66 protein-coding genes and 1 riboswitch (2 of these 67 running past the window's edge) are annotated in these 56111 nt (G+C 42.9%); of the genes, 27 read left to right on the top strand and 39 right to left on the bottom strand.

The features are described 5' to 3' along the window. From DWZ93_RS07265 to DWZ93_RS07220, 10 genes are all read left to right on the top strand, one after another. Positions 1-1727, top strand: partial view of an AAA family ATPase gene (locus DWZ93_RS07265; protein WP_005333473.1) — the 3' portion only. 85 nt of this gene lie to the left of the window's left edge; the window shows 1727 of its 1812 coding nt (coding positions 86-1812); its start codon lies beyond the left edge, outside the window; the stop codon is at positions 1725-1727. Positions 1728-1736: 9 nt separating this feature from the next. Further along, positions 1737-2003, top strand: a complete 267-nt coding sequence (locus tag DWZ93_RS07260) for a helix-turn-helix domain-containing protein (RefSeq protein ID WP_005333471.1) — start codon at positions 1737-1739, stop codon at positions 2001-2003. After that, positions 2000-4117, top strand: a complete 2118-nt coding sequence (locus DWZ93_RS07255; protein WP_118452427.1) for a vWA domain-containing protein — start codon at positions 2000-2002, stop codon at positions 4115-4117. Before DWZ93_RS07260 ends, DWZ93_RS07255 begins: the two co-directional genes overlap by 4 nt. Before the next feature lie 16 nt (positions 4118-4133). After that, entirely contained in the window at positions 4134-4820 is a 687-nt protein-coding gene (locus tag DWZ93_RS07250; RefSeq protein ID WP_005333468.1) for a hypothetical protein, read from the top strand. 62 nt (positions 4821-4882) lie between these two features. Then, positions 4883-5401: an AbrB/MazE/SpoVT family DNA-binding domain-containing protein gene (locus DWZ93_RS07245; RefSeq protein ID WP_005333466.1), complete on the top strand. Its 519-nt coding sequence runs from the start codon at positions 4883-4885 to the stop codon at positions 5399-5401. Positions 5402-5420: 19 nt separating this feature from the next. Beyond that, the gene (locus DWZ93_RS07240; RefSeq protein ID WP_005333464.1) at positions 5421-5669 is read left to right on the top strand and encodes a hypothetical protein; all 249 of its coding nucleotides are present in this window, start codon (positions 5421-5423) and stop codon (positions 5667-5669) included. A 5-nt stretch (positions 5670-5674) separates the two neighbouring features. Next, entirely contained in the window at positions 5675-6253 is a 579-nt protein-coding gene (locus tag DWZ93_RS07235) for a hypothetical protein (protein ID WP_005333462.1), read from the top strand. Continuing rightward, positions 6234-6611, top strand: a complete 378-nt coding sequence (locus DWZ93_RS07230; RefSeq protein WP_005333460.1) for a hypothetical protein — start codon at positions 6234-6236, stop codon at positions 6609-6611. The genes DWZ93_RS07235 and DWZ93_RS07230 overlap by 20 nt, the downstream gene beginning before the upstream one ends. After that, positions 6611-7219: a hypothetical protein gene (locus tag DWZ93_RS07225; RefSeq protein WP_005333458.1), complete on the top strand. Its 609-nt coding sequence runs from the start codon at positions 6611-6613 to the stop codon at positions 7217-7219. The genes DWZ93_RS07230 and DWZ93_RS07225 overlap by 1 nt, the downstream gene beginning before the upstream one ends. Positions 7220-7274: 55 nt before the next feature. Beyond that, on the top strand, positions 7275-7559 hold the full coding sequence (locus DWZ93_RS07220; RefSeq protein WP_005333456.1) for a hypothetical protein: 285 nt from the start codon (positions 7275-7277) through the stop codon (positions 7557-7559). 32 nt (positions 7560-7591) lie between these two features. On the opposite strand, the gene DWZ93_RS07215 is transcribed toward DWZ93_RS07220, so the two are convergent. The 8 genes from DWZ93_RS07215 to DWZ93_RS07180 form a co-directional block, all read right to left on the bottom strand. Beyond that, a complete protein-coding gene (locus DWZ93_RS07215; protein ID WP_005333454.1) occupies positions 7592-7993 on the bottom strand; it encodes a winged helix-turn-helix domain-containing protein in 402 nt (133 codons plus the stop codon). 62 nt (positions 7994-8055) lie between these two features. Beyond that, positions 8056-8928: an ABC transporter ATP-binding protein gene (locus DWZ93_RS07210; protein ID WP_005333452.1), complete on the bottom strand. Its 873-nt coding sequence runs from the start codon at positions 8926-8928 to the stop codon at positions 8056-8058. Positions 8929-8932: 4 nt separating this feature from the next. Further along, complete coding sequence (locus DWZ93_RS07205; protein WP_022415113.1) at positions 8933-9589, bottom strand: hypothetical protein; 657 nt, start codon at positions 9587-9589, stop codon at positions 8933-8935. Then, the gene (locus DWZ93_RS07200) at positions 9586-10650 is read right to left on the bottom strand and encodes an ABC transporter permease (protein ID WP_005333443.1); all 1065 of its coding nucleotides are present in this window, start codon (positions 10648-10650) and stop codon (positions 9586-9588) included. The genes DWZ93_RS07205 and DWZ93_RS07200 overlap by 4 nt, the downstream gene beginning before the upstream one ends. Positions 10651-10720: 70 nt before the next feature. Further along, entirely contained in the window at positions 10721-11923 is a 1203-nt protein-coding gene (locus tag DWZ93_RS07195; protein WP_055155762.1) for a HAMP domain-containing sensor histidine kinase, read from the bottom strand. After that, positions 11911-12585: a response regulator transcription factor gene (locus DWZ93_RS07190; RefSeq protein ID WP_023921570.1), complete on the bottom strand. Its 675-nt coding sequence runs from the start codon at positions 12583-12585 to the stop codon at positions 11911-11913. The genes DWZ93_RS07195 and DWZ93_RS07190 overlap by 13 nt, the downstream gene beginning before the upstream one ends. A 94-nt stretch (positions 12586-12679) precedes the next feature. Next, positions 12680-12928 carry a winged helix-turn-helix domain-containing protein gene (locus tag DWZ93_RS07185; RefSeq protein ID WP_243061180.1) on the bottom strand — a complete coding sequence of 83 codons (249 nt, stop codon included), beginning with the start codon at positions 12926-12928 and terminating at the stop codon, positions 12680-12682. 73 nt (positions 12929-13001) lie between these two features. After that, the gene (locus tag DWZ93_RS07180; protein WP_005333435.1) at positions 13002-13256 is read right to left on the bottom strand and encodes a hypothetical protein; all 255 of its coding nucleotides are present in this window, start codon (positions 13254-13256) and stop codon (positions 13002-13004) included. 277 nt (positions 13257-13533) lie between these two features. Here DWZ93_RS07180 and ligA point away from each other — a divergent pair, with 277 nt between their 5' ends. The 4 genes from ligA to DWZ93_RS07160 all read left to right on the top strand — a co-directional run bounded on the left by ligA (position 13534) and on the right by DWZ93_RS07160 (position 18058). Further along, on the top strand, positions 13534-15528 hold the full coding sequence (gene ligA / locus DWZ93_RS07175; RefSeq protein ID WP_118452426.1) for an NAD-dependent DNA ligase LigA: 1995 nt from the start codon (positions 13534-13536) through the stop codon (positions 15526-15528). A 77-nt stretch (positions 15529-15605) separates the two neighbouring features. Then, positions 15606-16109: an NADAR family protein gene (locus DWZ93_RS07170; RefSeq protein ID WP_023921566.1), complete on the top strand. Its 504-nt coding sequence runs from the start codon at positions 15606-15608 to the stop codon at positions 16107-16109. Between the two features lie 21 nt (positions 16110-16130). Beyond that, positions 16131-16604, top strand: a complete 474-nt coding sequence (locus tag DWZ93_RS07165) for an LPD11 domain-containing protein (RefSeq protein ID WP_005333427.1) — start codon at positions 16131-16133, stop codon at positions 16602-16604. An 89-nt stretch (positions 16605-16693) separates the two neighbouring features. Next, positions 16694-18058 carry an ATP-binding protein gene (locus tag DWZ93_RS07160; RefSeq protein WP_005333425.1) on the top strand — a complete coding sequence of 455 codons (1365 nt, stop codon included), beginning with the start codon at positions 16694-16696 and terminating at the stop codon, positions 18056-18058. 63 nt (positions 18059-18121) lie between these two features. On the opposite strand, the gene DWZ93_RS07155 is transcribed toward DWZ93_RS07160, so the two are convergent. The 6 genes from DWZ93_RS07155 to DWZ93_RS07130 all read right to left on the bottom strand — a co-directional run bounded on the left by DWZ93_RS07155 (position 18122) and on the right by DWZ93_RS07130 (position 20538). Then, entirely contained in the window at positions 18122-18484 is a 363-nt protein-coding gene (locus DWZ93_RS07155) for a type II toxin-antitoxin system HicB family antitoxin (protein ID WP_005333424.1), read from the bottom strand. After that, entirely contained in the window at positions 18468-18725 is a 258-nt protein-coding gene (locus tag DWZ93_RS07150) for a type II toxin-antitoxin system HicA family toxin (RefSeq protein ID WP_005333422.1), read from the bottom strand. Before DWZ93_RS07150 ends, DWZ93_RS07155 begins: the two co-directional genes overlap by 17 nt. Positions 18726-18727: 2 nt before the next feature. After that, positions 18728-19084, bottom strand: coding sequence for a hypothetical protein (locus DWZ93_RS07145; protein ID WP_118452425.1), 357 nt, complete (start codon positions 19082-19084; stop codon positions 18728-18730). Between the two features lie 9 nt (positions 19085-19093). Beyond that, positions 19094-19315, bottom strand: a complete 222-nt coding sequence (locus DWZ93_RS07140; RefSeq protein ID WP_005333419.1) for a DUF5348 domain-containing protein — start codon at positions 19313-19315, stop codon at positions 19094-19096. A gap of 46 nt (positions 19316-19361) precedes the next feature. Then, positions 19362-20021: a recombinase family protein gene (locus DWZ93_RS07135; RefSeq protein WP_040015506.1), complete on the bottom strand. Its 660-nt coding sequence runs from the start codon at positions 20019-20021 to the stop codon at positions 19362-19364. 205 nt (positions 20022-20226) lie between these two features. Continuing rightward, positions 20227-20538: a winged helix-turn-helix domain-containing protein gene (locus tag DWZ93_RS07130; RefSeq protein ID WP_023921561.1), complete on the bottom strand. Its 312-nt coding sequence runs from the start codon at positions 20536-20538 to the stop codon at positions 20227-20229. A gap of 253 nt (positions 20539-20791) precedes the next feature. Here DWZ93_RS07130 and DWZ93_RS15240 point away from each other — a divergent pair, with 253 nt between their 5' ends. Next, positions 20792-21133 (top strand): winged helix-turn-helix domain-containing protein, encoded by a 342-nt coding sequence (locus DWZ93_RS15240; protein WP_005333412.1) that lies wholly within the window; start codon positions 20792-20794, stop codon positions 21131-21133. 153 nt (positions 21134-21286) lie between these two features. On the opposite strand, the gene DWZ93_RS07120 is transcribed toward DWZ93_RS15240, so the two are convergent. Then, complete coding sequence (locus DWZ93_RS07120) at positions 21287-21811, bottom strand: PadR family transcriptional regulator (protein WP_005333410.1); 525 nt, start codon at positions 21809-21811, stop codon at positions 21287-21289. A gap of 210 nt (positions 21812-22021) precedes the next feature. Here DWZ93_RS07120 and DWZ93_RS07115 point away from each other — a divergent pair, with 210 nt between their 5' ends. Beyond that, positions 22022-23377, top strand: a complete 1356-nt coding sequence (locus DWZ93_RS07115) for an MATE family efflux transporter (RefSeq protein WP_005333407.1) — start codon at positions 22022-22024, stop codon at positions 23375-23377. Between the two features lie 130 nt (positions 23378-23507). On the opposite strand, the gene DWZ93_RS07110 is transcribed toward DWZ93_RS07115, so the two are convergent. Beyond that, complete coding sequence (locus tag DWZ93_RS07110) at positions 23508-23696, bottom strand: helix-turn-helix domain-containing protein (protein WP_005333406.1); 189 nt, start codon at positions 23694-23696, stop codon at positions 23508-23510. Continuing rightward, positions 23696-24136 carry a sigma factor-like helix-turn-helix DNA-binding protein gene (locus DWZ93_RS07105; protein WP_023921559.1) on the bottom strand — a complete coding sequence of 147 codons (441 nt, stop codon included), beginning with the start codon at positions 24134-24136 and terminating at the stop codon, positions 23696-23698. The genes DWZ93_RS07110 and DWZ93_RS07105 overlap by 1 nt, the downstream gene beginning before the upstream one ends. Before the next feature lie 413 nt (positions 24137-24549). On the opposite strand from DWZ93_RS07105, the gene DWZ93_RS07100 reads away from it, so the two are divergent. After that, on the top strand, positions 24550-24879 hold the full coding sequence (locus DWZ93_RS07100; RefSeq protein ID WP_005333402.1) for a helix-turn-helix transcriptional regulator: 330 nt from the start codon (positions 24550-24552) through the stop codon (positions 24877-24879). A 150-nt stretch (positions 24880-25029) separates the two neighbouring features. Here DWZ93_RS07100 and DWZ93_RS07095 read toward each other — a convergent pair whose 3' ends face one another. Beyond that, a complete protein-coding gene (locus tag DWZ93_RS07095; RefSeq protein ID WP_005333400.1) occupies positions 25030-25401 on the bottom strand; it encodes a hypothetical protein in 372 nt (123 codons plus the stop codon). A 4-nt stretch (positions 25402-25405) separates the two neighbouring features. After that, positions 25406-26344 carry a ParM/StbA family protein gene (locus DWZ93_RS07090; RefSeq protein WP_020436706.1) on the bottom strand — a complete coding sequence of 313 codons (939 nt, stop codon included), beginning with the start codon at positions 26342-26344 and terminating at the stop codon, positions 25406-25408. Positions 26345-26561: 217 nt separating this feature from the next. On the opposite strand from DWZ93_RS07090, the gene DWZ93_RS07085 reads away from it, so the two are divergent. The 3 genes from DWZ93_RS07085 to DWZ93_RS07075 all read left to right on the top strand — a co-directional run bounded on the left by DWZ93_RS07085 (position 26562) and on the right by DWZ93_RS07075 (position 28583). Further along, positions 26562-27062, top strand: coding sequence for a hypothetical protein (locus DWZ93_RS07085; RefSeq protein ID WP_020436705.1), 501 nt, complete (start codon positions 26562-26564; stop codon positions 27060-27062). Between the two features lie 149 nt (positions 27063-27211). After that, entirely contained in the window at positions 27212-27805 is a 594-nt protein-coding gene (locus DWZ93_RS07080; protein WP_020436704.1) for an RNA polymerase sigma factor, read from the top strand. Next, on the top strand, positions 27777-28583 hold the full coding sequence (locus DWZ93_RS07075) for a hypothetical protein (protein ID WP_109215051.1): 807 nt from the start codon (positions 27777-27779) through the stop codon (positions 28581-28583). Before DWZ93_RS07080 ends, DWZ93_RS07075 begins: the two co-directional genes overlap by 29 nt. Before the next feature lie 577 nt (positions 28584-29160). Here DWZ93_RS07075 and DWZ93_RS07070 read toward each other — a convergent pair. From DWZ93_RS07070 to DWZ93_RS07030, 8 genes are all read right to left on the bottom strand, one after another. Then, on the bottom strand, positions 29161-29577 hold the full coding sequence (locus DWZ93_RS07070) for a hypothetical protein (RefSeq protein ID WP_020436703.1): 417 nt from the start codon (positions 29575-29577) through the stop codon (positions 29161-29163). 62 nt (positions 29578-29639) lie between these two features. Beyond that, entirely contained in the window at positions 29640-30422 is a 783-nt protein-coding gene (gene srtB / locus DWZ93_RS07065; RefSeq protein WP_005333383.1) for a class B sortase, read from the bottom strand. After that, positions 30419-31639, bottom strand: a complete 1221-nt coding sequence (locus DWZ93_RS07060) for a CHC2 zinc finger domain-containing protein (protein ID WP_005333381.1) — start codon at positions 31637-31639, stop codon at positions 30419-30421. Before DWZ93_RS07060 ends, srtB begins: the two co-directional genes overlap by 4 nt. A gap of 54 nt (positions 31640-31693) precedes the next feature. Beyond that, positions 31694-32641: a hypothetical protein gene (locus DWZ93_RS07055; protein ID WP_005333375.1), complete on the bottom strand. Its 948-nt coding sequence runs from the start codon at positions 32639-32641 to the stop codon at positions 31694-31696. Positions 32642-32724: 83 nt separating this feature from the next. Continuing rightward, a complete protein-coding gene (recD2, locus tag DWZ93_RS07050; RefSeq protein ID WP_117613308.1) occupies positions 32725-34962 on the bottom strand; it encodes an SF1B family DNA helicase RecD2 in 2238 nt (745 codons plus the stop codon). A 51-nt stretch (positions 34963-35013) separates the two neighbouring features. After that, positions 35014-36072 carry a YqaJ viral recombinase family nuclease gene (locus tag DWZ93_RS07045; RefSeq protein ID WP_005333354.1) on the bottom strand — a complete coding sequence of 353 codons (1059 nt, stop codon included), beginning with the start codon at positions 36070-36072 and terminating at the stop codon, positions 35014-35016. Then, positions 36066-37205 (bottom strand): hypothetical protein, encoded by a 1140-nt coding sequence (locus tag DWZ93_RS07040; protein WP_005333353.1) that lies wholly within the window; start codon positions 37203-37205, stop codon positions 36066-36068. The genes DWZ93_RS07045 and DWZ93_RS07040 overlap by 7 nt, the downstream gene beginning before the upstream one ends. A gap of 398 nt (positions 37206-37603) precedes the next feature. Further along, on the bottom strand, positions 37604-37792 hold the full coding sequence (locus DWZ93_RS07030) for a 2-ketoisovalerate ferredoxin oxidoreductase (protein WP_425458801.1): 189 nt from the start codon (positions 37790-37792) through the stop codon (positions 37604-37606). A gap of 192 nt (positions 37793-37984) precedes the next feature. Here DWZ93_RS07030 and DWZ93_RS07025 point away from each other — a divergent pair, with 192 nt between their 5' ends. The 3 genes from DWZ93_RS07025 to DWZ93_RS07015 all read left to right on the top strand — a co-directional run bounded on the left by DWZ93_RS07025 (position 37985) and on the right by DWZ93_RS07015 (position 40094). After that, entirely contained in the window at positions 37985-38302 is a 318-nt protein-coding gene (locus DWZ93_RS07025; RefSeq protein ID WP_005333350.1) for a helix-turn-helix domain-containing protein, read from the top strand. Positions 38303-38683: 381 nt separating this feature from the next. Beyond that, positions 38684-38878 carry a DUF3173 domain-containing protein gene (locus DWZ93_RS07020; protein WP_005333349.1) on the top strand — a complete coding sequence of 65 codons (195 nt, stop codon included), beginning with the start codon at positions 38684-38686 and terminating at the stop codon, positions 38876-38878. Positions 38879-38912: 34 nt separating this feature from the next. Next, a complete protein-coding gene (locus DWZ93_RS07015) occupies positions 38913-40094 on the top strand; it encodes a site-specific integrase (protein WP_005333347.1) in 1182 nt (393 codons plus the stop codon). Positions 40095-40171: 77 nt separating this feature from the next. On the opposite strand, the gene guaA is transcribed toward DWZ93_RS07015, so the two are convergent. Then, a complete protein-coding gene (guaA, locus tag DWZ93_RS07010) occupies positions 40172-41716 on the bottom strand; it encodes a glutamine-hydrolyzing GMP synthase (RefSeq protein ID WP_118382992.1) in 1545 nt (514 codons plus the stop codon). Between the two features lie 202 nt (positions 41717-41918). Beyond that, positions 41919-42088: riboswitch (M-box (ykoK) riboswitch) on the top strand. A gap of 152 nt (positions 42089-42240) precedes the next feature. Between guaA and mgtE the strand changes: the two genes are divergently transcribed. Further along, on the top strand, positions 42241-43575 hold the full coding sequence (gene mgtE, locus DWZ93_RS07005; protein WP_118452442.1) for a magnesium transporter: 1335 nt from the start codon (positions 42241-42243) through the stop codon (positions 43573-43575). Here the strand turns inward: mgtE and spoIIID are convergent. The 8 genes from spoIIID to udp all read right to left on the bottom strand — a co-directional run bounded on the left by spoIIID (position 43562) and on the right by udp (position 49780). Next, positions 43562-43843, bottom strand: coding sequence for a sporulation transcriptional regulator SpoIIID (spoIIID, locus tag DWZ93_RS07000; protein ID WP_118452424.1), 282 nt, complete (start codon positions 43841-43843; stop codon positions 43562-43564). The two genes, mgtE and spoIIID, sit on opposite strands and share 14 nt — an antisense overlap. 77 nt (positions 43844-43920) lie before the next feature. Then, positions 43921-45117: a sensor histidine kinase gene (locus DWZ93_RS06995; RefSeq protein WP_158574294.1), complete on the bottom strand. Its 1197-nt coding sequence runs from the start codon at positions 45115-45117 to the stop codon at positions 43921-43923. Positions 45118-45132: 15 nt separating this feature from the next. Further along, positions 45133-45828 carry a response regulator transcription factor gene (locus tag DWZ93_RS06990; protein ID WP_118452422.1) on the bottom strand — a complete coding sequence of 232 codons (696 nt, stop codon included), beginning with the start codon at positions 45826-45828 and terminating at the stop codon, positions 45133-45135. A 12-nt stretch (positions 45829-45840) separates the two neighbouring features. Further along, a complete protein-coding gene (locus DWZ93_RS06985) occupies positions 45841-46596 on the bottom strand; it encodes a DUF975 family protein (protein ID WP_118452421.1) in 756 nt (251 codons plus the stop codon). A gap of 98 nt (positions 46597-46694) precedes the next feature. Further along, positions 46695-47273 (bottom strand): DUF4317 family protein, encoded by a 579-nt coding sequence (locus DWZ93_RS06980; protein WP_118452420.1) that lies wholly within the window; start codon positions 47271-47273, stop codon positions 46695-46697. 30 nt (positions 47274-47303) lie between these two features. Further along, positions 47304-48494 carry a phosphopentomutase gene (locus DWZ93_RS06975; RefSeq protein ID WP_118452419.1) on the bottom strand — a complete coding sequence of 397 codons (1191 nt, stop codon included), beginning with the start codon at positions 48492-48494 and terminating at the stop codon, positions 47304-47306. Between the two features lie 43 nt (positions 48495-48537). Beyond that, the gene (locus DWZ93_RS06970; protein WP_118452418.1) at positions 48538-48978 is read right to left on the bottom strand and encodes a cytidine deaminase; all 441 of its coding nucleotides are present in this window, start codon (positions 48976-48978) and stop codon (positions 48538-48540) included. Continuing rightward, positions 48971-49780: a uridine phosphorylase gene (gene udp / locus DWZ93_RS06965; RefSeq protein ID WP_118452417.1), complete on the bottom strand. Its 810-nt coding sequence runs from the start codon at positions 49778-49780 to the stop codon at positions 48971-48973. Before udp ends, DWZ93_RS06970 begins: the two co-directional genes overlap by 8 nt. Before the next feature lie 128 nt (positions 49781-49908). On the opposite strand from udp, the gene DWZ93_RS06960 reads away from it, so the two are divergent. Continuing rightward, positions 49909-50496, top strand: a complete 588-nt coding sequence (locus DWZ93_RS06960; RefSeq protein WP_118452416.1) for a pseudouridine synthase — start codon at positions 49909-49911, stop codon at positions 50494-50496. On the opposite strand, the gene aroD is transcribed toward DWZ93_RS06960, so the two are convergent. Then, positions 50491-51252: a type I 3-dehydroquinate dehydratase gene (aroD, locus tag DWZ93_RS06955; protein ID WP_118452415.1), complete on the bottom strand. Its 762-nt coding sequence runs from the start codon at positions 51250-51252 to the stop codon at positions 50491-50493. The two genes, DWZ93_RS06960 and aroD, sit on opposite strands and share 6 nt — an antisense overlap. 248 nt (positions 51253-51500) lie before the next feature. On the opposite strand from aroD, the gene DWZ93_RS06950 reads away from it, so the two are divergent. Both DWZ93_RS06950 and DWZ93_RS06945 read left to right on the top strand, forming a co-directional pair. Beyond that, entirely contained in the window at positions 51501-52382 is an 882-nt protein-coding gene (locus DWZ93_RS06950) for a LysR family transcriptional regulator (RefSeq protein WP_118382982.1), read from the top strand. Between the two features lie 131 nt (positions 52383-52513). Continuing rightward, positions 52514-54535, top strand: a complete 2022-nt coding sequence (locus tag DWZ93_RS06945; protein WP_118452414.1) for an oxidoreductase — start codon at positions 52514-52516, stop codon at positions 54533-54535. A gap of 148 nt (positions 54536-54683) precedes the next feature. Here DWZ93_RS06945 and tig read toward each other — a convergent pair whose 3' ends face one another. Together tig and cls are read right to left on the bottom strand one after the other, a co-directional pair. Next, positions 54684-55784, bottom strand: a complete 1101-nt coding sequence (gene tig / locus DWZ93_RS06940; protein WP_118452413.1) for a trigger factor — start codon at positions 55782-55784, stop codon at positions 54684-54686. A gap of 83 nt (positions 55785-55867) precedes the next feature. Then, a protein-coding gene (gene cls / locus DWZ93_RS06935; RefSeq protein ID WP_118452412.1) for a cardiolipin synthase crosses the window boundary here: on the bottom strand, positions 55868-56111 show its 3' end. It continues 1232 nt past the right edge of the window; 244 of the gene's 1476 nt are visible here — the last part of the coding sequence; its start codon lies off the right edge, out of view — the gene reads right to left on this strand; its stop codon occupies positions 55868-55870.

Here is a 56111-nt window from a genome sequence, read left to right as displayed (position 1 = left end):
ATGACATTGCATCCAAATACTGTACTCAGCCACGGAAAAAATCCACGCTTCATGCAGCTACCCTGCGGGCAGTCCTTGCTTATCTGGAGCTGGAAAACCCGGTTGGCAGTACCCCGCCGGAAAAGCTTGGGGCGGTCGGTACCCAATCCAACAATTTTGTTGTGGCGGAATATCCGAGCAAAACCGGTGATCTTCAGGTGGTTGTCTACAACCAGCTAAACGGAAAGTTTTACGGAGGCTGCTATACTCCTCCGCCGGATGTGGAAAGCACACCGGAAAAATACGAATTTAAAGACTCCAAACAGTCCGGTGCGGCTCTGCTGTTCGCACTGATGCCGGTTTTTCTGGCAGATGAAGAGTGTAATGAAAAGTATCAGGAATTAAAAGCGCACCGGGACAACGGTTATCCCGATCTGGACGCCGCTGCGGAAACAGCAGCCGTTCTCTGCGACAACATTTACCGGAGAACCCGCTATGCATCAGGTCTCCCGACCGGTGGTGTTAAGATTGACCTTCCGGCAAACGGCGTATTGTCGCTGATCAAACCGTTAAATATCCAGAAGGGGGTCTATGCACCAACCGAAGTGCTCCATGGAGACTTTCAGGTGTTACGTCCAGGAAGTGGATTTAAGAAAGCACAGGCAGCCATTTCCAGAGATGATTTTGTTGGGAAATTTATCCTGACCGCATCCCGAAGGCTGTCTCCGGAAGAGGAGGTATCTGTTCCGACATTGGCAGAGTGGTACATCATCCCTCCGGAAATCAAACGGATCTGCGAACACGCAAAACTGACAACGGATACCACACAGCCGATGCGGAATTTTCTTTTACGGGGACCGGCAGGTACCGGAAAGACCGAAGGAGCCAAAGCCATTGCTTCCGCACTTCACCTTCCTTACCGCTGCATTACCTGTTCCGCAAATACAGAGGTATTCGACCTTTTAGGTCAGATTCTTCCGGATGTGGACGGAAAACGCACCCGGCTTCAGCGGCAGTACCCGTCTTTTCAGGAAATCCAGTTAGATCCCTCCGGTGCCTATCAGAAGCTGACCGGAAACTATGATGAAGAAATTTCTGCCGAGGACACCTACCAGAAGCTGATCGATACGATTTTTGATGAAATGCACAGCTATTATAAGGAACACACCTCCGGACAGAACTTCCAGTATGTGGATACGCCTCTAGTCGAAGCCATCCGCTATGGGTATATTCTTGAGATACAGGAGCCTACGGTCATTGCTAATCCCGGTGTACTGGTTGGACTTAACTCCCTTTTAGACCGCTGTAACAGCGTATATCTTCCAAACGGAGAAACCATCCACCGTCATCCGGATACGACCATCGTAATCACCACAAACAATGACTATGCAGGCTGTAAACAGATGAACCAGTCTGTCATTTCCCGAATGAACCTTGTGATTGATCTGGATGAACCGGATGAGGATACACAGGTAGAACGTGCCATGGCTGTTACCGGATGCAAGGATGCAAAAACGGTACGTCTGATGACACGCATTGTCAAATCCATGGCTGTCTACTGCCGGGAAAATCTCATTACAGATGGCTGCTGTGGCATGAGGGAGCTGATTTCCTGGGTGCAGTCCTACATGGTCTGCGGGGATATCCGGGAAGCGGCCCGTTACACGGTGCTTGCCTCTGCCTCTGCCGATGCTGAGAACCGTACGGAAGTGGAAGAAAGCTGTCTGGATACTGTGCTTGCTGCGTAGGACACGCCTATGAGAAAAGCAGCACTCACAGAAGCCCAGATCCGAAAGCATCTGGCAGATAATCTGTCTTATCTCCGGCAAGCCAAAACACCGAAGTTATCACAAAAGGCAGTTGCCAGAATCTTAAATCTTCCCCCGAAAACCATTATGAATTATGAAAATGCAAACTCCTCCCCGATGGCTTATGCCGTCCTTCGCCTTGCTGTGTATTACGGCTGCACGATGGAGGAACTGCTGACAAAAAATCTAAGAAAAGAAAGGAAGAATATCACGTGAATCACAGCCAAAGAAATTTAAAGAAACTAATCCGGGCAAAAGAGGATTCCATTGCGGATGAGGAGTTATTCCTCTCCGCTGCCTATCAGAAGTACCAGACCTCCCTTGCCAGAGCCGTTACCGGACGTTACCGGTATGGACTGCAGGTACTGCTGGACTGGGACATTTCCGAACAGGCAGGCGTTGCATATACCGACAATTATAAGGTACATCTCAACGCAGCGAACCCGATCACCCAGTCTTTCCCCACCCGTTTCTTACGTTCCCAGAGCCTGACAGGGCTCACCGGGCATGAAGTGGGGCACTTACTCTATTCTGATTTCACAGCCCACGCTGTTCATCTGAGGAGTCTGGAAAACGGTTCCTTCTATCCGAAGGAGCCGGAGCTATCCCTTCCAGCTTATCAGACAGCACTGGAGGAGATCAAAGAAGTGTTAGAAGAAAAGGACAAAGCCGGATGCCTGACACTGGCACGATGCGCCGCAACTTTTCAAAACATTCTGGAAGACATCCATATTGAAGACCGTATGTGTGAGGAATTCCACGGCACCTTCCGACAGGGGATTGAACTCAATAACCTGCGTATGTCCGAACAGATTCCTTCCATACAGGAACAAATTGACAAAGAATACCAGCCATTTTCCATCATTGCCAACCTGATCCTTTCCTATTGCCGGACCGGAAACATCAACAATCCCACCGGCTATCAGGGGGATTATCTGGATACCATTTCCGATTGTACCGATCTTCTGGATACGGCAATGGAATCGGAAAAAGGCACTGACCGGATGCTGGTTTCCAATGCGCTCTTAGCCCTGACCTGGAACTATATCCAGCCGCTCATCGAAAAAACACGGGAGGAATTGGAAATGCATGGCGAGGATTCCGCTGCCGATGCTCTGGAAGATCTTCTAGGGGATGAAGTCAGCAGCGGCGCTCCTCTTCCGACCGGAAAAAGCGGTGCCATTCCAAAGAATATCAAACCAGCTTCCCCAAAAGGAAGCGGGAATGATGAGGGCAATGCTCCTTCCGGTCCACGTACCAAAGAGGATGCTATAGAGGAAGCCAAACAGGTGCTTTCGGAAGAAGGCGGGCGCATCGCTCTTACAAAGACCAATACCATTCTGGATGAAAACAACCCCGGCGTCACTTATGTCAGTCAGTATCAGGGCAGCGGCTATGAGCATGCTGCAGAGGATCTGTTCCGGATCTTGAACGATGTGGCTGCAGAAAAGGTGCAGGAAGACTGTCAGACGGAACTGACCGAGGAACTGCAGAAAACAGCCAATGATATTCATTACGGCAATGCCCATGCAGGCATCCATGTTACCATCCATCGCCTGACCAGTGTTTCCGATTACCTGAAGAATGAATACCAGACAGTTGCTACCCCGCTCCTGCGGGCTTCCAAAAAGCTGCAAAGCACCATCCTGCCGCTTTTGAAAGAAGAACAGCAAGGCGGAAAGCAGAAGAATCTCCTGTTTGGAAAACGTCTGGACTCCCATGCTCTCTATAAGACAGACGGAACCATCTTTACCAGAACCAGACTTCCAGGAGAGGAAAAACGTCTGGCTGTTGCCCTCCTGATTGACGAGAGTGGTTCGATGGGTTGGGGTGACCGGATGACACATGCAAGAAAGACTGCCATTGTCCTTTATGATTTCTGTAAAAGCCTCGGTATCCCTATCACCATTTACGGGCATTCCACGGATGCAGGCGGCGTTGCTCTTTACTCCTATGCAGAATTTGATTCTGTGGACAATGAGGACTGTTACCGGCTGATGGATATGTGCGACCGCAACGGGAACCGGGACGGCGCAGCTCTCCGCTTCGTAGCAGAGCATTTGTGCACACGCCCGGAGCTTCAGAAGCTGCTGATCCTGATTTCTGACGGTCAGCCAGCCGATTACGGCTACAGCGGAACGGAAGCAGAGGCAGATCTGCGGGGCATCAAGAAAGAATACGAAAAACGGGATGTCATCCTGTTTGCGGCTGCCATTGGTGACGATAAGGAAAATATCCGCAGGATTTACAAGGACGGATTCCTGGATATCACGAAACTGGAAGAGCTTCCAAAGAATATGGCACAGCTTGTCAAACAGCATCTCAAATAAAGGAAGGTGAATACTCATGAATGAAACTTATCAAAACCGGATTACCGACCAGATCTGCAAGATCCAGAATGACCGGGCACTCATTGCCTTTTATGACCGGCTCCGCTACGCACCACTCGGCAACTATGCACAGCTACATGCCAAAGGGGAATATCAGGAAAACGGGCATAAAGTACATTCTTTAATCTGCATCACCATTCAGGATTATTCCAACGGTACCGGAGACCGGAATATCATCACCCGTTTCAACCTGGCACCGGAACAGATCCAGTTCCTCTTAACCCGGATCACTTCCGGTTTTCAGGAATTTGAATGGAGCCAGAGCAAGATCTACGGCAATCCCGATCAGAACGGTTATTCCACAGCCCAGATGTTTTATATCTCCAGACATCCCTATGATTCCAAAGGGCAGCCTATGAAAAGCCCATGGAAAATCCAGATTGTAAATGGGAAAGGCATCAAAGCACAGAATAAGAACGGTGGTTCCTACATGCAGCCACGCAGCTTCCAGTCCGAAAAGACGACAGCCATCCAGCTTACCGACATGGATCTGTTCACGCTTCTGAAGCGGACGGATTCCTATATTTCCAACTGGGAAACGGTGATTGCTGCATCACTGATCAATAACGGAAAACGGATGCTGGCAGACCAGCAGAACAGTCAAATGCAACAGACAGCACAGGCTCCGCCTTACGCTGCCTAAATTTTCAGAAGAGAAGCGGTACTTTACTGCTTCTCCTCTTTTTAAGAAAGGAGACTTTAGTTATGAATATTGCACTCATCCGGACCATGGACTCTCAGGGGCGTATCGTCATCCCTGCAGAAATCCGGAAACAAATGAAGCTCTCAGACGGAGATGCACTGGAACTGGAAAATGTGGGAATGGAGCTGCTTTTACGCAAATGCCCTACCCACTTAAACGGAAAAGAGGAAATGGCTTCCTATCTTTCCGTCCTCTACAGTGTCATCCACTGTGGTATCGCAATTTGCAGTGAGGCTCACATACTCGTATCTGCGGGCATCTATCTTCCGGAAGGCACTCCCGTTACAGAAGAACTCGCCGAATTGGTTGCGGACGGCCAGGAACTGATCTCTGCTGAGAACTGCCCTGTCTACCCGGTATCCAACACCCGTCAACCGGTTTGTGCTTTTTTCCCGATTTTAAGGGAAGACAGAGAGCCGCTGGCACTTCTTCTCTGTTCCAGAACCGGACAGCATTTATCCGAGATGGAATTGGGATGCGCTAAACTGGTCGCTGCCGTAATTGCAAACAAAATTAAGTAAGGAAAGGAGCGTGAAATCAATGAAGAATACAAATATAACCTTACACACCACCCAAAAGAAAGAATATGTCCTCACCGGAATCCTGTCCCTGCCCCTCCATCTGGGAGAACGGGCGTGGATCTATAGTTATAACCAGACCTTTGCTACCAGTCCGGTGCAGAGTATTCTGGAAGTATCCGAAAACGGTGTGGTATTTGAGACCTGCAACAGTATTTACCGTCTCAGCTACACCCGTGTTCCGATGGAGCTGGAGGCGATGTGTGCTTGACAAGAATGGAAGAACTGGAGAGCTGCCTTTCGGGGCTCCTCTCCACCTTAAAGAAGAACCGGGAACATGTGCCTCTGGAAGTGCTGAAGACACAGTATAAGCAGCCGTATGAAGAACTGGTCAGAAACATCAACCTGACCGCTTCTGCCTATGCAAAATCTGTGCTGCTCCACCGGCTGGTCCTGAATCCGGATGCAGATGTGGAGGAACAATGTACCGTCATCAACCAGATGATACAAACTTCCGGGATGCTGAAGAAAATCAGCTCCTGCATGTCCAAAACCTATGATGTAGGACAGATATATCCTCTGATACTGGAACTACGCCATATGGTCGAACAGGCACTCTGGCCCTATGTGAATCAGGCAACTTGTCTGGTCGCAGATCTGGATGATATAGAAAAAGAACCGACAATTTACAATTTTTTGACACATGAAGTTTATGAAAATGATACCTGGATTCACCGAGAAATCGACCTGCGCTGGAAACTACTGGTACATCTTACTCCCGAACAAAGAGAATCCGTACCACCAGCCAATCATAGTATGAATGGAGGAATTTACCATGAAAGAACAACCATCTAATCCTTGCGAGAAAGTCTCATTTATTTTGACCTATGACCAGCTTGAAGCTGCTTATAACATCTACCGGGAACAATTTATTTCCTGCGACTTCATCCGCCGCTCCATGGAACGTCTGGAGGAAAGAATCGGACTCTGCAACCTTCCATATGAAACGCTGCGTGATGATCCAAGCCTTCTTCATGAAGCATACCTGCAGTTTCTCCGACTGGAAGACTGCAATGTGGCTTATAACGACACGCTGGAGCAGGTAATTGATGCAATCGAACAATGGCTTGCCTCTGGCACCTTATCCCCTGTAAACCTTACGGTTTCCAACCAGAATATGGGTGAAACTTTTGGAACGGAGGTGGATGTGTAATGGCAAATATCTGCTGTGATGATGTGATCTTTTATACAGAAGGAAATCCGGAAGGACTATATGACTTGTGGGAGGACCTGGAAACCTACATCATTCTGAACCAGAATCCTGATTTATGCTGGATTGGCAATTTATTTTCCCACAAGAAAATAGATTCCACCGGAATATCTCTTCGTGGAAATGTCAGCTACATGGAATGGAATGATACGTATATTCTACTTTCTTTAGAGACAGCATGGACTCCACTTTATGAAGCATATCAGGCGATAGCCGCTGCATATCATGTTCCCTTTGTGATGCAAAGCATAGAACCTGGAGAACGAATTTATTATAACACGGATGAAGCACACCTATTTTTCCCTGACCGATATTGTGTCCGCTTATATGAAGAAAGCCTATTGACTCCATGTGGCTTAATAATCGGAGAAAAGCTGGAAGACGGTGAACCATTTGAAACGGAAACAGACGTATTAGAACGATTCAGAGATTGCGGATATCCAGCAGCTACACTAAAAGAGTTGGAGCTCATGTTCGATGCGGATGAACTTATTATTTTTGAATTTACAAATCCATATTTGGATCTGGAGCAGAAAAATGCTTGTGCATGAAACTTCTCCCCTCCACACCAAAGACGATTATCATCAGATTTAAAGGAGGAACACCATGACTGATTTGGAACTGGATGTCTGGGATGCATGGCTCAGGGAACGTCAGGAACATCTGGAAGAAACCCTGTCCAATATCTCACCATCGGAAGAACCCTGCAGATATTACCTGCTAACCGGATATATTCAGGGAATGCTAGAAGCTCTTACCATGCTTACGACTGTTGAGGATGGGAAACGCTTCAAGATCAAACTGGAGCAATTTCGCCAGAATCTGCTCCTCTCTGGAGATTACGATGCTACCGGTAACTATAAACAGGCAGTGAAGAAAACTGCTGTTTAAATACTTCGAGCCGCCCAATCGGACGGCTCTTTTTATGCCCGAAAACGGTAGCCTACACCACGTATCGTTTCTATGTAGTGCGGTTCTTCCGGATTTTCTTCTATTTTCTTTCTCAGATTCTTGACTAACCCATAGACACGGTTATCCACTTCTGACTCCACATCCTCATAAATATGCTGGTAAATCTGTTCTTTTGTAAATACCCGATTGGGGGATAAGGCCAGATAAAAAAGCAGGTCATATTCATGTCTGGTAAGTTCCACAACCTTACCATCTTTGATTACGCTCCGCTGAAGCTGGTCTATTTCCAAACCTTGGAATGTCAACTTTTCAGAATTTGTAATCTCCATAACTTCTAACGTACTTTCGCAGGCTAGAACTGATTTAATTTTATTCAGGATTCCCTCTTCGGAATCAGAAATGGTAAGAATCATCACTTTCCCATAACATCACCTGCTTTTCTTAGCATTTAGCTTTCACTCCTCATTAACAATGTTTATCGATTGGTTACATAGATATATGCATCTTCCAAAGTTACGTCACAAGCTATACATCCACTTTCTGACGGCATATTCTCCCCTAACAGTCTTAATCTAATTCCTTCCTCCGTATACTGCTTACTGGAAATATGATATTTTCTTTCTAATTCTCTTGCAAGGCTTTCGTCCTCTGTACAGCATTCCCATACATGCCCTCTTGCCTTATTCAATAATTCCCTCATTGTTCCTGTATAAAGGAATCTACCTTTTTTCATAACCGCAAGCTGATTACAGGTTGCCATCAGATCCTCCACCACATGCGTTGAAAATAATACGGTGCGTTCTTCTGCAAAATCTACCAGTAAATTACGGATACGGATGCGTTCCTCCGGATCGAGCCCTGTTGTTGGTTCATCCACAATTAAAAAATCCGGCTCATGGAGTAATGCCTGCACTAATCCAACTCTTCGCTTCATTCCACCTGAAAGCTGCCGCATTTTCTTTTTCTGATGGTCTGCAAGACTGGTCTTCTCCAGATAGTAATCAATCCTTTTCTTGCTTTCTCTTTTCTCAATTCCAGCCAGATCTCCCATATACTCCAGACATTCTCGAACAGTCAAAGACGGATACAGATCAATTTCCTGTGGCAGATACCCAATCTTTTTCTGTATCTTTTCGTAATTTGCTTCGCAATATAGCGTACCATCTAACAGAACTTTTCCACTTGTGGGTGCAAGCACCGTTGTAAGCACCCGCATCAACGTTGTTTTTCCTGCACCATTTTCACCTAACAGACCAAATATCCCATGTGGGATTTCCAGATCCACATGATCTACCGCTGTCACTCCATTTTTAAATGTTACTGTTAAATCGTCTATTCTTATACTCATAATCTTACCCTCTCTTCTTTAATATCTTAGGAACAAATGCAAGCATCATCCCCGCAAATACCACGCACAGCACCTTCCCGCCAAGCCATCTCCACTCTGTCAGCTTACCGAAATCACAAGTTCCGTAGGAAAATGGTCCCCAGTTTTTCAAAAACTGAGTTGCCTTTCCGGAAATAGAGAAAAACCAGAAAAGCAGCACGACACCCATACCAATCCATCTGTTTCGAACCAGATTGCTGACAGTTACGGAAAGCACACTCCAAAACAAAACAGTTCCGGGAATCGCAATACAATAAATTCCAAACAAGGCACCGCCATCTAATTCTTCTGTCAGATTCACCGGTTTCTGCCAATAAAAGAGTCCATATGCCAACAAACTGATTCCAATCAGATAAGCTACCTGCACAAATAGTCTTTTATAAACTACCCCTGCCTGCTTTTTTAGATTATAAAGGCAGAATACTTCCGAGCGTTTGCTCTGCACTTCCACCAGATAAGTATCTGCACAGAAAACGACTGCCAGAAGCGAAACAGCTCTTTCTACTGCCTGCCCGATTTCATTCGCATATACAACAGGCTGGATTGCACTCAATATCACAACAAAAGCGATTGAATATGCAATTTTATAATATGGCATACATATTTTTACTTCTTTCTTCAATATACTCTCCTCCTTTTCCACATCCACACCGCTATAAACATGAGCAGTATGGATGCTGCCACAAGAAGCAGTTGATTGAGATATACCTGATGTGGCAATTCCGTTTCAAAAAAATTCCCCGGAAATCGAACCATAATAGAGAATGGTCTTGCATGACACTGTCCTTTGCTATCCCATGTCAGCATATTAGAATAAATGATATAAAGAACCAGCGCCGGAACCGCTGGAAGCGGATTCTTAAACAGCAGCGCTGTAACCGCATACACACAGCAGATCATCAGGATGTTCGGCAGGACATACAGGATCGAATTCTGAACAAAATCCAGTATGTTCATAGCAAATCCTGATTTTACTGCCGTGGCGTAACACAAAATGATAAATACGATATTCATAATGACCAGTGCCGCCGTCATAATGAGAAATCCACTGCTTATTTTCCCGGCAATATATTGAAAAGCCGTCATCGGTTTGGTGTGCAGCAATTCATAAGTATTTTTCCTCATATCCTGGAAAAATAAAAACGCCAGCAGAACCGTTGCAAAGAATGCCATATGCAGGCTTGCAAAATCTGTAAATTTTCTTCCGAAATAATAGGAGAATGGATGTTTCTCAAGATTTTCTCTGATATACCGGTTGACTTCCTCCGGGCTTCCCTGATACCATGAAACGTCCTCATACACATAATTGGCACCATTAAAGTGGTATTCCGTTTTCAGATACTGACACGCCTCCGTAATCTTCATCTGTTTCATCTCAGATATCACTGCCTCCGCCTCTACTTCCGACATGCCAAACCCATTCTCTGTGTCCTGAAGTATCTTTACAATCTCTTTCTCCCACAGTTCTCTCTCCTTATCCGGTGTTGCCGGAATACATCCCTCCATAACATCCCCATCGGAGGCCATTTTTACCTTCCTGAAGGTTTCATCCGACTTCACGTAATGAATGGACAGATAGGGTGCAAGTGTCTGGTACATACTGATTAAAACAACAATCAAACCGATCCAGAATATCGGATTTTTAAGATAATTTTTCAGATTCCTTTTTATGATTGCTTTCATAAGTCATCCCGCCTTTCTTTTTTCTACAAACAGCATAGCCTACAAATCACAACAAAAAAACAACAGCCATTTATTTCTGCTGTTGTTCTTCTAATACATAATTTTTAAACACTGCCTCAACTTCCGCACCGCCATCTGCTACATTTTTTATCAGCAGTTTCCCACCATGCCGTTCGCAGTAGATACGGCTGATATACATACCCATTCCAAAATGCTTTAAGTCATCCTGTGGATTCTCATGATAAAACGCCTGTGTCACCCTGTCGATATTTTCCTGAAATCCAATTCCGTCATCCCTGATACTCATTTTCAGATATTGGGGTGTCACTGTCAGCTTCAGCCTAACTTCCTGATTGGCATAGCGGAATGCGTTAGCCAACAGATTATCCGCTACTTCCATGATGATTTCCTCATCCGCAGTCAGTATTTCAGATTCTCTCACTGTCGTCACTGTAAAATTCTTTTCTGATTTTTCCACCACGACTTCTGCCAGAGCTTCTATCTGGTTTATCAACTGCCGGATATCTACCACGGAACAGTTTAATTCCCGTTCTTCCAATTTCGTCATCTTCCTCATACTATCAATAAAATGGTTCATCCGTTCAATCTGAAGCATACCGCCCCTTAACATCTCCATCATTTTCTCTTGATCAAGCATATCTTCCGGAACAAATTCCAAAAGCATTTCCTGATATCCCCGCATGATTGCAAGCGGCGAGCGGATATCATGGGCAATCGCTGCACGCAGTACCCGCTCATCTTCGATCATCTGCCAAAGTCTACGGTTATTTTCTTCCAACTGCCCACGCATCCTTTCAAATTCCCTGCACAGCATCCCCATCTCGTCCTCGTTCTCATAAGCCATATGAAAATCCAGATCTTCCTCCGCAATCATCTGTGATGCCATCTTCAGTTCCTGAATCGGTCTCTTTAATTTATTTTTGTAAAACAGGCTGACCGCAATTCCACATCCGGCAAAAGAAAAAAGCAATACTCCGTACGTCTGAAGGAAATCACAGGTTTCTGAAATATGCCAGTCCATTCTGCTCATTTTACTCTGATTCGGTCTCGGTACCACTACCTCAAAATTTTCATTGCGGTCATTCATTGCCTGATAATACTCGTCCTGATCCACGTACTTCCACCAGACCTCCTCCTGTATCTGCCCGGCAATCTCAATAATTGACACAGAAAGAAAAAAAGTGACAATCAAGCTGAGTATCGTATATAAAACCATTGTCTTTTTCAAGGATAAATTTCTTATCTTTTCCATCGATACCCCATCCCCCATACTGTCTCAATGTATTCTGTCTGCGTATATTCCGCCAGTTTCTTTCTCACTCTCCGGATCAGTTCCGTAACAACACGGCTGTCACCTTCCGCATCATAACCACACACCTTTTCGTATATCCGCTCCCTGTCAAAAACCTGTCCTGGATTCATGGACAAAAACTCAATGATTGCATATTCCAGCTTCGTAAGCTCCAAATCATTTTCACCGATCTGAACCCTCTTTGCTCCATAATCAATACTGAGGTCTCCGTGGAATCTGTATTCAGACTTCCCTTTATGACGCTCCTCACGCTTCAAATGTGCAATAATACGAGCATCCAGTTCTTTCAGACTAAACGGCTTCAGTATATAGTCATCCCCACCGGATAAAAGCCCGTTTACCCTGTCCTGCTCCTCCACTTTTGCCGTCAGGAAGATAATGGGACAAGTTACTTTGCCCCGGATACGTCTGCATACTTCTAATCCGTCTATTTTAGGCATATTGATGTCCAGCAAGATAATATCCGGTTTCTTATGGATTTTTTCCAAAGCATCTGTGCCATCTTCTGCCATCATTACATCATATCGTTTGATTTCAAAATAGTTCTTTAACATCTTTAATAATTCGATGTCATCATCCACGATCAAAATTCTATATGCCACTTTTATCACCTCGTTTTATCAGTATACAACGAAAAAAACAATAAATAAACAACAAGAGAAACACTTCGAGCCGCCCATTGCCGGACGGCTCCTTTTATGCCCGAAAGCGATAACCAACACCACGTATCGTTTCTATGTAGTGCGGTGTTTCCGGATTTTCTTCTATTTTCTTTCTAAAGTTCTTAATCAGACCGTAAATTCGGTTATTCACTTCTGACTCCGCTTCCTCATAGATATGCTGATAGATCTGTTCTTTCGTGAATACCCGATTAGGAGATAAAGCAACCACAGCGATTTGCTTCAAAAGTCTCTTTCGCCTGGTATACCGTTTATAACTTCTCATGTTTATCACCTTCAATCTGCTTTCAAATTTAATAATCTATATTTTATGACAATTCAGCATATAGAAAAGTTAGTTATTCGTGAAAATTATTTTTAAATTTAGAACTTGCATAACCACTACGATGTAAAAACAGTTTAGAGGCATTTATGACAGAGATTGATTTTATCTGGTTTTCGACTTTCTCCACGAAAGTGGCAAAAAATACCTGGCTACGAATTCCTTCGCTTAGGGCAAATCTGAAATCCTGAACGCTTTTATTCCTGTAGCCGACAAATTTGTCATCAACATAAGGCAAAAGCTTCATTGAGGAATCTATTTCATTTGACATATACTACATCTAGTGTTATACTGTTCTTATATCAATTATTTGTGTCAATCCGGAAAGGATTTATCACACGCAGTTTAGGTTTGAAACGTAGTCAGGAGTTTTCCTATGCCCAACAAGCAGCAGGGACTTCTGGCTTTTTTTATTTTGCAGGAAACTGCATCTATTTTGAGAATGAACATAAGCGTCATTCTCTTTTTTTATGCCTGAACGCAGGGAAAGGAGGATTACGGAAACAAATGATTCCGGAACTGGCACGCCACAAAAGAAAGGAGACTCTATGTCAGTCAAAAGAATTAAGAATCTTGTAAAACAACTCAATGAATACCGTCATGCCTACTACAATCAGGATGCCCCTCTGGTATCTGATGCCGAGTATGACCGACTCTTTGACGAACTGAAGGAACTGGAGGAACAGACTGGTTTCATCCTGTCAAATTCTCCGACACAGACGGTTGGATATTATCCGGTCAGTGAACTTGCCAAAGTCACCCATCCGATTCCACTGCTCTCGCTTGAGAAAACAAAACTGATTTCAGAGCTTTTAGATTTCATGAAAGGACAGGAAGTTCTCTTTATGCTGAAACTGGACGGTTTGACTACCAAACTCATTTACGAAGATGGCAGACTGATTCAGGCTTCTACCCGTGGAGATGGTGAAGTGGGGGAAGATATTACACACAATATCCCGGCATTTTTAAATGTACCGCTTACCATTCCACACAAAGAACGTCTGGTCATTACCGGTGAGTCTTTTATACCAACCAATGATTTTGAACGTCTGAAAGATACTCTGCGTGATGGAAATGGAAAACCTTATAAAAACGGACGTAATTTTGCTTCCGGATCAGTACGAAGTCTTGATCCGAAGAACTGTATCGGACGTTGTGTTCGCTTTCTTCCGTTCAATGTATTAGAAGGAATGGAGGATGTTCCCTTCCCGGACAGCAGAGCCTGCAAATTAGAAGGTTTAACACACCTGGGCTTTGGTTACTGCCCGTTTTTCTCAATTTCAGGAACCGGACTTTCAAAAGAATATGCGGAGAAATTCATTCAGGAATTGGTATCCACAGCAGCAAATTTACATCTTCCTATCGATGGCATTGTCATGATTTTTGACAGTCTCAGCTACTCCAAAAGCTGCGGAAAAACCGGACACCACTATAAGGACGGCCTCGCCTATAAGTTTGAGGATGATACCTACGAAACTTTCTTGCGTGAAATTGAATGGACACCGACCAGATTCGGAGAGATTGCTCCGGTCGGCATCTTCGATACCGTGGAGATTGACGGCTGTGATGTTTCCAGAGCTTCCCTTCATAATCTGACCTTTATCAAAAATCTGGAGCTTGTACCCGGATGCCGGATTCTTGTTTCCAAACGAAACATGATCATCCCACATATAGAGGATAATCTGGATCGTGGAAGGTATACCGACATCACGCCTCCGGTCTGCCCTTGCTGTGGTTACAAAACCAGAACCTACAGCCGTAAGACCAGCGACGGTCGCACCGTAGAAACTCTGCATTGTGATAATCCGCAGTGCGACAGCCAGATCACAAGAAGGTTTGTCCATTTTGCCAGCAAGAAGGCAATGAACATCGAAGGACTGTCAGAAGCCACTTTAGAAAAATTCCTGAATCTGGGCTATCTGCACTCTTTTCAGGACATCTATCATCTGGAGGAACACCGGGAAGATATTGTGGCACTGGACGGATATGGTGAGAAATCTTTCGACCGCTTGTGGGAATCCATCAACGCCAGCCGGAGGACCAGCTTTGTCCGCTATCTGGTTTCCATGGATATTCCTATGATCGGCAGAACCAAAAGCCGGATTCTGGACACCGTATTTTCCGGAAATTTAACTGCATTTGAACAGGCGGCTGTCGGAGATTACGACTTCACTCAGTTAGAGGATTTTGGCGAAATCTTAAATCACAACATCCATTCCTGGTTTGCAGATGAAGCAAATCTTGATTTATGGAAAAACTTACAGAACGAATTCACATTTGAACAAAGAAAGGAAGAGACCATTATGACAAAAGAAAACAAATTTACAGGATGTACCATCGTAGCAACAGGGAAACTGGAGCATTTTACCAGAGACGGTATCAACGATAAGATTCTGGAGCTTGGTGCCAAACCTGGCAGCTCTGTAACAAAGAAAACCGATTACCTGATCTGCGGGGAAAAAGCCGGCAGCAAACTGGCAAAAGCCCAGAGCCTTGGTATTCCAATTCTTACAGAAGCTGAATTTTTGGAGATGATTGCATAACCATCTCTGCAATAGATGAGAATTATTTTGAGGTGTGGCTGAAAGGCCGCACCTCTTTTACAAAGGAGGAATTTATAATGAATCAAACAAATACAAGCAAGCGCATACCTACACAGATCAATGAATTTCGGGGAGATTATGCTTTTCTAAGCAATTTCTATCCGGCACCGGTCTCTTACATGGGACAAACCTATGCAAATAATGAAGCTGCTTTTCAAGCGCAGAAAACACTCTCTGCGAGAGAGCAACGCAAATTCTGTATTTTTCGGATGCATAATCCTTCTGATGCAAAGAAACTCGGCAGAGATCTTACATTACGCCCGGACTGGGAAAAAGTGAAAGTCCGGCTCATGTATGAAATCTGCATGTGCAAATTCATGCAGAACCCGGAACTCCGGGATAAACTTCTTGCAACCGGAGAGTCCACACTTATTGAAGGAAACAACTGGGGTGACTATTTCTGGGGCAAAGTCAATAACTGCGGAGAAAACCAGTTAGGAATCATCCTGATGGATGTACGTGCGAAGCTGCAGTGGAATGCAGAAACAGCGCCCAATAATATACCTCAATGTCTGCAATAAAGGAAAGGATGGTCTAATAGAATGAATGAAAATGCAAAAACAAAATTAGTGCTTGAGTATACTGGCATGGATGATTTTTCCTGTCCGGTATATAAGGACCAATTCGGAAAGTTGTGGAAGGATATTGACCTTGGCAAAGAGCCTGAACCGAATCTTTATTCTTTATCTTTTAACCATATTGATGGAGAACCTTCCCATCCCATACAGCAGGAGTACACATTTCATCCGGCTCCGTATCAAAGAAGTTCCTATGAATTCGAGTACCGGATGTTAAGTAAATTACAGTCTGACTGTGAATACTATCTGGGCTACGGAAATCGCAGTCCGTCTATCCTATGCAATCATAGCGTTCAAAACCATATTGCCCGTATGAAAGAATTATGGAATGGTTTTCCCACAGATCAGAAACCGGAATGGCTGACCTGGGAACAGCTTCTTCAGTACGAAAAAGTAATGACAGAAACCGGAATACCCGTGAAGAACTGCTCAGACTAGACAATTCATCATTTATCAGAAATTACCCTCTATATTATCCATTCATATTTTGATATAATAGGAACAGTTGAAAGAAAGGAGCATTTCCCATGTATCTGAAAAGAAAAGTTTACGATCAGCTTCTGGATTGGAAAAACGATACCGTCCACAGCACCTTGGAAGTGAATGGTGCCAGACAGGTCGGAAAAACATATATTATCAATAAATTTGCGGATGAGAACTTCAGGCACAAGATCTACATTAACCTGTTTGATTTGTCCGGCAAACAATTTATGGAATGTTACAAAAAAGCCACAGACTGGACTCCCGGTACAAAACGACCGGAGCAGCCGCTTCACGATGCTTTTAAACTCTTCGATCCGGATTTTGAAGATACCAACGATACAGTCATCATTATTGATGAAATTCAGGAATCCTCAGAGATATTCAACCGTATCCGAGAATTTACCCGCTATTTTCAAGCGCATTTCATTGTAACTGGAAGTTATCTGGGACGTGTACTGGAACCGGAATTCAAATTCTCCAGTGGAGATATTACCAGTATCCGTATTTATACCCTTTCCTTTAAAGAGTTTTTGGAAGCATTGGATGACCAGCTTTTTCAGAAGTATCTATCACTTCCACTGGATCATGCAGATGACACCGTACCGGAACTATATGACGAATTAAAGAATGTTTACGACATCTATAGACAGATTGGCGGCTATCCAAAGGTTGTGGAAACATACCTTAACACAAAAGACGTGGAAGCAGCTCAAAAAGAGCTTGTTAGAATCATCCGCATTTTCTTAAACGAATCTATGCGGTACTTTGATGACATCACAGATATTAGTGTTTTTACCAACATCTTTTTAAGCATCTGCCGTATTCTGCTTCGTGAAAAGAAAGGATTAGATGAGGACAGTATAAGTGAAGAACTGCAAAAGCTCGTTACAAAGAATTACTCCAGTAATCTTTCTAAAGCAACCTGCTATCGTGCTATCAACTGGCTTTACCATTCTGGAATCATCGGTTTCTGTGGCAAAATCACAGAACTGGACATCTTGAATTTCAAACCGGGAAGCCGCTGCTTCTTCATGGATCTTGGAGTTGCATATTATTATCTCTCCAGAACTGGTGCTACTGTATCAACTATGGATGGCTCATTGAACGAAAACTATGTTTACATTAACTTGTCCAAACGCCAGGAATTCCCGGAAGAAATTATCTTTGAGACACCGGCTTTTGCTACTTATAAAGGTGGTGAAATTGATTTTGTAGCTCAGACATTGAAAACTCACATCCGCTATCTGATTGAAGTTAAAGCCGGTAAGGGAACTGCATCTACTGCCTTGAAGGCATTGGAACAGGGGAAGGCCAATAAACTACTATATCTGAAAGGTGATACCAAAGGCGGAACCGTTGGAAACGTACAAACACTTCCTATCTATCTGCTAGAACAATATCATTTTTAATCAAAGAAAGAATACTTCGAGCCGCCCATCCGGACGGCTCTTTTCATCTATATTCTTGTATATTTATTTTACTAACAGCGCATCATTCTTTGAAAGAAGATATATACAGTATTGATTCATACTGATGCCTTCTTTTTTTGAGTGTTCCGCCAGATCCCGGTGTAAGCTGCGTGGCATCCTTATTTTAAACTGTCCCGAATACTCTTCCAGGCTTCCCGGTTCGTGAATCTCAATCCCTTCTTCCAGTGCAGCTTCTAACCATGCTTTTTTTGCATCCGCTGCATTTTCAACTGCCCTTTCTATCGTCTCTCCACAGGTGATGCATCCCGGCAGTTCCGGATAAGAAACCACAAATCCACCTTCATCCTTATCTTCCACAATTTCCATGCGATAGGACATTGCCAAATAATCATTCAGTGTCTTCATCGTTTTTCGCCTCACTTTCTACAATCTGCTTTACCATTTCAACATAAATTTTCTTGATTGGTTCGTGTTTCGGTATTGTTATCGGCTGGCATCCCGCTTTACGGAATGTATAATGGCTGCTCCCACTTCTCGGAGCATTTATCTCATATCCATAACTTTCTAATACTTTTCTTAGTTCATCAAAACGAAGGTCTTTCGATAATGAGCAAATTCTTGTCAATAGTTTATCCCATTTCGACATCTTTAATGCCTCCTATCTATAGTATATGTGGTGCCATATGTGGTGTCAATCTGTTTTTCATCTTTCTTGGTCAAATAAGGCTGCAGCTCTTTCTTAGCAGCCGTCACAAATTCTTCTTTTCTCGAACTTACCATATAAATCTTCCAGAGCATCAGATTCAGCTTTTCCGCATCCACTGCTTTGCATTTCTTTTTAATCATGCGGATAAACGGATAGATTACCGTATCCGATAACTTGTTCCCAGCAATCAACATCGTTCCATCCGTTCCATATACCTCATACAGACATTCCAAAATACTCCCCAAATCTGTCACCAATCGGAATGCCGGCTTTTCATATTTCTTTTTAGCTTCCATCATATGCTCCTCCTACATTCGAACCGTCAGTCCACTGAGACTCGTCTTAGGAAGCCCTACCAGATACCAGTCTTCATCCATTTCAATCCGAACCGGAATCCATGCATCCTTTACCTTCACATCAAAACATTCTCCGCAATGAAGACCTCCATAATAAGATTCAATCCCAAACCGGATATCAAATCTTCCCATTGATGGATCATAAATTAAAGTACCTATTCTCTTTTCACTCATATTTCTTTCCTCCTGAAATTCTTTGGTCTATATAAGTAATAGGACTTTAATTTGCAGAATTTGAAAGTTCCGGGTATTTTTCATAAAAAGTTTTTCGATAGCGATAAAAAGTTGAGTGCGTCATTCCCAAATTTTTACGAAGCTGTGTAGGTGTCGTTTCTCCAGAAACTACGCTTTGAAAGTTCTCATCAAAAGTTTCCTGCTTCATCACACTTGGTCTTCCATAATCATCCCATTCGCCCCGCAATTTCTTCGCTTCTATCCCTTCCCGCTGTCGCTTCTCCTTTTTCTCCAGCTCTGCCTGCGCCATAGAAGCATAAAGCTCCAGCATCATGTTATTGATTGTTTCCAGCATCATCCTTGCCATCGCATTATCCATCACAGATAAATCCATAAGCGTAGTCGGCAGTTCCAGAACCATAAGCCGCACTCCCATGTTCTTAATCCGCTGGATCTGTTGCATGGTGTCATACTTGTTTCTTCCCAGTCTGTCCAATTCTGTAACAATCAAAATATCTCCCGGCCGCAGGACATCCTCCACTAAAACGGTATATCTCGGACGATTAAAATTCTTCCCTGTCTCCTGATCCGTAAAAATATTCGTAAGTGCCATCTCATGCTCGTTACAGTACCGCTCAATTTCCTGTATGCCACGGTCAAGATGCTGCTCCTTTGTACTGGTACGGTGATATCCATATATCTGCATCCACATTTCTCCTTTCCATGTCCCAAAATATCCACACTTTTATTGGTATATTTCAAAACTGTGTGTGTAACCTTTTTGAAATATAATCCCTCTTTCCGGAACGTACTTCTAAAATGTATACATTTTGGGATATGTTTCTTTTCTATTTCTGTACGTACCAGAGCCGAAAAGTGCAACAAATATGACAAAAAACTCCCAGAGGATGTTACTCCCCTGAGAGTGGTTGAAACTTATAGCCCACACCTCGGACGGTGCGGATGTAATTCCAGTTCCGTGAATCTACTTTTAACTTTTTACGAAGCTGGCTAATGCAGCACATAACCGCATTAGCACAGTCAATCGGTTCTTCCTTCCAGACATTACGATAAATCTCCTCGTGAGAGAATACCCAGCCAGGATGTTCTGTTAGATATTTTAGTACCGTAAATTCTTTCAGACTCAATTCAATCTTTTGATCATTCATAAAAACAGTATGACAGCGAATATCTATCTGTAGGTTTTTGTCTTTGTAATGCAATTTACTTTCCTCCTAATCTGTTTCACCTTATCACAGCTAATCTAAAATGCTATTATTAGACTGCCAAAACTCAAATTCAAAACCAGAGCAATGCTTTACCTGCAAATAGTCTGGTAATAGACCAGTAGAATCGCAATAGCTGCAAGAGCCAGAAACGGCAAACACATAATTACCGGGGCAGAGTGAAGTGATAAATAAGAACCACTGATTTTTTAGCATTTCAGCCGGATATACAATCCATCCCCATAGATTGGTGACCGTTACTGTTAAAATTACAGCACTGCCTATATATGTGGCAGCTCCTTTCCGGGTAAAGTTAAAGTCGCAGACCTTTACGACCTACGGCTTAATAGTACGAAAAGACATTAACTTTTCTGTAAAAGAATTTGATGTACTTTATATGCTATATTCTAATCCAGGGATGGCTTTTACTAAACAACAGATTTATGAAGCAGTTTGGCATGAAAAAGCAAATGGTTATTTCCACGCCGTGGAAAACACTATTTTTCAAATACGCAAGAAGATAAAAAAGTATTCCAGCGACAAGAATTACATAAAAACAGTAGTTGGATATGGGTATAAATTTGAAGTTTAATCTGCAGGATATAAGGAGCACCGGGTTTGAGGGAGATTCCCCACTAAGAAAATTTCTATGTTCTGGCTACAAAGCCGGAACATAGGTCGGCATCCATCCCTGTTTCTTCCCAATCCTGCAGACCTAATAAGAAATCAGCTAGTGACTTCTTCATCAAAAGTCTTTTTTTAGAGAAATAATCCATTTTTCAATAGCATCCGCCAAAACTATCTGCTGTTGCAATACTGCCATACCAGTCTTAGGGATTTCCGGATCATTCTCTTTCTCTCGAAGATTTTCCTCCAGATAAGTTTTTAATATTTCAATATTTTCCTCAATACTGGCAATACATGATTGTTGACTTTCAGGCGGTAACTTATCCAAATTTACAATTACTGCATTAAAATCTAAAAAAAAGTGAATGGGTTTAGAGGCTGTTTCCATCATAAGCTTTACAAATTCTTTTTCGCCTTCATCTGTTAATGAATAAACTGCTTTTTCAGGCATCTTACCTTCTTTCACAATTTCTCCTTTAATGAAGCCTTTTTCCTCCAACTGAATTGCTTTTTTGTAAATGGATGGTGTACTGATTTTTACCCATTTTGATATATTACGATATTCCACTAATTTTTGAATATCATAGGCTCCCATCGGTTCCTTTTTCAATATTCCTAACACAATTAAATCTATTGTAGCCATAGTTCACCCACTTTCTATATCCACGAAAGCTATAAAATACTTACGGTTATATATACTGTAATTTATAGTATTTGATTTTATACCTCTTGTCAAGGAAATTGCAGGATACACGCTTGACAACTACTATAAATTATAGTAGTATTCTCTCACGTAGTATACTATAATTTATACTACTATAATTTATATTCTTAATTGAAAGGAGTATTTGAAATGAACAAGAATAACAACAAAATGGATTTATTAGGAAATGCACCTGTTCCCCAAGCACTAATGGCTCTTGGTATACCGATAATGATTGGTATGCTTATTAACGCTCTCTACAATTTGGTGGATGCTTATTTCATAGGAGGACTTGGCGAGAGTCAAATGGGTGCAATTTCCATTGCGTTTCCTTTAGGACAAGTAGTTGTTGGTTTAGGTCTGATGTTTGGCAATGGTGCCGCCTCCTACTTATCAAGACTTTTAGGGCGAGGAGATAGGGAAGCTGCAAGTAAAGTCGCCAGTACTGCATTATACAGCAGTGTTTGTATTGGCGCAGTTATTATTATCGGAACTGCAATTTTTTTGAAACCTATTTTAACCATGTTAGGTGCAACAGACACGATTATGCCATACGCCCTTTCTTATGGAAGAATCTATGTTATTTCATGTATTTTCAATGTATTTAATGTAACGATGAACAATATCGTTGCAAGTGAAGGCGCCGCAAAAACAACTATGTGTGCATTATTATTAGGAGCTGTATTGAATATTGGTTTAGATCCTATTTTCATCTATACTCTCGACATGGGGGTTGCTGGTGCGGCAATCGCTACAGCAATTTCTCAAATGGCTTCTACTCTTGTATATTTAATTTATGCATTACAGAAAAAAAGCGCTTTTACATTTTCCATTAAGGAATTTTGTCCTTCTAAGCAGATCATAACTGAAATTCTGAAAATCGGTATACCCACATTGACTTTCCAGCTTCTTACAAGCCTTTCTATCGCATTCATAAACCGGGAAGCTAATATCTATGGAGATGCTGTTATCGCCGGAATGGGCGCTGTTACAAGAATCACTTCAATGGGAACTCTGGTTGTGTTCGGCTTCTTAAAAGGTTTCCAACCAATTGCCGGCTTTAGCTATGGTGCCAAAAAGTTTGATCGGCTCAGGGAAGCAATTAAAACTTCTATCTTATGGTCAACAATATTTTGTGTAGTTGTGGGATTGACAATAGCCCTATTTTCCACACAGATTATTTCGCAATTTACAGAAGGCAATACAGAGATGATTTCTGTAGGTCAAAAATCGCTAATGGCAAATGGATTTTCCTTCTTCGTATTTGGATTTTACACAGTGTATTCTTCTCTGTTTCTTGCACTTGGAAAAGGCACCGCCGGATTCGTTCTTGGGGCTTGCCGACAAGGTATTTGCTTTGTTCCGATCATTCTGTTGCTCCCATCATTCTGGGGCATAAATGGAATACTATATGCACAACCGATTGCCGATGTAATTTCTGCTATTGTTACTGTGTTTATGGCTCTACATCTTCATAAAGAACTGGCAACAACAAAAGAGCATTAAAGCATCAGGCAACATAATAGATCAACACCGTCTGCCGCTTCGAACTGAGGCAATATCACCCTTCAAAAAACAATCACTCCCAGAGGATGTTACTCCCCTGAGAGTGATTGCAGCCTTTGTTTAAGATAACTTACTCAATTATCTGGAATCTCTGGATACACTGAAGCAATGTACTTACCAGTTCCTGATACAGATCTTCATCAAATCTGCCATTCACAATCGCATTCTTAATTAAAAGCGGCTTATATATCTCTAAAATCTTCAGTACCGCATCTGCATTTCCTTCTTTTGCCTTTAAAAGTAATCGTTCAAAATTCATTAGTTTTCACCTCCCATCACCTTGCGGATCTTCCGGATTGCATAATAATAAATACCCTTGCATCGCTCCTCTGATAACCCGTTTAGCCTGCTCATTTCCTCAAAAGTACGTTCTTCAAACACATGCTGGTAAATCAGCTTCCGTTCTTCATCCCGCAGCGTATGAAGCGCTTTCATCAGTCTTTCATCTGACATCTTATTCCATTCTGGATATTTCCCCTGTGCCTCCTGCAATAAAAGCTGCTCCCTCGTTTGGTTCTCCAGCAATTCTTCGATTACAATTCTTGCCTCCATCTGTCCAATATCCTCCAACAGTTCTTCTGCATCAGCCATCTGGATTTTCTTCTCCAGATAATCATGTCGTTTTCCACGGACAAACTGTATCAGATATGCTGTAAAGTGATTTTGTATCTTTGATCCTGTATATGTTTTTTTGTTCATTTGTTTTATCCTCCGAAATTTTTTATCACGTTCCAAAAAATTCCGAGGATGGCGGTGAGCGGCAACAAAACGTGACACTGCCTTCATTTTTTCGAAAAAAAGAAAGGCTGGACCACTCTATTCGTAGTCCAGCCGATACTTCTCTTTCTATGTAATTGTGTAGGATATGCGATGATAGTATCTCATATACTGCATATTCTAACTTCTCTCCGACACATTGTATGGATAAGATTTTTTTAACAGATTCAGTTCCTCTTTGGCTTTTATCTTATGCTGTCCATTCATGTCTGTCGTACTTACTTCCATGTTTCTCTATTTGTGCATGTGTTATCCTGCTTATCATAACGCACTTTAACGCATTTCGTATAGTGTTAATCTACGATAAAATATATGCATTAAGTGAGGTGATATAGATGGTGAAAAAATTATTGGGAGATGCAGTCAGGGAAGAACGTCTCCGCCGCAATCTTTCGCAAAACAGCCTTGCGGAACAGGCAAAGATTTCTTTACGGACTGTCTCTGATATTGAAAACTATATTGGCAATCCACAGTTGGAAACACTTTATGCCTTGGCAACTTACTTACATATTTCCATAGATGCTATATTTTCTAACCAGAAAACGAACCCGGATTCTACCATGCAGCAAATCATGGCAGAACTAAATTCCTGCCCGGAGGAGCAGAAACAGCTTGCCCTTTCTACACTGCGTGGACTTCTGGATGGATTCAAGAACCTAAGTTAAGGCTCTCCCGTATCCTTCATCATCTACACATTATACAAAGACAATCTGTGAGTAATCTGTGAATAGTCTGTGAGTTTTCTGTCTATTCCCATTCTGATACAAAGAACAGGAGAGTACACTGCCATAAGCATGTGTATCTCTCCTGCTTTTTTATGCCCTGCGAAATGCACTGATAGCATCCACTACATTCTGTCTCATAGTCTGATCCATCCGCAGCGGTTCTTCTTCCATCAAATCAACTTCTGTGGGCATTTCTCTATTTATCTTAGAAACGTCCTGCCCTTCCAATACCTTTCTTACTTCTTCCCGGATGATTTGCTGCATCATTGGCCGGAGCATATCCGGTTCCATGCTTATACTGCCATTACCTGTCTCATCCGTTCTTCCCGTATATGCCAGAATTGCCGCAACGATCAGTTTTGCTTTTTTCTCTGTCGTATTCAGAAGTTCTGTCACATACACGTGATCTGGATCCGACTTATCAAAACCAATAGTGAATACAAACGGATTTTTCTTTCCCATAAAATCACACTCCAGCCTGTGTCATGCGATACAAAAGATCATATCCATCGGCATTTGCTTTCATATCCCGGATAAAGGTATGTTTTCCCAACCGGTCTGCCTGCTCCAGAAATCGTTCCAGAAGCACTGCTCCGCCGCCGATAAACACCGTATAAGTAGATTTTGTATCAATGCCCCGCTCTCGGATGCTGTTCAGAAGATCGGTAACAAAATTCTGAACCATGGTTTCTACTGCCTGTACAACAGCTTCCTCATAATACTGCGTTTTTCCCTTGATGATACTGTCGATATCTGCCTCCTCCAGAAGCATGTCATATTCACTGTTAATACTGGAAATGATATCGTTATACATGGTAATCACACCTTTTTCCAGAGAATCACAATAATCCATATCCGGTCTGCCACTTCTCATCAGAAGATAATCAGAAGTAAATCCGCCAATATCAATCCCTACGACTTTCGGAATCTCACGGATTTCCATCATCCTCGTCATCATGGCTGCATAATCCTGCGGAAACGCCATTACATTCTGTATACAGAGGTGATAGACTTTATCGTTGAAGCACAGTTCCTGCACCTTCCCGTCCCCTTTGAAATAGCGTTCATATCTCTCACAAAGCTCTGCAAAATGCTTCGGCGGAAGCCCAATCGGAAGTTCCACCTGAATGACATCCTCCGGCTGGATCTGGCTTTTCTGCTCCAGCTCCATTGCAATGGCAAATAAGGTCAGAATCCAGAATCGGTTCCGGCTGTCCTGCGTCTTGTCCCTCTGGTACGGAATCCGCTTCTCACTAAGGGTATAATACTTTCCCTGATATTTCAGATACTTCTCTCCCCTGGCAGGCTTTTTATCCTGTTCCGTCAGTCCTGTGGTAAAGATAAAATGACAGGTTTTCATGTTCCGGTTCCCGTGATCCACGGCTACTCTTAATTTTTTAATCATAATGATTTCACTCCTTTGTATTTGATACTTATTCTGTACGTAGGAGGTACCTAGAGTGCAACTCTTTATAATCCATTTTCTTATTTTACCAATCAAAAAATTCAAAAAACAAAAATTAAAAATTATCTTTTTTAATTTTTTAAATAAATGCAACCGTTACAATATTTACTGTGTATCTTATTACAAAGGGAACCTTGGAAAGGAGTCGTGTACATATATGAAGGCTTATAAAAAAATAATCAGTTTTATCCTAACACTCGTTATGATGCTGTCGCTAAGTGTTAATGTTTTTGCAGCAGAGCCGCTTACAGATGACCCTAATATGATTGAATGGAAGTACACTGTGTTTGCTGACGAAAGCCTGCAGAAAGTTGTTGAAGAAGGTGTTATTCCAAATGCATATGCCCGATATACTTGGCGCGGAATCACATTGAAAAATGGCGAAGTCGCCATATTAACACCATCAAATAACAGTATGGGACTTTATTGTAATAGCGGCAGATACATAACTATAAATTACACTTTGAGCCGTTCTGCTTTTCATCGTTCAAGAGTACGCGCATACGTAGCTGGACCTTCATCAGAATTTGTGCGTGAGATTACAGCAAGTGGTTTGCGTTCAGGATTTACGACACAGGCAACAGATTACTATTACGGCATGGTAACTAATCTGTCCTCTGATGCCTTTACAATCAAATCATTTTCTATTACATTTTAATAGTGGAAAATATTTCAAGTGCTGGTGAGTACTTATCCTGATTTTAATTGAAGCTTTTTAACTTGGTTTCTCGGTTCCCTTTTTTGAAAATACACATTCCCATTATTAAACCACTGCTATAGTATTCACTGAATTTATGAGATAGAAGCATGTTATTTAACATAGATGAGAAACAACTGATGCTCGAACTAAAAAATAAAGATGAGCGCGCTTTAAAAATATGTATGAACAAATACTACAGATATGTTGTATACATAGTCGAGAATATTATTGGAAGTGCTTTGCCATATGAAGACAAGGAGGAGGTCGTGTCTAATGTTTTTGTAGCTCTATGGAATTACAGTGCAGATTTAGATACAGATAACTACAGCACATTCAAACCCTATTTAGGAACAATCGCAAGAAACATGGCAAAAAACGCATTACGAAAAACCTCTAAGATGCATTTTGAAAATTACGAAGATGCGTTTCAGGTTGGAACGAACGAACATATTGAATACGGGCCGTTAAAAGAAGAAGTAATCAAATGCTTAAAAGAAAGCATATATGAACTATCAGTTGACGAAAGAAAATGTTTTATCTCGTACTACTATTACACTAAGACAATCGCTGTAATAGCAGAAGAAACCGGATTAAAAGAATCTACAGTAAAATCCAAACTGTTACGCGGACGTAAAAAATTAAAACTAAAAATGGAAAAGAAGGGATTTAGATATGAAGACTGTAAAATTTTCTTTGAATGAGTTAATGAGTGAAATTGATGAATCTTTTATTGAGGAAGTGTATTTTCATGATTGCAATAAAATACTGAAAAAATATTCCAAACAAAAGATACGTCAAAATGTATTTTGTAAAACAGCTTCAAAACATAAGCCTTTAAAGTTCACTTATAGAACTGCAATTATTGTAACTGTGGTTTCAGTGTTTTTGTGTATGCCTGTATATGCTGCAATCAGTCATCTGTTAACATCGGCTTTAATTGATGACAGCAATCGACATTTAATCGGGACAGAAACCAATGATAGAAGCTACATCATATTAAAAGACGGTGTATATACCAATGAAAATGGGAAAGTTGTTGATATTGAGGAATTAGCCAAATCTTCATCAGAATTTCCTGAAAGCAGAATTGTTAAAAGCAGTCTGATGCCTAATTTCATACCATCATCAATAGTAGAGATTCCTACTGATAAATCAGATGAAATGTATATCATTCCAGAAATAATTCTAATCAACAATTCACTTTGTGTACTTACACAAGACAATGGAAAGGGATGGGAACTAACTGATAAAGATAATATAGTCATTTCGTTTGATAAATATAAATCAGACATTACAGTATCCCAAGATTTGATTATCGGTTATGTAAAAGACGGGATAATGTATGAAGGAGAAGTGTTCGATGAACTGAGTGGAAAATATAGTTTCTCACCAGATGAAAAAGGGGAATATTTTTTCTATCTGCTTAGCGGAAGTTCCGATTATCTATCTCTTAAAAGCGGTAATCTGGAGGTAAATTAAATGTTGCTTTTGCGGGACTTCAGCATACCAATTAACTTTAGTATAAGGACGGGAAGACCTCTTCCGTACAGGAATAGGTCTTCTTGCTGTCTCCGTGCATGCTTTAAAGTATAAATAGGCTTTAATCTGGATACAATTTCAACTGCATCGTTGATACACGCTGTGTTTATCTCGTTTACTGTATCATTCATAAGAATTTAATTGGTTATGTTTATTGTGATGATAGAGTAGCCTTTGTTTTGAACATCTTCCTTGAAAGATTTGTAAACGATACTGTAGATTATCATATTCATTATGTCGGCGTAGATTCTTTAGATGAAGAATGTATTGAATGCAGAAAATACTCTGATTATTGTGAACATATTTTACCTGCTTTCTGGATAGATGACGATTTTTGTGAATAATGAAACACTGGTGTTTGGTTATTCAAAATTTAAGCTGATAGATACTGGTGTTAAGTATATTAATCCGAAGCATTTTTCCGTAAAAAACTTTGTAAAGTATTGCAGATTCAATAAAGAGTGAAATTACAGTAAAATAAAAGATAGTTTTTTCGTTCCTTTGTTATGCCATTGTTCTACGCCGGAATCTTTTCTGCCATCTCCGGCAGGCACTTCTCAAATAATTCCCGATATCTTCGATACCCTTCATCCCGGAGTGGACCTTGCAGTGATGTCAGAGACCAAAGGAGAAGCTCTTCCTCTTCCACAGCATACGGAGAGGTATAGACAAATTTTTTCCCGTCAAAATGCGGTTTTGATAACTTCAGTATTTCCGTAATCTCTCCTTTTGTTTCCGCCTGCATAATCATTTCCACTTTCTTCCGATGGAACTCGCAGACGATGCTCTCCAGAAATCCCTGCTTCAGATAAAATTCCGCCCTTCTATAAAGTTTTACAAGAGCCTCCACTCTTTCATCAAATAACTTGTCCTTTTCACTGACTATCATCTGTGCCAGTGCGTTTGCATGTTCCATAACCAATGCTGTTCCCATTACATTTCCTCCCATAATAAAAGCTGGCATAAGAAATTTCTTCTCACACCAGCACGATTCTTTTATTCCTCTGTGATGATCTCACTGCTTAATTTTCCATGTACCAGATAGCGATAATTCCGTCTGGAATTGACACAGGTAGACAGCGTAACTATCCGATCCGTTGCCGACAGCTCGGTGCCGGTATCATAATCCCTATAAGAAGACACCGTATCCAGAAACGTCTGAAAATCTTCCGCTTCCGGGAAATGATACCTATATCCCTCACTTCCGGTTCTTCCCGCATAGCAGGAAAAGATACGATACTTGAGGATCTTGTCCGGCAAATAGAGATAAAACTCCGGATGTTGTTCAAATAGCTCTTTGTCTTGGTACTTATCCAGAGTTCCGAACATGCTCCCGTTTTTCATATTATGCCCGTACACGATCGTATTCTGATCCGTAAAGTCCGGCTGATTATGGCAGTCCACAAAGATGCTCCCGTTGATATTGGATTCTCCCGAAAAAAGGTGATGAAGATAATATGCATTATCTTTCCCCTGTACCACCGGATAACTAATATCCAGTGCCGGAATCTGAATCCACGCTATGACATCCGGATTAACCGCTTTTAAACCTGCAAAATCAATTTCTAGATACCTATTCTTAGGTTCCTCCTTTTCTTTCTCAGACTCCGGTGATTCTTCTTCCTCTGGTTCCTGAACATATTCCTGCAGTTTCTCGTAACTTACGTCCCCTTTCTGATACTTCAGATAAGCACCAAAGAGTTTTCCTGCCGCTGCGAGAAAAACAAGCAACAGGCAGATAATGAGTCCTGCAAGAACCGTATTTCCTTTTTTTCTCATGATTGTTCTCCTTTCGGAAGAGCCGAAGTCTGTGCCCCGGTTCCTTCCTTCTGTTTGATGGCGGCTAAATAGTCATCAATCCCCTTGTGTTTCCCGTTCCACTCCCCGCTCTCGTCCATATCCCAGACCATCCGGTTCATCGGCAGGGAAAGCTCCCGGCAGATTTCATAGACCTTATTGCAGCCGTTCTGGATAATCCTCCGTTTCTCCGCCTTATGCTGGCAGATAACAGGGGAACGCTCAAAACAGACCGCACACTTACTGTCATGCTTATTGCAGGCTACTTTCATCTTCTTATCCATGTCATACGCCTCCAAAAGCTGTTTCATCCCATATCCTTTCATCCGCTCCAGCACCGGTTTCAGATTCCGGTACTGGTTCACTCCGGCAACGCACACAAAGGTAGCGCCGGACAGATAATGGGCTATGGTCCCTTTTAAGGCTCCTTCGGTCAGATAGACACGTTCTGCGGCAAGATCACCGATCACATGTACCGGACTTCCGGAGGAAACTCCCTGGTCATAATTGACACTGGACAGCCAGATATATTTTTTCGTGTCAGTCACATGATCTACCCGGATCTGAAAACCCTGGATGAACCCGTCCAAAGAAACTATGGGAATCAGGATTCCTGAGTTTTCTGCTTTGAAGTTAATCGTCCAGTTTCCGTCTGTATCCCGGTAGAATCCCGGCACGCCTTTCACCATATATCCTTCTTCTGCCAGCCTTTTGACCAGCTTCTTCATTCCAAACAGCGGGACACTCCGGTAACGCTGTGCTTCGATCTGTTCCGGTTTTAATCCTCGTCTTTGCAGATCCTCCTGATGCTTCCTGTTAAGCGTGAGCATGGACAGCATTCTCTGATACGTCCGGTGGATTTCCTCTATGGGTGCAAGCTCTGCCGTTGCCTTTTCTTCCTGTACCGGCGTTGCTTTGATATAATCCGTCCGGTATTCTCCTTTTCCTAATGCTTCCCGGATCTGCTGATTTGCTTCGGAGAGTGTAACATTGTGCAAATCCGCATAAAGCTTCAGCATCCCCCCGGACGCATCACAGCGGTTGCACCGGAATACATTCTTTTCCACATTGATATTCAGTTTTCCATGCGTCTCTCCACAAAACGGGCAGTCATAATAGTTTCCCCGCCGCTTTCTGAGATGCAGCACCTGCACCACATCCAGTATTCCATAATCAAACCCAGACATATCATAATACATCCCGGTCTCTTCCTCCTTTCCCCCGCAGAAAAAAGCTCTCTGCGGGGTTCTTCCTTAACCAGCCATCGGCATTGCTTTTTGTAAAATTACCTTTGCTGCCGCCGGAACCAGATTGTTCGGTCCGGAATATTGCTCGGCAAACCACTGGATCGTTGACGGGCTTTCAACTGCCACCTGTCCCATGGTCTTTCCGCCGTATTTTCCCTTTCCCGGAATCACAGTCCCGACTGCCATTTCATAGTTCATGTGTTTCATCAGTTCTTCTACCGGAAGGGACGTATCCAGATTCTGTAATGCTCCCTGCAGCATCTGTCCGGTCTTTGGCGGCGTAGAGGCAGCCGGAGCGGAACCGTAGCCAGGCATTTGTCCACTGCCATGGTAAATGGTGCTTCCCGCCGCCTGTGCCTGCTGATAGAACTGATTCATCATCTGCTGGCCTGCATATTCCGGCTGACCTGGCATCTCTCCATAAGTTGGCATAGGGGCATTTGGCATGACACCCGAATCCGGCATGGCTGCATTTTCCATGGCACCTGAATCCGGCATCTGTGGATTCTGATATGGAATTCCGGCATCTACCTGTGCAGGATCATTTTCCTCTCCCACATCCGCAAACTGCACACCATATCCGGCATCCGATAATGCCCTTCCTACGGCTGCTGTTTCTGCCATTTCCAGAAATTTGTCTCCAAACTTCGGGTCATCGCTCCGGAATTTCTGCGAAAAGGAATTGGCTACATAATTGTCTTCCTGATCACATTTATCCAGATAGATACGTGCTTCCACAACTGCCATGTTCTCTGTGAAAGTGATAATCCGGCTGATGATCTTTCCTGCCGGATTGACCAGACGAAACCATAGCTTCCGGTATTTCACATCCAGATAAAGCTGCTCCTCCTGCCCTTCTTCTCCAATCTTTCTTGCCAGTTCCATCGGATGGAAGCCATCCACACGGTTCAAAGCGGCAACTGCCTCTGATTTCTTATACAATAATTCTTTCATTCTCTGCTCCTTTCATTTAGAAAAGCAGACGTTCCCCTATATAAGAGTAATAGTCCGCTTATTTCAAAAATTGAAAAATATTTTTAAACAACAAGTTTTAACTGCTCCATTTCCGGTTTCTGTTCACTCTGATACTGATCGTAATACTGTACGATCCGCTCACTCAGAATGGTGTTCCTTGTCCCGCTGTCATCCGTATGGATTGCCTGACAGACTGCAGCCCATTCCCCTACCAGATAAACCTTGCTTTTCGCTCTGGTCACTCCGGTATAGAGAATATTGCGCTTCAGCATCATATAAAAGGCTTTTACCCAAGGGATGATGACAACCGGACATTCGGAACCCTGTGCCTTATGGATGGTTGTTGCGTTAGCATGTTCGATCATTTCCATCTGGTCAGCTTCATATTGCACCTGCCGCCCATCCGGGAATCCGATCACTGCCCTGGCATTTCCATCCTCATCCGTGATACAGTCCAGTATCCTGCCCAGATCGCCGTTACTCGCCATCTCGGTATTTTTATTCTGTAAAATCTTATCGCCAACCCGGAACACCTGACTGCCGATATGCAGTTCCTTCTTCCCTGCGATTGGCGGATTTACAAAATCCTCCAGAGATTTGTTCAATTCATCCACTCCGGCAGCACTGCGTTTCCGATACGGAGTCAGGATCTGTACCTGATCCATGCCGTTTTTTGCAATCTCGTCCAGATAAATCCTCCGGACAATCTCTGCCGCTTCATCTGCTCCTTTACAGGCAATGAACTGAAAATCCTCCCCAAAGCTCAGATTAGTCTTATTCTCCTGCATCAGTTTTGCATTATAAGGTATGCTGCTCAAAGCGCCCTGCCGGTAAACCAGATCCAGTACCGTGACCGGAATCAGCCCGCAGGCAATCAGTTGCCGGAACACATCCCCGGCTCCTACGGATGGAAGCTGGTTCTTATCCCCGACTAAAAGGACTCTGGCATGTCTGCTAACCCGCCGGAAAAATTCATAGGCAAGATGCATGTCCACCATGGACACCTCATCTACATTTAGAAATCCGGCAGACAGGTACTCAAAATCCGGTTCAAAATCCGTATCATCTCCCAAAAGCCCCAGGGCCAGATGCATCGTGGATGCATTTTCACAGCCGGTACTCTCCACCATACGTCTTGCCGCACGTCCGGTCGGAGCCATAAGCTGTACCTCTGACCTGCATAACGCCTGATGGATATAGAGAATCACCTTGAGAACCGTTGTCTTTCCGGTTCCGGGACCTCCGGTAATAATACTGATGGGATGTGCAAACACCATCCGCACTGCCTGTTTCTGTGTTTCTGACAGCGTGATCCCCAGTGTCTTCTGTGCCTTTTCCAGCTCCGGTTCAATGGACAGCAAAACCGGCTTCTCCAAAAGCCGTCTGGCTATCATGGAAGCGGTCTGTGTTTCTTCTTCATACTGCCGGATAGAATAGATCCGTTCTTCCTCCACAACAATGCTTTTTTGCAGCACCAGCCGGTAAAGCACCTGACTGACATCCTGCTCCGATACTGCCATGACCTGCAGATCCCGGTTCAGTATTTCCAGTGCTTCCCTGATAACCTCCTGACGCTGCTTAAACAGATGTCCTTCTTTCATTGCCTGATTCATGATATGTCCGATGCACCCGGATATCCGCATGGGATCATTGAGTGCACAGCAGCACTGTCTTCCGATCGCATCCACAGTCAGAAACCCGAAGCCTTTGACTGCACTCAGCATGTAAGGGCGGTGCCGGATAATATCCACCGATTCATTTCCGAATTTCTTCAGAATCATATTCACTTTTTTGGGTGTTACCTTAAAAGGCGCCAGAAACGTCATCAGTTCCCGGAACACCTGGTTTTTTCCATAGGACTCCACAATAGCAGCCAGCTTCTTCTCGGAAATTCCACGGATCTTCAAGAGTTCCTGCGGGTTGTTTTCCATGATTTCCAGTGTCTGAAGCCCAAACTTCCGGAAAATAGTATCTGCCATCTTGGGACCGATACCTTTGATTGCACCGGAAGAAAGGTATCCTAAGATACCCTCCTTTGTCCGTGGTACAACCTCCATGAAATTTTCCACCTGATACTGAGTTCCATGCTCTCCGCTCTCCCATCTGCCTTCCATCTCAAGCTCAATCTCGTCTGTAAGCGGAAGACCGAATCCAATCGCTGAGAAGCCGATGATATTCCGGGATGCCAGATATTTGTCTCTGGCTGACAGGGGGACAGACGTATCCTGTGTGGTGAATATGGCAATCGTATACCCATTCTCCTCATTCTGGAAAATCTTATGTTTAAATCTGCACCTCATTGTTTATATCCCTCCAGCTTTTTATCCGCATCCGTTCATTTGGTTTTCTCATTACGCCGCCTCCTTCTTAATTCGGAAAGTACGGCTCTCCGTTGTTTTTGTATATTCCTCATAGATATCCGGATGCTGGTTTTTCAGCTTCTCCATCTGGTCTTTCCCAACCGAAGTACGTCTGGTCGGATTATAGGTAATACGGTAACGGTTCGTACCGTCCTCCAGCACTGCCTTGCAGCCCTGCCCCAGCTGTTCCACAAAAGGAACACTGATTGCCCGCTGTTCTGCTTCGATTTCCTTTTTCCGTTTTTCCAACTGTGACTTTTCCTCCGAAAGGGTAAGATACTTCTCAAGATTTTTTGATTCCAGACCGGAAAGCACAATTTCCGGAATAGATTTGTCTGCAAAACCACCATAATTACGGATATTTGCCAGAACCAGATCGGAATTCCCGTTATGCGGCGGTACTACATTTTTCAATACATGTTCCTGCCAGAAATACGTTTCCTGATCAATGATGTCTTCTTCCTCAATCAGATCACGCTCAATGGTGCGATACACAAACTCATTCTCGTTATTTCCATACAGGCATGCGATAAAGGCTTTCTGCATATTCATCACAGACAGATAATGCCTTACCTGCAGCACATAATGAGCTGGAATACCCTCATCAGCCCACTTATCTTTCGCATTATAATTGCAGGTTTTACATTCCAGAATCGCAAATGTCCCATCCGGCATACGAACAAAAAAATCCACATCTGCAAGCATGAACGGATATAATGGATGCCGGAACATGACACGTACCGGAAATACTTCCAGTCCGGTCTTTTTGGAAAAGATTTCTGCCACCAGATCTTCCAGCCGGTGTCCGACTTCCTTGGCAACCCAGTTGCTTTCCTCTTCCTCCTGAATGACCGGCTGCACACCTGTTTTGTTGTAAAACAGATCCCGGATAGTGGCAAATGGAGAGATCCCCATGATTGCCGCTACATCACTGCCGCCGATTCCTTTTTTGCGGTATTCCAACCAGTCTTCTCTTGACAGGTTACTGATATCCACAACCTTTTCCGGTGTATACTCTGCTTTGTTATTCATTCCAATTCCTCCTAACATTTGACTGCTCCATAAACGTCATATTTTTTCCAGTCTTTTATAAGCGCCTTCGTAATATCCTCCTCCAGCTTCAGGATGCCCTGTCCGGACATTCCTTCACAGGCTGCAAAAAAGGAGGCTTCATTCATGGCATAATAAAGATCATGTGCCGTACAGGCACCTTCCCCGTTCTGGGATACAAATAGCTCCACCACCTCATTCCGGATCTTCTGTTTAATGCCAAGTTCCTTCATCAGCAGCTTCAGGCAGTTCACCGGATTACGGATCTCAATGTCCATAAGCTGAGTAAGATTCTTCATCGCATCCACATAGCGGGCGCATACCTGCTCCAGATTTTTCCGGAAGTCCAGAATCGTTGCCCCTTTATCGTGAGCCAGCTTGATTGGACTTCCCAGACTGATAACGCCGTTTGGTCCGTCTGTCAAAAGCATCGGATACAGATTTGCACCGCTCGCTGCCACGTCAGATGTGGTAAAACGAAGTGCCGGTGACAGGATCTTCTCATCCATTCCGTGTGCATCCAGTGCTTTTCGGTAAGTATCCAGAAGTTCCTGACTTCCTCCGAGCTTCCACATGGCAGATACAATGGAATGGTCATAGATACCAGAGCCCTCCATGTAAACACTGCCTTTGAAATTCAGATTCAGATATTCGCAGGTTGTCTCAAACATGGCTTTCATATCAAGGATGCAATAATCATGTTTATCCCCGCCATGTACTGCGGAAACCTTTCCGTCCGCAATCTTAATCAGGGCATCCCCTTTTGCAACCCGCAGGCAGTAATTGACTACCTTCGCATATGTTGCCTTATCCAGCTTGCGAAGCCCGTCTCCATTGACACCTGCGCGGCTTAAAATGGTGCGGATGGCACAGTCACGTACCGGATAGGATTCTCCTCTCATTTTCAGTACAAGCTGCGTATTCTTCTCTGTATCCTCCAAAATTTCTTCCATGGATGCATCTGCCGCATCCAGATTTTGAGCCTCCTTTTCCAGTGGTGCCAGCCGTAACGTATTCGTTGGCTTTCTGATCCATTTGGCATTTCTTCCTCTCTCTGCCAGAAACTCCAGCAGATCTTTTACTTCTGCAAAGGATCTCTCAAATCCATCTGCATACACTCTTGCTTCATTCATGTTCTTATTCCACCTTTCTTAAAATAATATTTATCCATCAACAGCCGAAGCTGGTTGTGGCATGCAACTATGCCGAAACCTAAATGTAAGCACAAAAAAAGAATGAAAAGAGAGTCTTTTCTCTGTTCATTCTTAAAAGTCTGGTTTCTTCCTGAAAAAACAAAAGTGCCACGCAGCCAAAAAAGGCATACCGTGACACTCACTACAAACATAAACTACTTATGCCAGGAATCAGCTCCTGCTGTTTCCTGTAAGTTTGGAGATTCTTATGAATCCCGAAACTCCCCAAAAAGGGTGTGCATAAAATAAACTATATCAGTATACTAGCACAAGATATTCCTCATGTCAATTCAGGCTTATACTATATATGGTGTTTATATTTGTTCAAAATACTACATCTATTTTTCTACTACGAATTCAATCTTCTCTTTCAGATACTCCCGGCAGCCAAACCGAACCGTTCCACACTGCTTTGACTCCTCTTTCGCCTTTTCATTACAGCAGTCCAAGTAGGGACAATCGTTACATTGATTCCGCAGTGCTTCCTTCGCCCATTCAATTTCCTGCTCATTTCCTATAATCCGCACAGACATCCACTTCCTTTGCTATCATCATACCCCAAAATCCATTTTCTATCATCCATAATTTCTTTTTTTGTATCATTTTAGTAAATTACGGTTATATTACGGAATAATCACTATATTTCAAATATATCTCTATTTTATTCCGTAATTTGCTGTAAGTAAATAGTTTAAAATGTGGAAGAGAGGTGTAAATGTATGGATAAAAACTTTATTGGAGAACGCATCAGCGAACTGCGTTTAAAGAAAAATGTATCTGAATATCAGATGAGTCTGGATCTTGGCAAAAATAAAAGCTACATCCAGTCCCTCACTTCCGGACGTTCTCTGCCTACCATGCAGAGCTTTCTGGATATCTGTGACTATCTGGAAGTCACTCCTCAACAGTTCTTCGATTCAGAGCTGCACAATCTTCCTCTGATTGACAAAGCAACTGATCTGATGAAACAACTCGATGACGAGGATATGCTTGCGCTCATTTCCATGCTGAATCGTCTGGCTCTAAAACGCAAATAGATTTCCGTGGCTGCCAAATCAAGGCAGCTTTTATTTTTATCATTTTTTCTTAAAATTTTTCAATCTTAAAGAAAAGCCCCCTATTCCTTAATTGAATGGGTAATATATCCATTCGCCGTACCTTGAAAACAAAAGAAATCTTTCGGGAGATTGATATAGGTGACTGCAGATAGTTTGCATCTTCGCACGCCTGCAGCTTAATAGTTACAAAGTAACACCGTTTTACGTGGCCGGAACGGGCATAGGAACTGGCTTCTGAAAGAATAACATAGACTTTTGGGATTTTAGCTTATAGCGCTTTTATTAGAGAACTTTTACTCAAAATTTGATATAATAATAGACAGGTATCAAGTTGATTCCCTGTCTGTGGAAAGGAGATTCATGATAACTGTAACAAAAAGGGATTTGATTGAATTAGGCTACGGTCCTTCCTTTGCTGCTGATATTATCAAAAAAGCAAAGGAACTTATGGTAGAAAAGGGGCATACCTATTATCAATCCAGAAAATTAGACAGGGTTCCAAAAGAAGCCGTTGAAGAATTATTAGGGATTACTTTGCCCGATAAGCAAGAATGATCGTGCTTTTTGCATTTTAGTAAGGAGTGAAATCATGGCAAAAGATCCAATTAAAAAAGCAGAAAACGGCACTTATTATTTTCGAGCCAACCTCGGATATCATCCTGTAACCGGAAAACAGATTCAAAAATACCGCAGCGGATTCTCAACAAAAAAAGAAGCCCGTGCCGAGTATTCCAAATTGATTCTTGCATCAACGGAAGAATTAGCTGATAAGAAGGAAGACATTACCTTCAAAAAGTTTATTGAAGAAATCTATCTTCCGTGGTACAAAACTCAGGTGAAAGAAAGTACCTACAAGAATCGTTACTCGACCATTCAAAAACACTTTGCCTATTTCTACAAGAAGAAAGTGTCCGAAATAGAAGCGATAAATGTACAGACCTGGCAGCTCAAGTTGGCAAAACAATTCAGTCCAAACTATGTACGCATTGTTCAGGGAATGTTATGTTTAGCTTTTGACCGGGCGATTATCCTCGGACTTGCAAAGAAGAATCCTGCCCGCATGATCGGCAATATCAAATCTAAAAAAGTAAAGATCGACTTCTGGACTTTGGAGGAGTTTCAGAAGGTAATATCCCTGCTGTACAAAGGTGACTACTACGAGCACTATCTCTTCATCTCGTTCTGGCTTTTATTTATGACTGGAATGCGTATTGGAGAGGCTGCCGCCTTACAGTGGGATGATATTGATTTTGAAACAGGTATGCTGATTATTAGTAAAACACTGTACTATAAAACAATGAATGACTACAAATTCGTTGAACCTAAGACGCAGGCAAGCAACCGTACCATTTATATTGATGCTGATACCATCAAGGAATTACAAGAATGGAAGGCGGTCCAGGCAAAGGTTTTACCAAATTGTGGATTCGTACTGAGTTATAACAGTACACCCACCAGCAAAACAACGCTTCCAAGAGCATTAGAGAAATTGGCAAATTTAGCTGGTGTCCACAGAATCAAAATTCATGCCCTGAGACATTCGCATGCTTCCCTGCTTATCAGCATGGGCGAAAATCCACTGCTGATTAAAGAGCGTCTTGGACATGAAAAAATACAGACGACACTAGGAACTTATGGTCATCTGTATCCAAACACCAATATTGAGATTGCAAAGAAGCTGACCGGGGTTCTCAGCTACCAGTCAGCTTCTCAAAGTATTGCTAATTATACCAGTAATCAGCATACTGCAATGTATCACAAAGAAATATAAAAATGCAATGATAATGCAATTTCAAACACCCAAAGCCGCAAAGCCCCGTGGTTACGGGCTTTGTAGCCCAGCGTCAACTATTCGAACTCAATCGTACCCGGCGGCTTACTTGTAAGATCATAGAATACTCTGTTGACTCCTCTGACCTCATTAATAATTCTGCTCATTACCGTCTGCAGTACTTCAAATGGAAGCTCAGCTGCCTCTGCCGTCATAAAATCGATGGTATTAACTGCTCGCAATGCTACTGCATAGTCATAGGTTCTTTCGTCACCCATAACACCAACGCTTCGCATATTGGTCAGTGCTGCAAAGTATTGTCCGATTCCACGATCAAGTCCTGCTTTTGCAATCTCTTCACGATAAATTGCATCTGCATCCTGTACGATGCGTACTTTTTCTGCATTGACTTCTCCAATGATACGGATACCAAGTCCCGGTCCCGGGAATGGCTGACGAAATACAAGATACTCCGGAATACCCATTTCCAGACCTGCTTTTCTTACCTCGTCTTTGAACAGGTCACGCAGTGGTTCAATGATTTCTTTGAAATCTACATAATCCGGAAGTCCGCCTACGTTATGATGAGACTTGATCACTGCTGATTCACCGCCCAGACCGCTTTCTACTACGTCCGGGTAAATGGTTCCCTGTACCAGAAAGTCTACTGCACCGATCTTCTTAGCTTCTTCTTCAAACACACGGATAAATTCTTCTCCGATGATCTTACGCTTTCTCTCCGGTTCTTCCACTCCGGCAAGCTTACTATAGAAACGTTCCTGCGCATTCACGCGAATAAAATTCAGGTCATACGGTCCATCTGGTCCAAATACTGCTTCTACTTCATCTCCTTCATTTTTACGAAGAAGTCCATGATCTACAAATACACAGGTCAGCTGATTACCGATTGCTTTTGACAACATAACAGCTGCTACAGATGAATCTACACCACCTGATAATGCACAGAGCACTTTACCGTCTCCGACCTTTTCACGGATAGCCTTAATAGAATTCTCTACAAACGCATCCATCTTCCAGTCGCCGGCACATCCACAGACGTTTCTTACAAAATTATACAGCATCTTGGTTCCTTCTGGTGTGTGCAATACTTCCGGATGGAACTGAATTGCATACAGTCCTTTCTCCTGACACTCTGCCGCTGCTGTTGGGCAGTCTGCTGTGTGTGCTGTAATCCGGAATCCCGGAGCAATCTTTGAAATATAATCAAAATGGCTCATCCAGCATATCGTCTTCTCAGACACATCACCGAATAATGGAGATGTCTTATCTACAAATACTTCTGTCTTACCATATTCACGGACATCTGCACGCTCTACTTTACCACCTAATATATGCATCATTAACTGTGCACCATAGCAAAGTCCGAGCACCGGAATACCCATTTCAAATAATTCCTTTGCATATGTCGGAGAATCCGCCTCATAACAGCTGTTCGGACCTCCGGTCAGGATGATTCCCTTCGGGTTCATAGCCTTGATTTTCTCAATATCAGTCTTGTAAGAATAAATCTCACAATATACATTGCACTCACGGACACGTCTTGCAACCAACTGATTATACTGTCCGCCGAAATCAAGTACAATTACTAATTCTCTATCCACCTGTGTTCCTCCTCAATCTTGTCCTGAAAGCCAGACACTATGCCAGGCTTCCGTACTTCTTTTCATTATAAAATAGCACTCCGATATTTACAAGCATCGAAGTATGATTTCTTTTACCAAAATTTAACCCAATTTCTTCATATAACTAGTAACTATTGGTTGACATCCCCTACCTCGGGCGGTAGAATGAGTTTGCAGAATTAAATATTCTCGGTAGGTGAGGTTACCGCAGGGATATGGTTATTCCTAAGATTGCTGCCGCAAAAACGTGGAGACACGATTCGCTGGTCAACAGGCTATGTCGTATTTAAGGCATAACCTAATGCAATTATTAAGCCCTGCGATACTAAAGCTTGAACGATGATGATTATTTGGAGACAGAACAACCTTGTCATTGCTCAGGCTTTGATGAGGTTTTTTATATTTTTACGAGAAAAAGGTGGTGAGAGTAATGGATTCGGACGCGGATAATTTGATATACAACTTTCGACTGATATTAATGAAAGGATGGGATTCCGATGAATATGACAATAACAATCTTCAAAGATCTGCTTTTGAAGAAAGACTACAAGACAATCCAGAATATATTAAATGTAATGAACGCAGTAGACATTGCTCTTCTGCTTTCAGAATTAGAAGATAAGGAACTGGCCATTGCATTCCGGCTGATTCCAAAAGACGAAGCTTCTGACGTATTTTCCAATATGAGCAGCACCATGCAGGCTTATCTGGTAGAGATATTTACCGAAAAGGAACTGAAAGAGCTTCTTGATAACCTTTATATGGATGATACCGTAGATATGCTGGGTGAATTTCCGGCTAATCTGGTTACCCGTATTTTGGACACCGTAGACAGCAGCAAACGTGACGATATTAATCTGTTGCTGAACTACCCTGATGACAGTGCCGGAAGTATCATGACTACTGAATATGTGGCACTAAAAAAAGACATGACCGTGTGCGATGCCATGCGCCACATCAAGGAAGTCGGCATCCACAAAGAGACCATTTATACCTGTTACGTACTGGAACGCAGAAAGCTGATCGGTATCGTAACTGCCAAGGATTTGATGACCATGGATGATGACACTAAAATTGGTGACATCATGGAGACGGAGATCATCTCTGTTCATACACATACCGACCAGGAAGAAGCTGCAAGGCTCTTCTCTAAATATGACTTTCTTGCCCTTCCGGTTCTGGATGCGGACGGATTAATGGTTGGCATCATCACCGTCGATGATGCTATTGATGTCGTAGTAGACGAGGCCACAGAAGATATGACTGTGATGGCCGCTGTAACACCAAGTGAAAAAAGCTACTTTGATACATCCGTTTTTGCTCACGCTAAAAATCGTTTCGTATGGTTGCTGGTGCTGATGTTTTCCGCAACAATTACCGGAACGATCATTACCCGTTACGAAAATGCATTTGCGGCAGTGCCACTTCTGGTATCATTTATCCCGATGCTGATGGATACCGGCGGTAACTGTGGTTCGCAGAGTTCGACTCTGATCATCCGCGGACTCGCCCTGGATGAGATCAAATTCAAAGACATTTTCCGGGTGATTTTCAAAGAATTCCGCATCGCATTGCTAGTCGGAATCGGTCTGGCAATTGCCAACGGTATCCGTATTTTTATTATGTACAAAGATTTAAAAATGGCAATCGTTATCGCACTGTCGCTGTCATTGATTGTCATCATTGCTAAGATCATCGGCTGTACGCTTCCATTGTTTGCAAAGAAGCTACACATGGATCCTGCCATCATGGCATCGCCGCTGATCACAACTGTAGTAGATACCTGTTCGATCATGATCTACTTCTCAATCGCGACCAGAGTATTTACACTGTCTTAAATGCTGTCTCTGACAGTTCGTGCTGATGAAGATATTTTTCACGCGTCGCCATACCGCCGCGGATGTGCCGCTCGGATTTGTTCACATCCAGAACCTTGCGCACCTCCGCTGCCAGCGATGGATTAACTGTAAGAAGTCTCTCTGTCACATCCTTGTGTATAGTGCTCTTACTGACTCCAAACTGCCTGGCCGTCTGGCGGACCGTAGCCTTATGTTCGATGATATAATAGGCGATCTCAATTGCACGTTCTTCAATATATTCTTTCATACAAAACCCCTGCATAGTTCGTTTTTTACAATCTATGCAGGGGCGTTTTGATGTATGTCTATGTTAAAATTCTTCCCTTACTCATATTCATATGGTTTCTCTTCCACTTGTTTTATCTTAATACAAAATGCTTTCGTATATCCTTCTTCTGTCGGCTGCTCCAATGTCAGATTGCCTCCGTGCATTTCAATGACTTTTTTTGAAACGCTTAATCCAAGTCCGCTTCCGCCTCGGCTGTTTCGCGATTCATCGCCCATAACAAACGGGTCGAACAACTGCTGTGCTAACTCCAAATCGATCCTCTCGCCGGAATCCATGACTTTGATCACCAGATAACTAAGCTTCTTTTTCATGCTGATTTTTATGCTGGTTCCTGCTTCATTATGCTTGATAGCATTCGTAAGCAAATTTGTAAATGCACGGCTGAACTGCATTTTATCTATTTCTGCATAGTCCGCTTCTTCCGGAATATCTATATCAGGAATCATCCCAGCCTCTTCCATATCAGTATACGCACCTGCCACAAGCTGAAGGACAAGTTCTGTGATATTGATCCGTTCCTTTTTCAGATCAAATCCTTCGCTGTCCAGCTTCACATAATTAAAAAGCAATGTGATCAGCTCACTCATTTCCAACGATTTCTTCCGAATTGATTCCAGGTATTGCTTCTGCTTTTCCGGATCTTCCACCATGCCGTCATTCAATGCCTGTACATATCCGGCAACAGTTGTGATCGGAGTTTTCAGATCATGGGTAATATCGGACAGCAACAGATTCCTCTTTCTGGCAAATGCTTCCTGCTGCCTTCTGTCGTATTCCCGCACCTCTTCCATTTTCCTTACCACAATACCACTGTAATATAAAATGCCTACCATATACGGAAGCAGATAAAGGCAGATAAAAACAAACAACACTACAAATATCAACATCTGTTCCGTTCCGGACATTCCGGTAAGAAGATTGCTGTTTTTCCACAAACCTGCTGAAATATAGGAAAATATTCCAGCCAGACCATTTGGAAGTAGTATATTAATTCCAGTCAGCAACAAATAACCGGCCATTCGCAGCAATAAGATAATATTTTCCCCTGCTGACTGATTTGTAAAAATCGGCTCTGTCCCAAATAATATATTAAAAACAGGAAACATGATTCTGGTTACAATCAGATTAATAATTGCTTCACAGGCAAAGATAAATACCATTACTGCCAACAGACGAATAATCAGGAAACGTTTCAGATGTTCTATTGTCTGCGACGTATCTGTTTGTGCCATTCCCTTTTCCTCCATCTATTTCTCCAATCGGTATCCCAGCCCTCTGACCGTCTTGATATATTTACTTCCATCATTTGATAACTTTGCTCTGAGTTTGCTGATGCACACCATAACATTATTATCATCGTCCATATATTCTTCGTTCCATCCAGCCTGAAAGATCTGCCCTTTTGTAAATACTTTTCCGGGATGTTCCATGAACATATACATAATCCGGTATTCCACAGAAGACAGTTCGATTGGTTCTTTTTCCCGATACAGCACGCAGCTTTCTGTATCCAGCGTCAAATCCCTCACCTTCAGATTGGCAGTCTCTGACTCCCTCTTCCCATCATGCCCACCCAGCGAATAGAAACGTCGGATATTCGACTGAATTCTTGCTACTGCTTCGAGTGGATTAAATGGCTTCGTCAGATAATCGTCCGCGCCCAAATTGAGCCCAAGAATCTTATCTGAATCTGCATCTTTTGCTGAAAATACAAGCACCGGAATATTACTCGTTTCCCGAATCTTTTTCAACACATGCAGCCCATTCATGCGCGGCATCATCACATCCAGTACTGCAAGATCCACATGTTCTTTCTCCAGAACCTCCAATGCCTCGAGACCATCTGCGGCCTCGAGGACATCATATCCACTGTTTTCCAAATATAATCTGAGCAAATCTCTGATCTCTGCTTCATCATCAGCAATTAAAATCACATATTTCATAAGAGTCTTCCCCTACTGTTCTCCCACTACATTCTCTGTTCTTGCTAACATCTGTTCTTTCAATGCCTGATAAAGCCCGGCATCCGTAAGTCTTTTATATGGCTCGATATAGAATACGTGAAGAATACCCATTGTGCATGCTCCAAGAAGATCCCACAGGATAAATGACAGATCCAGGACAAATGTATTCCATTTATTTCCATCCATCATCTGCTTACTCATTGCAAATACCTGTTCCCGATTCATGTCTGGATTTTCGCCCAGAATATATGGAATCATGCGATATTCATAAGACTTAACAATACCAGGAATGATAAACAAAAGTGACCAGAGGATGGTATACAGATCACGGAAGAACATAATCTTCACACCGTTCCTGTAGCCTCTGTCAAATGTAAAGCACACCTCTTTAATCTCTGCATTTTCTTCCAGGTCTCTGTAGAAGAAACGGTTGCGTCCAATCTCCAGTGGATTGATCAGCAATACATTTAAAACAATTGCTATCGCAATCGCGATACATGCCACAGCCAATGCAAACAGAATTATCATAATCGTACCTGCCGGAGAGATATAAGGTATTCTATTCACAATCGAATCCCCTATCATATCTGTCGAACTCGATTGTACACCAGATGATACTCCAGATGCTGCTGAACTTCCACCTCCAATCAACACTGCGAGTAACCCGACAAGCACCGCCTTCCAGTAATTTGCTTTTAATCTGATCTTCGCTTTTTCTTTCAGTCCTTTACGACTCCATGCTCCCATAATAACTCCTCCTGTCTCCTTTTATATTTCAAAAAGTAGTTCTTTGTTTCTATGCTGTAAGTATAACAAAAGAATCTTAAGGTACAATGGGCGGAGCCTTAACCTAACCTTAAAACATTCATATACTCGCAATTTCCACTTCTCTCTTTAAACGCCGGATACAGGAATCCCGCTGTTGGTTTTCCCGGCTCATACTCGCCTTCCAGCGGACTAAGTGTACATAGCAGATAAGTATAGACTTCTTCCGATCCTTCCAACCATTCCTTATCACTGCCCTTGACCGGCACATCGTACTGTCCGAAATATAAAAAGCACGCGTAAGAATAACCAGGCTGATATTTCTCACTGATCACCTCGTATAAGATATCTAAAAATGCATCATTTTTTAATTCTGATTCCAGTATTCCATCGAGAAGCTGCCAGATACTTCCCGGTTTCCGTTCTGCTGCCGGAATCGGATATTCCTTCAGTTCCTCGTTTGTTTTAGCGAGGAGGAGTGTCTTGGCCTGATTCAGATTGCGGCTGCGCTCTGCTGCTGAAAGTTTCAGAAAATGTGTATTAAATGTTCCATCTACACAACCTTCTTCATCAAAATATGCACCTGCGATTCTTGCCACTGATGCTCTGGCCGGTGTCATTCTTCTGCTGAGCTCCAGCATATCTTCTCGATTAATCATTCACTTCATTGCTCCCTGCTTCTATTATCCTTATTTCAGTTCTTCTAAGATAGAATATCCAACGGTTCCTTCTGGCATACGGATATCAAAATTATCTGCGATCGTCGCTCCGATCACCGCAAATGTATCTGTATCCGGTATCTTGCCGCCTTCTTTTATTTCCTTTGAATATGCCAGTAACGGTACGTATTCACGCGTGTGATCCGTTCCGGTGTAGGTTGGATCATTCCCGTGATCCGCCGTTATGATCAGTAGATCATCTTCCCGCATGGTATCTAAAAGTACACCCAGATTCTTATCCAGCTTCTCGATCTCTCTTCCGTAACCTTCCGGATTCCTGCGATGTCCCCACAGCGCATCAAAGTCCACCAGATTCACAAAGCACAGCCCTTCAAAGTCCTTCTTACAGATATCAATCGTCTGCTCCATACCATTAACAGAACTGGTGGAATGCAGACTTTCGGTAATTCCTTCACCGCAGAAAATGTCATGGATCTTCCCAATGCCAATCACATCATATCCCGCATCTGCAAGTGCATTCAGTGTAGTTGCTCCTGACGGCTTCAACGCATAATCTCTGCGATTACTTGTACGCTTAAATTCACCCTTTTTCTTACCAATATATGGTCTTGCAATGACTCGTCCGACACGCCATTCTTCCTTCATTGTAAGTTCCCGGGCGATCTCACAGCACCGATACAAATTCTCCAGATCGAAAGTCTCTTCATTGCCACAGATCTGCATCACAGAATCAGCCGACGTATAGACGATCATAGCTCCGGTTGCGATCTCTTCCTCACCCAGTTCTTCAATAATCGCTGTACCACTGGCACTCTTGTTGCCAATAACCCGCTTTCCACAGTGCTCTTCCAGTTCTTTGATCAGTTCCGGTGGAAATCCTGTCTCCGTAAATGTACGGAATGGCTTCTCCGTACGCAGTCCCATCATTTCCCAGTGTCCTGTCATGGTATCCTTGCCATTGCTGCACTCAGCCATTTTGCAATATCTTCCCACAGGCTGTTTGATACCTGTCATATCACCACCGGAATGCAGATTCAGCATACCAAGCTTCCGGAGATTTGGAATATCCAGTGTCCGCATCCGCTCCAGAATATGTCCAAATGTATCCACGCCAATATCTCCGAATTTTTCCGAATCCGGCATAGCACCAATGCCCAGTGAATCCATCACGATCACAAATATTCTCTTATATTCTTTCATATCCGTCACTCCTCGTCTGCTGTCATCACCTATTGCTCTGTGTTTATCGTGCGAGCCTTGCCGGTCCAAAGCCTTCCGGCAATAATTCTTTTAATGTGTAAATCCGATACTCTTCCCGGCTGATCGCAAGTATAATTTTGAATTGCTCCGGTTCGCAGAATTCCATCATCACCTGTCTGCACACGCCACACGGTGATGTATAATCGGCAAGCTTCGCATCTTTACCGCCAACAATGCAGATGGCGGCAAAATGCCGCTCTCCCTCACTGACTGCTTTGAAAAACGCAGTCCGCTCTGCACAGTTAGTCGGTGTATATGCTGCATTTTCAATGTTGCATCCTGTATATATCTCACCACTTTCTGTCAGTAATGCCGCACCTACGCGAAAACCGGAATAAGGCGTATACGCATAAGACATTCCCTCGATTGCGCGATCAATCAGTCTGCGAATCATATCTGCATTTAATTCTTCACATTTAACCATTCTCATCGCGCTCCTTCTTTACTGCCTTTCTATGGTCATCCTGTATCAGTCTGCGCACAGCATTAACCGCCACGCGGACAGCAAGATCTGTATCGTGAGCTACCGGATTCCAAAGCCCGGCTTTTTCCCGCTCCTGATTAGCCATTACAAGGAAACACGCTCCTGCCCTTGCCCGCAGATGGGATGCCACGATAAAAAGCGCCGCCGTCTCCATCTCTGATGCAAGACAGCCAAGCATCTTCCATGCTTCCCATTTCCGGATCAGCTCATACCCTGCCGGTAATTTCTCCGGTTCATGCTGTCCATAGAATGCATCCTTGCTCTGCACAACTCCGGTATGATAATCTGCACCCATATCCTCCGCCGCATCTGCCAGGGCATTTATCACGTGCAGGTCAGCAACTGCCGGATATTCAATCGGTGCATATTCCTTACTGGTTCCTTCCATCCGCACCGCACCGGTTGCAATCACAACGTCTCCACTCTTCACTTCCGGCTGAATGCCCCCACAGGTTCCGATCCTGACAAATGTATCCGCACCACACCGATACAGCTCTTCCATGGCAATTGCCGCCGATGGTCCGCCGATACCTGTCGATGTCACACTGACTTTCTCGCCACACAACTCTCCGGTATATGTTACAAATTCACGATTCTCAGCTATTTTTACAGGATGATCCAGGTACTGTGCAATCTTCTCACAGCGCCCCGGATCTCCCGGCAGGATCACATAGCGCCCTACCTCGCCTTCTGCTGTCTGTATATGGTATTGTCTGTTTGCATCTTCTGAATAATTTTTCATACGCAGTCACCTCTTCTGTCCTCAGTGTAGCACACACATTTTCACAAGTAAAGGCGGTGTATGGCAGTTGACATTTACCCGATTTTCAGAAATAATGTAGCGAGAATGCTTACTTTACGGAGGTCATTATGTACCACTATTATATGTTCAACAAACCATTTGGCTGTGTCTGCGCCAGGCGCGATGACCGTTATCCTACCGTTATGGATTATTTTTCTGATCTTGATAATCCAGATCTGTCTCCGGTTGGACGGCTGGATCGTGCCACCGAAGGACTGCTTCTCGTCACAGATGACGGCATGTTTAACCAGAAGCTGACACATCCCTCTTATAAAAAAGAAAAGACCTACCTCTTTACAGCAATGGGAACGCTGTCAGAGGAAGATCTCTATGCATTGGAACACGGTGTACAGCTAACGGGAAGCGACAGGCTGACGGCTCCTGCACACGTAAGTGTCACCGCCACAAGCGTATTGAAAGAAGTCCTTCCCACTCTTCATCCGGAGATTCAGTCTGCAAGCTGCCATAACCGTCCAGAGCATCCGATCGTTTTTGGCGAGATTACCGTCACCGAAGGGAAAAAACATCAGGTACGCAGAATGCTTAAGGTTGTAGGCTGCTGCATCATTGCGCTGAAAAGAGTTACCATGGGAAACTTCACATTAGACGAAACCCTCGCACCGGGGGAGTTCAAAGAAATATTCCCGGAATTATAATGCATTGTGAAGCAGGCCAAGAACTGTGCTTAAATCATTTACACCCATCTGTCCGGGAGCAGAAGCCTTCTTAGCAGCTCCGAATGTAAGTGCCGAGCCAAATACCTCCCCGCACAGACGGCTGATCACACCTGTTCCTGCCATAGACATTGTGATGATCGGTCTGTCTGCATATGTGCCTGACATCTCTTCTGTAGCGGCAAGAAGTGTGAGCACATCTTTTCTGTTCTGCGGCATAACTGCGATCTTCGGAATATCTGCACCCAGATCCTGCATTTTTCTAAGACGGGACACAATCTCATCCTTGTCCGGTGTCTTGAAGAAATCATGATTAGAAGCTACAACCTTCACACCTGCCGCATGAGCACTTTCGATGATCTGTTTTACAATCTCATCACCTGTAAACATTTCCACATCTATAAGATCAACATATCCGGACTGTGCTGCCTTGATATTTAACTCAGCATATGCGGCATCCTCAATTACTTTTTCGCCACCTTCTTTTGAAGTGCGGAATGTCATAAGAATCGGAGTCTCTCCCAGAGCTTTTCGCAGTTCCTTCAGCACATCCAACACTTTGTCAAATTCAAATACATGCTCAAACCAGTCTACACGCCACTCAACAACATCAACCGGAATAGAATCGAATGATTTTGCTTCTGTGATAATCTCTTCTTTTGTTATACCAACAATTGGTACGCAGATCTTTGGAACTCCTGCACCGATCTCAACGTTTCTTACTTTTACGATATTCATAATCTATCTCCTTCTCACGTTCAAGAATGCCTCTGCAATCCTGCCGGAGGCTATATCAAAAATCTTTATCCATGATTCTCTGGCATCATTATATTATTCTTCGCTTGTTAATTCCACCATTTTTATTTTTTGGTGACTGCCTGTTTGAAAATTGAATGACCCGCATCATGAGCGAAAGGATTTAAGCACAAAATTAATGCGTTTAAGCTATCAATATGTTATGGTGTATTCAAGGAAGAGGTGTGAACATGACATTCAATCAATTATTGTATTTTCAAACTGTCTCAGAATATGAGAACTATCATAAGGCTGCAGAGAAGCTCTATCTTTCGCAGCCATCCTTGAGCAGAGCCATTTCCTCGCTCGAGAAAGAGCTTGGCGTGATGCTGTTTGAAAAGCAGGGACGGGGAATTGTGCTTACTAAGGCCGGCAGACTGTTTCAAGAATATACGGACCGTATTTTATCCGAATGCGAAGTTGCTAAAACTAAAATGAACGAGATTGCATCCGGTAATGGCTACATTGATATCGGATACATCTTCCCACTTGCCAGTCACTACATCCCTCATAAAGTTCGAAAGTTCCTTAATATAGAAGAAAATGCAAAGGTATCGTTCAACTTTTACCAGAATCACAGCCCTGCCATCGCTCAGAAAGTAAAAATGGGAGAACTGGATCTGGGATTCGGTGCTTTTATAGATAATGATGATGAGTTGGCGTTTTATCCATTGCAGAAACAAAAAATGGTAATCATTACTCCGAACGAACATGAATTGAACCAGTATGATGATGTTGCAATCCAGGAACTGATGAATTATCCCATAATCGGCTACGACAAGGATTCCGGTCCCGGAAGATATTCCAAACGTTTATACCGAAGACTGGGTATGAAACCGAATATCATCGTAACATGTCCGGACGAGCACTCTATTATGGCTCTCGTAAAAGAAGGATTTGGAATTGCACTGGTACCGAAAGTTGATTCACTGGATGAAGCATCTATTCATATTCATTCTATTAAAGATATGGATCTTTTTTACCGCCATTACATGTTCTGGATGCGGGATCGCTATCAATTACCGGCGGTACAGCGGTTCATTGAATTTATAAAGAAAGAATCTGAAGATTAATCGATAGCTTAAACGCATCATTTCTGCCATTAATTAGTATTTGTGGTTATTGTTAAAATGAAGTATGATAATTTTGTCACAAACAAAGAGTCCCATATAAACCATATATTTAAAGTAAGGAGATACACTTCATGAAAACAAAATACCCAAATATTTTTGAACCCTTGACCGTAAAGCGTACAACCATTCGCAACCGTATTGCAATGACACCAATGGGAACAAATTATGGTGAAGCAAACGGAGAAATGAGCAACCGTCATATGAATTATTATTCACTTCGTGCAAAGGGTGGCGTTGGTCTTATCATATTAGAAAATGCAAACGTAGAATATCCGGTTGGATCAAATGGTACAAGCCAGATCCGTATTGATCATGACAGTTATATGCCGCGTTATTATCAGCTGGTAGAAAGTCTTCATAAGGATGGAGCAACTGTTGCAATTCAGATCAACCATGCAGGTGCATCCGCATCTTCAGCAAGAACCGGAGTGGAAACTGTTTCTTCTTCTAATGTTCCAACAAAAGCCGGCGGAGAGATTCCTCGCCCGATGACAAAAGAAGAAATCTTGACAACCGTTAAGAAATATGCAGAAGCAGCAAGGCGTATTCAGGCAATCGGATTCGATGCAATCGAAATTCACTGCGGACATTCTTACCTGATGAGCCAGTTTATTTCTCCATACTATAACAAGAGAACAGATGAGTTCGGTGGATCTGTAGAAAATCGTCTTCGTTTTCCTCGTATGATCCTTGAGGCAGTAAGAAAAGAAGTCGGACCTTGGTTCCCGATCATCGTTCGTGTTTCTGCCGAAGAACGAGTACCTGGCGGAAATACACTGGAGGATACATTAGAGTATCTTGAATATCTTGATGAGTTCGTAGATATGTACGATGTATCATGCGGATTGAATCCATCACTTCAGTATCAGATTGATTCAAACTTCCTTCCAGATGGATGGCGTTCCTACATGTCAAGAGCTGTAAAAGATAAATTCGGCAAACCTGTAATCAACACCGGAAACTACCGTGATCCTAAAATTGTAGAAAAAGTACTCGAGAGCGGTGATGTAGATATCGTCGGAATGGGACGTGGTCTTATTGCTGAACCAAACTGGGTAAAGAAAGTACAGTCAGGTGAAGAAGATATGCTCCGTAAGTGTATCTCTTGTAATGTCGGATGTGCAGGCAACCGTATCGGAGTGAACCGTCCGATCCGCTGTACCGTAAACCCGGCCGTTCCGGAAGGAGACATTTATAAAAAACTGAAAGTTAATAAAAACTGTAATGTAGTAGTCATCGGAGCAGGTACAGCAGGTATGGAAGCTGCCTGTACAGCCGCTGAAGTCGGATGTAATGTCTTCCTTCTTGAAAAGAAAGATCATATCGGCGGCCTTTCCTCCTTCATTTCCAACTTGCCTAGCAAGACACGTATGAAAGATTTTCCGAAATATCTGGAAAACCGTGCATCCAAGCTGGATAACTTATATACATTCCTGAACACAGAGGCCAATGTTGAGCTGATCAAGAAGTTCAAACCAAACATCATTGTAAATGCAACAGGTTCTGTTCCGCTTGTTCCACCGATAAAAGGTCTGAAAGAAAACCTGGAAGCGGGAAATGTCCGTACCATCTTCGACATGATCAATAATGTAATTGACGGTAAATATCCTGATGACGTCTGCAACGGAAAGAAAGTTGTAGTAATCGGTGGTGGATCTGTTGGTCTTGACGTAATTGAATATTTTGCACCACGTGGAGCAGAATGTACAATCGTTGATATGCTGCCACAGATTGGTATGCTCGCCGATCCTATCACAAAATGCTCTATGCGTGAAACACACGACAAATATGGCGTAAAAGAATATGTGAATACAGCTCTTCAGGAAGTAAAGGAAAATTCATTTGTTGTAAAACTTCCAAACGGAGAAATTACAGAGCTTGCATTTGACCTTGGATTCAACTGCCTTGGTATGAGAGCAAACAATCCACTGCTTCCGGAGCTGAAAGAAGCATTCGATGATACAGATGTAGCCATCTATCAGGTAGGAGATTCTGTACGTGCCCGTCGTATTATGGAAGGTACCATGGACGGACGTGCCGTACTGAATGTACTGGAAGCACACGGATATCTTGACCTTGATGAAATCAAATAATTATCTGTGATGCTGTTCCGGACACGGATTGCCCCTAAGCAGACAACGTCCCCCGTCTGCTTAGGGGTTATTTTATTCCAAATAAATGCTATAAAAAGGACTGCACACTACTTTCGTGTACAGTCCTGTATCATTCGCACTTATTTTCTTATTTGGAACTTGAATCTGATGAAGATGATGAATCAGACTTCTTATCACTCTTTACCTGAATACAATTCTCTGCCAGGAAGTCTTTTACTTTATTGGTGATCACGATATTCTTAAGTGTATCTTCGCTTGCGATCTCTTTCAATGCATCAACATCTTCGTATCCGTACTGCTCTGCCAGCTTCTTATACTCTTTGTTCAGTTCCTTCTTGCTTGGTGTCAGCTTTTCTTTATCAGCGATTGCCTGTGCTACCAGTCTCTGCTTTACCGTCTCTTTGGCTGCATCTTTGACCTGCTTATTGAAGTCATCCTCTGACATGCTGTAATACTGTGCCAGGAAGTCTTCAAATGCCAGTCCGTAGGAATCTGCAGCATTCTGATACTGCTCTTTGATCTGATTCTCAATATCCTCTACGTCTCCGTCCGGATATTTCTTAACTTCAGCCTTCTCAAGTACTGCATTCCATGCCTCATCCTGAAGCTGTGTATCATAGTCTGTCGTGCTGCTCTCAGTAAGCTGCTTTTTAATCTCTTTCTTATACTCTTTGACCGTCTTAGACTTCTCAGATACTTCCTGTACGAACTCATCGTTCAGTTCCGGAAGCTGCGTCTCACCATTAATGTAATTAACTGTAATGGTAAATGTAACATCCTTTCCTGCCAGATCCGGATTATTGCTGTAATCATCCGGGAACTTGCCATTCCAGTCAAATGTCTCACCTGGTGTGTGACCGATAATAGAATCCTCAAATCCATCGATAAAAGAACCTGATCCGATCTTAAGATCATATCCTTCAGAACTTCCTCCGTCAAATGCTTCTCCATTCATCTTACCTACAAAGTCAATATTAACCGTATCTCCGGCGATAACACCTCGGTCTGTGATCTGCTCGGAAGTAGCATACTGATTGCGAACTGCCTCAATGTAATTATTGACATCATCATCTGTCACTTCAGCCGGCTCTTCCACGTCGTCTACTTCGATACCTTTATATCCACCTACTGTTACGTAATCATTGGATGCATCATTGCTGGAACATCCTGACAAAAGCATAGATGCTGCAAGCGTTCCTGCAACTAACATTGCTAATTTCTTTTTCATAAATACACCTCGTACTTTCTTTCATCAAACGCTCTTAAGTATATCACATTTAACTTTTCAAAAAAACCTTTTTCACAGAATCTTTATAAAACCGGCGACAGCAGCCTTGATACCTGTTCCTTGATCCGGATCACCATGCCACGGTTCCGGTACATCTTGCGTGTAACCAGCGTGGACTTCTCCATATCATTATGAAATGCCTGTTCCAGCTGTCTGGTCACTCTGGCACTATAGATTACCGCGTTAACCTCAAAGTTCAGTGCAAAGCTTCGAATATCCATATTCGCAGTGCCCATACAGGTCACCTGTCCATCCACGCACAGACAC

Source organism: Dorea sp. AF36-15AT, assembly GCF_003477705.1.
Classification (GTDB): domain Bacteria; phylum Bacillota; class Clostridia; order Lachnospirales; family Lachnospiraceae; genus Claveliimonas; species Claveliimonas ammoniilytica.
This window is presented reverse-complemented; position numbering and strand designations above follow the sequence as displayed.

What these genes read in the sequence shown, in the direction of transcription:
- DWZ93_RS07220 (WP_005333456.1), top strand. Translation starts at nt 7,275, where the DNA reads ATGACTGATTTGGAACTGGATGTCTGGGATGCATGGCTCAGGGAACGT.
- DWZ93_RS07180 (WP_005333435.1), bottom strand. Translation starts at nt 13,256, where the DNA reads ATGTCAAATGAAATAGATTCCTCAATGAAGCTTTTGCCTTATGTTGAT.
- recD2 (WP_117613308.1), bottom strand. Translation starts at nt 34,962, where the DNA reads ATGAGGTGCAGATTTAAACATAAGATTTTCCAGAATGAGGAGAATGGG.
- DWZ93_RS07095 (WP_005333400.1), bottom strand. Translation starts at nt 25,401, where the DNA reads ATGGGAAAGAAAAATCCGTTTGTATTCACTATTGGTTTTGATAAGTCG.
- DWZ93_RS06985 (WP_118452421.1), bottom strand. Translation starts at nt 46,596, where the DNA reads ATGGGAGCATGGAGTCGTAAAGGACTGAAAGAAAAAGCGAAGATCAGA.
- DWZ93_RS07080 (WP_020436704.1), top strand. Translation starts at nt 27,212, where the DNA reads ATGTTATTTAACATAGATGAGAAACAACTGATGCTCGAACTAAAAAAT.
- srtB (WP_005333383.1), bottom strand. Translation starts at nt 30,422, where the DNA reads ATGAGAAAAAAAGGAAATACGGTTCTTGCAGGACTCATTATCTGCCTG.
- DWZ93_RS06990 (WP_118452422.1), bottom strand. Translation starts at nt 45,828, where the DNA reads ATGAAATATGTGATTTTAATTGCTGATGATGAAGCAGAGATCAGAGAT.
- DWZ93_RS07090 (WP_020436706.1), bottom strand. Translation starts at nt 26,344, where the DNA reads ATGATTAAAAAATTAAGAGTAGCCGTGGATCACGGGAACCGGAACATG.
- mgtE (WP_118452442.1), top strand. Translation starts at nt 42,241, where the DNA reads ATGACAATAACAATCTTCAAAGATCTGCTTTTGAAGAAAGACTACAAG.
- DWZ93_RS07260 (WP_005333471.1), top strand. Translation starts at nt 1,737, where the DNA reads ATGAGAAAAGCAGCACTCACAGAAGCCCAGATCCGAAAGCATCTGGCA.
- DWZ93_RS07170 (WP_023921566.1), top strand. Translation starts at nt 15,606, where the DNA reads ATGAATCAAACAAATACAAGCAAGCGCATACCTACACAGATCAATGAA.
- DWZ93_RS06950 (WP_118382982.1), top strand. Translation starts at nt 51,501, where the DNA reads ATGACATTCAATCAATTATTGTATTTTCAAACTGTCTCAGAATATGAG.
- DWZ93_RS07145 (WP_118452425.1), bottom strand. Translation starts at nt 19,084, where the DNA reads ATGATGGAAGCTAAAAAGAAATATGAAAAGCCGGCATTCCGATTGGTG.
- ligA (WP_118452426.1), top strand. Translation starts at nt 13,534, where the DNA reads ATGTCAGTCAAAAGAATTAAGAATCTTGTAAAACAACTCAATGAATAC.
- DWZ93_RS06975 (WP_118452419.1), bottom strand. Translation starts at nt 48,494, where the DNA reads ATGAAAGAATATAAGAGAATATTTGTGATCGTGATGGATTCACTGGGC.
- DWZ93_RS07070 (WP_020436703.1), bottom strand. Translation starts at nt 29,577, where the DNA reads ATGGGAACAGCATTGGTTATGGAACATGCAAACGCACTGGCACAGATG.
- DWZ93_RS07240 (WP_005333464.1), top strand. Translation starts at nt 5,421, where the DNA reads ATGAAGAATACAAATATAACCTTACACACCACCCAAAAGAAAGAATAT.
- DWZ93_RS07060 (WP_005333381.1), bottom strand. Translation starts at nt 31,639, where the DNA reads ATGTATTATGATATGTCTGGGTTTGATTATGGAATACTGGATGTGGTG.
- DWZ93_RS07185 (WP_243061180.1), bottom strand. Translation starts at nt 12,928, where the DNA reads ATGAGAAGTTATAAACGGTATACCAGGCGAAAGAGACTTTTGAAGCAA.
- DWZ93_RS07230 (WP_005333460.1), top strand. Translation starts at nt 6,234, where the DNA reads ATGAAAGAACAACCATCTAATCCTTGCGAGAAAGTCTCATTTATTTTG.
- DWZ93_RS07120 (WP_005333410.1), bottom strand. Translation starts at nt 21,811, where the DNA reads ATGGCTACAATAGATTTAATTGTGTTAGGAATATTGAAAAAGGAACCG.
- DWZ93_RS07165 (WP_005333427.1), top strand. Translation starts at nt 16,131, where the DNA reads ATGAATGAAAATGCAAAAACAAAATTAGTGCTTGAGTATACTGGCATG.
- DWZ93_RS07100 (WP_005333402.1), top strand. Translation starts at nt 24,550, where the DNA reads ATGGTGAAAAAATTATTGGGAGATGCAGTCAGGGAAGAACGTCTCCGC.
- DWZ93_RS07055 (WP_005333375.1), bottom strand. Translation starts at nt 32,641, where the DNA reads ATGAAAGAATTATTGTATAAGAAATCAGAGGCAGTTGCCGCTTTGAAC.
- DWZ93_RS07150 (WP_005333422.1), bottom strand. Translation starts at nt 18,725, where the DNA reads ATGTCGAAATGGGATAAACTATTGACAAGAATTTGCTCATTATCGAAA.
- DWZ93_RS07210 (WP_005333452.1), bottom strand. Translation starts at nt 8,928, where the DNA reads ATGAGTATAAGAATAGACGATTTAACAGTAACATTTAAAAATGGAGTG.
- DWZ93_RS07245 (WP_005333466.1), top strand. Translation starts at nt 4,883, where the DNA reads ATGAATATTGCACTCATCCGGACCATGGACTCTCAGGGGCGTATCGTC.
- DWZ93_RS07195 (WP_055155762.1), bottom strand. Translation starts at nt 11,923, where the DNA reads ATGGAAAAGATAAGAAATTTATCCTTGAAAAAGACAATGGTTTTATAT.
- DWZ93_RS07020 (WP_005333349.1), top strand. Translation starts at nt 38,684, where the DNA reads ATGATAACTGTAACAAAAAGGGATTTGATTGAATTAGGCTACGGTCCT.
- DWZ93_RS06960 (WP_118452416.1), top strand. Translation starts at nt 49,909, where the DNA reads ATGTACCACTATTATATGTTCAACAAACCATTTGGCTGTGTCTGCGCC.
- DWZ93_RS07115 (WP_005333407.1), top strand. Translation starts at nt 22,022, where the DNA reads ATGAACAAGAATAACAACAAAATGGATTTATTAGGAAATGCACCTGTT.
- DWZ93_RS07225 (WP_005333458.1), top strand. Translation starts at nt 6,611, where the DNA reads ATGGCAAATATCTGCTGTGATGATGTGATCTTTTATACAGAAGGAAAT.
- DWZ93_RS06970 (WP_118452418.1), bottom strand. Translation starts at nt 48,978, where the DNA reads ATGGTTAAATGTGAAGAATTAAATGCAGATATGATTCGCAGACTGATT.
- udp (WP_118452417.1), bottom strand. Translation starts at nt 49,780, where the DNA reads ATGAAAAATTATTCAGAAGATGCAAACAGACAATACCATATACAGACA.
- DWZ93_RS07085 (WP_020436705.1), top strand. Translation starts at nt 26,562, where the DNA reads ATGAAGGCTTATAAAAAAATAATCAGTTTTATCCTAACACTCGTTATG.
- DWZ93_RS07160 (WP_005333425.1), top strand. Translation starts at nt 16,694, where the DNA reads ATGTATCTGAAAAGAAAAGTTTACGATCAGCTTCTGGATTGGAAAAAC.
- aroD (WP_118452415.1), bottom strand. Translation starts at nt 51,252, where the DNA reads ATGAATATCGTAAAAGTAAGAAACGTTGAGATCGGTGCAGGAGTTCCA.
- DWZ93_RS07200 (WP_005333443.1), bottom strand. Translation starts at nt 10,650, where the DNA reads ATGAAAGCAATCATAAAAAGGAATCTGAAAAATTATCTTAAAAATCCG.
- DWZ93_RS07110 (WP_005333406.1), bottom strand. Translation starts at nt 23,696, where the DNA reads ATGAATTTTGAACGATTACTTTTAAAGGCAAAAGAAGGAAATGCAGAT.
- DWZ93_RS07045 (WP_005333354.1), bottom strand. Translation starts at nt 36,072, where the DNA reads ATGTTAGGAGGAATTGGAATGAATAACAAAGCAGAGTATACACCGGAA.
- DWZ93_RS07215 (WP_005333454.1), bottom strand. Translation starts at nt 7,993, where the DNA reads ATGATTCTTACCATTTCTGATTCCGAAGAGGGAATCCTGAATAAAATT.
- DWZ93_RS06945 (WP_118452414.1), top strand. Translation starts at nt 52,514, where the DNA reads ATGAAAACAAAATACCCAAATATTTTTGAACCCTTGACCGTAAAGCGT.
- DWZ93_RS07105 (WP_023921559.1), bottom strand. Translation starts at nt 24,136, where the DNA reads ATGAACAAAAAAACATATACAGGATCAAAGATACAAAATCACTTTACA.
- DWZ93_RS07235 (WP_005333462.1), top strand. Translation starts at nt 5,675, where the DNA reads ATGGAAGAACTGGAGAGCTGCCTTTCGGGGCTCCTCTCCACCTTAAAG.
- DWZ93_RS07135 (WP_040015506.1), bottom strand. Translation starts at nt 20,021, where the DNA reads ATGCAGATATATGGATATCACCGTACCAGTACAAAGGAGCAGCATCTT.
- DWZ93_RS07015 (WP_005333347.1), top strand. Translation starts at nt 38,913, where the DNA reads ATGGCAAAAGATCCAATTAAAAAAGCAGAAAACGGCACTTATTATTTT.
- spoIIID (WP_118452424.1), bottom strand. Translation starts at nt 43,843, where the DNA reads ATGAAAGAATATATTGAAGAACGTGCAATTGAGATCGCCTATTATATC.
- tig (WP_118452413.1), bottom strand. Translation starts at nt 55,784, where the DNA reads ATGAAAAAGAAATTAGCAATGTTAGTTGCAGGAACGCTTGCAGCATCT.
- DWZ93_RS07025 (WP_005333350.1), top strand. Translation starts at nt 37,985, where the DNA reads ATGGATAAAAACTTTATTGGAGAACGCATCAGCGAACTGCGTTTAAAG.
- DWZ93_RS07075 (WP_109215051.1), top strand. Translation starts at nt 27,777, where the DNA reads ATGAAGACTGTAAAATTTTCTTTGAATGAGTTAATGAGTGAAATTGAT.
- DWZ93_RS06980 (WP_118452420.1), bottom strand. Translation starts at nt 47,273, where the DNA reads ATGATTAATCGAGAAGATATGCTGGAGCTCAGCAGAAGAATGACACCG.
- DWZ93_RS07155 (WP_005333424.1), bottom strand. Translation starts at nt 18,484, where the DNA reads ATGAAGACACTGAATGATTATTTGGCAATGTCCTATCGCATGGAAATT.
- DWZ93_RS07140 (WP_005333419.1), bottom strand. Translation starts at nt 19,315, where the DNA reads ATGAGTGAAAAGAGAATAGGTACTTTAATTTATGATCCATCAATGGGA.
- DWZ93_RS07250 (WP_005333468.1), top strand. Translation starts at nt 4,134, where the DNA reads ATGAATGAAACTTATCAAAACCGGATTACCGACCAGATCTGCAAGATC.
- DWZ93_RS06995 (WP_158574294.1), bottom strand. Translation starts at nt 45,117, where the DNA reads ATGGCACAAACAGATACGTCGCAGACAATAGAACATCTGAAACGTTTC.
- DWZ93_RS07040 (WP_005333353.1), bottom strand. Translation starts at nt 37,205, where the DNA reads ATGAATGAAGCAAGAGTGTATGCAGATGGATTTGAGAGATCCTTTGCA.